The sequence below is a fragment of the Psychrobacillus psychrotolerans genome (genome assembly GCF_900115805.1).
In the GTDB taxonomy this organism is placed as follows: Bacteria; Bacillota; Bacilli; order Bacillales_A; family Planococcaceae; genus Psychrobacillus; species Psychrobacillus psychrotolerans.
In genome coordinates this window covers 57672-110204 of record NZ_FOXU01000010.1, presented here as the reverse complement: position 1 = coordinate 110204, position 52533 = coordinate 57672, and the positions used below count along the sequence as shown (strand labels likewise).

60 protein-coding genes (1 of these 60 cut by a window edge) are annotated in these 52533 nt (G+C 35.8%); 9 read left to right on the top strand and 51 right to left on the bottom strand.

What is annotated here, in order from left to right:
• Positions 1 to 93, top strand: a 93-nt coding sequence (locus tag BM260_RS16595; protein ID WP_139219922.1) for an IS3 family transposase, incomplete at its 5' end; no start/stop codon positions are given.
• 15 nt (positions 94 to 108) lie between these two features.
• On the opposite strand, the gene BM260_RS16590 is transcribed toward BM260_RS16595, so the two are convergent.
• The 13 genes from BM260_RS16590 to BM260_RS16525 form a co-directional block, all read right to left on the bottom strand.
• Positions 109 to 621, bottom strand: coding sequence for a DUF2441 domain-containing protein (locus tag BM260_RS16590; protein ID WP_093538475.1), 513 nt, complete (start codon positions 619 to 621; stop codon positions 109 to 111).
• Positions 622 to 705: 84 nt separating this feature from the next.
• Positions 706 to 1479: a GNAT family N-acetyltransferase gene (locus BM260_RS16585; protein WP_093538474.1), complete on the bottom strand. Its 774-nt coding sequence runs from the start codon at positions 1477 to 1479 to the stop codon at positions 706 to 708.
• A gap of 133 nt (positions 1480 to 1612) precedes the next feature.
• The gene (locus BM260_RS16580; RefSeq protein WP_175496334.1) at positions 1613 to 2053 is read right to left on the bottom strand and encodes an NUDIX hydrolase; all 441 of its coding nucleotides are present in this window, start codon (positions 2051 to 2053) and stop codon (positions 1613 to 1615) included.
• A 123-nt stretch (positions 2054 to 2176) separates the two neighbouring features.
• Entirely contained in the window at positions 2177 to 2467 is a 291-nt protein-coding gene (locus BM260_RS16575; protein ID WP_093538472.1) for a DNA-binding protein, read from the bottom strand.
• A gap of 170 nt (positions 2468 to 2637) precedes the next feature.
• Complete coding sequence (locus BM260_RS16570) at positions 2638 to 3198, bottom strand: DEAD/DEAH box helicase family protein (protein WP_093538471.1); 561 nt, start codon at positions 3196 to 3198, stop codon at positions 2638 to 2640.
• Positions 3199 to 3652: 454 nt separating this feature from the next.
• Complete coding sequence (locus BM260_RS16560) at positions 3653 to 4384, bottom strand: class I SAM-dependent methyltransferase (protein ID WP_093538469.1); 732 nt, start codon at positions 4382 to 4384, stop codon at positions 3653 to 3655.
• A 37-nt stretch (positions 4385 to 4421) separates the two neighbouring features.
• A complete protein-coding gene (locus tag BM260_RS16555) occupies positions 4422 to 5381 on the bottom strand; it encodes an MBL fold metallo-hydrolase (protein ID WP_093538468.1) in 960 nt (319 codons plus the stop codon).
• A gap of 158 nt (positions 5382 to 5539) precedes the next feature.
• Entirely contained in the window at positions 5540 to 6280 is a 741-nt protein-coding gene (locus BM260_RS16550; protein WP_093538467.1) for a metallophosphoesterase family protein, read from the bottom strand.
• A gap of 97 nt (positions 6281 to 6377) precedes the next feature.
• Positions 6378 to 7139, bottom strand: coding sequence for a class I SAM-dependent methyltransferase (locus tag BM260_RS16545; RefSeq protein WP_093538466.1), 762 nt, complete (start codon positions 7137 to 7139; stop codon positions 6378 to 6380).
• On the bottom strand, positions 7129 to 7992 hold the full coding sequence (locus tag BM260_RS16540) for a hypothetical protein (protein WP_093538465.1): 864 nt from the start codon (positions 7990 to 7992) through the stop codon (positions 7129 to 7131). The genes BM260_RS16545 and BM260_RS16540 overlap by 11 nt, the downstream gene beginning before the upstream one ends.
• A 21-nt stretch (positions 7993 to 8013) precedes the next feature.
• Positions 8014 to 9357, bottom strand: a complete 1344-nt coding sequence (locus BM260_RS16535; protein ID WP_093538464.1) for an amidohydrolase family protein — start codon at positions 9355 to 9357, stop codon at positions 8014 to 8016.
• 117 nt (positions 9358 to 9474) lie between these two features.
• On the bottom strand, positions 9475 to 9717 hold the full coding sequence (locus tag BM260_RS16530) for a hypothetical protein (protein WP_093538463.1): 243 nt from the start codon (positions 9715 to 9717) through the stop codon (positions 9475 to 9477).
• Between the two features lie 114 nt (positions 9718 to 9831).
• Positions 9832 to 10902 (bottom strand): citrate/2-methylcitrate synthase, encoded by a 1071-nt coding sequence (locus tag BM260_RS16525; protein ID WP_093538462.1) that lies wholly within the window; start codon positions 10900 to 10902, stop codon positions 9832 to 9834.
• Positions 10903 to 11005: 103 nt separating this feature from the next.
• Between BM260_RS16525 and BM260_RS16520 the strand changes: the two genes are divergently transcribed.
• Positions 11006 to 11896 carry a LysR family transcriptional regulator gene (locus tag BM260_RS16520; RefSeq protein WP_093538461.1) on the top strand — a complete coding sequence of 297 codons (891 nt, stop codon included), beginning with the start codon at positions 11006 to 11008 and terminating at the stop codon, positions 11894 to 11896.
• Between the two features lie 154 nt (positions 11897 to 12050).
• Here the strand turns inward: BM260_RS16520 and BM260_RS16515 are convergent, their stop codons facing one another.
• The 7 genes from BM260_RS16515 to BM260_RS16485 all read right to left on the bottom strand — a co-directional run bounded on the left by BM260_RS16515 (position 12051) and on the right by BM260_RS16485 (position 17778).
• Positions 12051 to 12596: a GNAT family N-acetyltransferase gene (locus BM260_RS16515; RefSeq protein ID WP_093538460.1), complete on the bottom strand. Its 546-nt coding sequence runs from the start codon at positions 12594 to 12596 to the stop codon at positions 12051 to 12053.
• 139 nt (positions 12597 to 12735) lie between these two features.
• Entirely contained in the window at positions 12736 to 13776 is a 1041-nt protein-coding gene (locus BM260_RS16510; protein WP_093538459.1) for a DUF4030 domain-containing protein, read from the bottom strand.
• Complete coding sequence (locus BM260_RS16505) at positions 13773 to 14327, bottom strand: RNA polymerase sigma factor (RefSeq protein WP_175496333.1); 555 nt, start codon at positions 14325 to 14327, stop codon at positions 13773 to 13775. The genes BM260_RS16510 and BM260_RS16505 overlap by 4 nt, the downstream gene beginning before the upstream one ends.
• Positions 14328 to 14521: 194 nt before the next feature.
• Positions 14522 to 15085, bottom strand: a complete 564-nt coding sequence (locus tag BM260_RS16500; RefSeq protein WP_093538457.1) for a GNAT family N-acetyltransferase — start codon at positions 15083 to 15085, stop codon at positions 14522 to 14524.
• 134 nt (positions 15086 to 15219) lie between these two features.
• Positions 15220 to 16281, bottom strand: a complete 1062-nt coding sequence (locus BM260_RS16495; RefSeq protein ID WP_093538456.1) for a hypothetical protein — start codon at positions 16279 to 16281, stop codon at positions 15220 to 15222.
• 299 nt (positions 16282 to 16580) lie between these two features.
• Positions 16581 to 17279, bottom strand: coding sequence for an HAD family hydrolase (locus BM260_RS16490; protein ID WP_093538455.1), 699 nt, complete (start codon positions 17277 to 17279; stop codon positions 16581 to 16583).
• 127 nt (positions 17280 to 17406) lie between these two features.
• Positions 17407 to 17778, bottom strand: a complete 372-nt coding sequence (locus tag BM260_RS16485) for a YolD-like family protein (RefSeq protein ID WP_175496332.1) — start codon at positions 17776 to 17778, stop codon at positions 17407 to 17409.
• A 107-nt stretch (positions 17779 to 17885) separates the two neighbouring features.
• On the opposite strand from BM260_RS16485, the gene BM260_RS18850 reads away from it, so the two are divergent.
• Positions 17886 to 18017, top strand: a complete 132-nt coding sequence (locus BM260_RS18850; RefSeq protein WP_281249766.1) for a hypothetical protein — start codon at positions 17886 to 17888, stop codon at positions 18015 to 18017.
• A 42-nt stretch (positions 18018 to 18059) separates the two neighbouring features.
• Here BM260_RS18850 and BM260_RS16480 read toward each other — a convergent pair whose 3' ends face one another.
• The gene (locus BM260_RS16480; RefSeq protein ID WP_093538453.1) at positions 18060 to 19052 is read right to left on the bottom strand and encodes an LLM class flavin-dependent oxidoreductase; all 993 of its coding nucleotides are present in this window, start codon (positions 19050 to 19052) and stop codon (positions 18060 to 18062) included.
• A 708-nt stretch (positions 19053 to 19760) separates the two neighbouring features.
• Between BM260_RS16480 and BM260_RS16470 the strand changes: the two genes are divergently transcribed.
• The 3 genes from BM260_RS16470 (at position 19761) to BM260_RS16460 (ending at position 21136) form a co-directional block, all read left to right on the top strand.
• The gene (locus BM260_RS16470) at positions 19761 to 20171 is read left to right on the top strand and encodes a GNAT family N-acetyltransferase (protein ID WP_093538451.1); all 411 of its coding nucleotides are present in this window, start codon (positions 19761 to 19763) and stop codon (positions 20169 to 20171) included.
• A 101-nt stretch (positions 20172 to 20272) separates the two neighbouring features.
• The gene (locus BM260_RS16465; RefSeq protein ID WP_093538450.1) at positions 20273 to 20470 is read left to right on the top strand and encodes a hypothetical protein; all 198 of its coding nucleotides are present in this window, start codon (positions 20273 to 20275) and stop codon (positions 20468 to 20470) included.
• A gap of 378 nt (positions 20471 to 20848) precedes the next feature.
• Positions 20849 to 21136, top strand: coding sequence for a DUF1871 family protein (locus tag BM260_RS16460; protein WP_093538449.1), 288 nt, complete (start codon positions 20849 to 20851; stop codon positions 21134 to 21136).
• A gap of 37 nt (positions 21137 to 21173) precedes the next feature.
• On the opposite strand, the gene BM260_RS18535 is transcribed toward BM260_RS16460, so the two are convergent.
• From BM260_RS18535 to BM260_RS16425, 9 genes are all read right to left on the bottom strand, one after another.
• Entirely contained in the window at positions 21174 to 21311 is a 138-nt protein-coding gene (locus BM260_RS18535) for a hypothetical protein (RefSeq protein WP_175496331.1), read from the bottom strand.
• 209 nt (positions 21312 to 21520) lie between these two features.
• Positions 21521 to 22144, bottom strand: a complete 624-nt coding sequence (locus tag BM260_RS16455; RefSeq protein WP_093538448.1) for a hypothetical protein — start codon at positions 22142 to 22144, stop codon at positions 21521 to 21523.
• 156 nt (positions 22145 to 22300) lie between these two features.
• The gene (locus BM260_RS18530) at positions 22301 to 22558 is read right to left on the bottom strand and encodes a hypothetical protein (protein ID WP_175496330.1); all 258 of its coding nucleotides are present in this window, start codon (positions 22556 to 22558) and stop codon (positions 22301 to 22303) included.
• A 313-nt stretch (positions 22559 to 22871) separates the two neighbouring features.
• The gene (locus BM260_RS16450; RefSeq protein WP_093538447.1) at positions 22872 to 24179 is read right to left on the bottom strand and encodes a dihydrolipoamide acetyltransferase family protein; all 1308 of its coding nucleotides are present in this window, start codon (positions 24177 to 24179) and stop codon (positions 22872 to 22874) included.
• Positions 24180 to 24323: 144 nt separating this feature from the next.
• A complete protein-coding gene (locus BM260_RS16445) occupies positions 24324 to 25307 on the bottom strand; it encodes an alpha-ketoacid dehydrogenase subunit beta (RefSeq protein ID WP_093538446.1) in 984 nt (327 codons plus the stop codon).
• A complete protein-coding gene (locus BM260_RS16440) occupies positions 25307 to 26314 on the bottom strand; it encodes a thiamine pyrophosphate-dependent dehydrogenase E1 component subunit alpha (protein WP_093538445.1) in 1008 nt (335 codons plus the stop codon). The genes BM260_RS16445 and BM260_RS16440 overlap by 1 nt, the downstream gene beginning before the upstream one ends.
• 242 nt (positions 26315 to 26556) lie before the next feature.
• Positions 26557 to 27987: a dihydrolipoyl dehydrogenase gene (lpdA, locus tag BM260_RS16435; RefSeq protein ID WP_093538444.1), complete on the bottom strand. Its 1431-nt coding sequence runs from the start codon at positions 27985 to 27987 to the stop codon at positions 26557 to 26559.
• Between the two features lie 94 nt (positions 27988 to 28081).
• Positions 28082 to 29176: a branched-chain amino acid dehydrogenase gene (bcd, locus tag BM260_RS16430; protein ID WP_093538443.1), complete on the bottom strand. Its 1095-nt coding sequence runs from the start codon at positions 29174 to 29176 to the stop codon at positions 28082 to 28084.
• Between the two features lie 73 nt (positions 29177 to 29249).
• The gene (locus BM260_RS16425; protein WP_093538442.1) at positions 29250 to 31271 is read right to left on the bottom strand and encodes a sigma 54-interacting transcriptional regulator; all 2022 of its coding nucleotides are present in this window, start codon (positions 31269 to 31271) and stop codon (positions 29250 to 29252) included.
• A 128-nt stretch (positions 31272 to 31399) separates the two neighbouring features.
• Here BM260_RS16425 and BM260_RS16420 point away from each other — a divergent pair, with 128 nt between their 5' ends.
• A complete protein-coding gene (locus tag BM260_RS16420) occupies positions 31400 to 31642 on the top strand; it encodes a DUF2627 domain-containing protein (protein ID WP_093538441.1) in 243 nt (80 codons plus the stop codon).
• Positions 31643 to 31652: 10 nt separating this feature from the next.
• Here the strand turns inward: BM260_RS16420 and BM260_RS16415 are convergent, their stop codons facing one another.
• From BM260_RS16415 to xseA, 11 genes are all read right to left on the bottom strand, one after another.
• Entirely contained in the window at positions 31653 to 32372 is a 720-nt protein-coding gene (locus BM260_RS16415) for a glycerophosphodiester phosphodiesterase (RefSeq protein ID WP_093538440.1), read from the bottom strand.
• Positions 32365 to 33936 (bottom strand): DUF342 domain-containing protein, encoded by a 1572-nt coding sequence (locus BM260_RS16410; RefSeq protein WP_093538439.1) that lies wholly within the window; start codon positions 33934 to 33936, stop codon positions 32365 to 32367. Before BM260_RS16410 ends, BM260_RS16415 begins: the two co-directional genes overlap by 8 nt.
• 337 nt (positions 33937 to 34273) lie before the next feature.
• The gene (gene spo0A, locus BM260_RS16405) at positions 34274 to 35065 is read right to left on the bottom strand and encodes a sporulation transcription factor Spo0A (protein ID WP_093538438.1); all 792 of its coding nucleotides are present in this window, start codon (positions 35063 to 35065) and stop codon (positions 34274 to 34276) included.
• A 221-nt stretch (positions 35066 to 35286) separates the two neighbouring features.
• Positions 35287 to 36243 (bottom strand): SpoIVB peptidase S55 domain-containing protein, encoded by a 957-nt coding sequence (locus BM260_RS16400; protein ID WP_093538437.1) that lies wholly within the window; start codon positions 36241 to 36243, stop codon positions 35287 to 35289.
• A 94-nt stretch (positions 36244 to 36337) separates the two neighbouring features.
• Positions 36338 to 38041, bottom strand: coding sequence for a DNA repair protein RecN (recN, locus tag BM260_RS16395; RefSeq protein WP_093538436.1), 1704 nt, complete (start codon positions 38039 to 38041; stop codon positions 36338 to 36340).
• Between the two features lie 16 nt (positions 38042 to 38057).
• Entirely contained in the window at positions 38058 to 38507 is a 450-nt protein-coding gene (gene ahrC / locus BM260_RS16390; protein WP_093538435.1) for a transcriptional regulator AhrC/ArgR, read from the bottom strand.
• A 103-nt stretch (positions 38508 to 38610) separates the two neighbouring features.
• On the bottom strand, positions 38611 to 39429 hold the full coding sequence (locus BM260_RS16385) for a TlyA family RNA methyltransferase (protein ID WP_093538434.1): 819 nt from the start codon (positions 39427 to 39429) through the stop codon (positions 38611 to 38613).
• Positions 39426 to 41321: a 1-deoxy-D-xylulose-5-phosphate synthase gene (gene dxs / locus BM260_RS16380; RefSeq protein ID WP_093538479.1), complete on the bottom strand. Its 1896-nt coding sequence runs from the start codon at positions 41319 to 41321 to the stop codon at positions 39426 to 39428. The genes BM260_RS16385 and dxs overlap by 4 nt, the downstream gene beginning before the upstream one ends.
• Before the next feature lie 88 nt (positions 41322 to 41409).
• Positions 41410 to 42294 (bottom strand): polyprenyl synthetase family protein, encoded by an 885-nt coding sequence (locus BM260_RS16375; protein WP_093538433.1) that lies wholly within the window; start codon positions 42292 to 42294, stop codon positions 41410 to 41412.
• Entirely contained in the window at positions 42287 to 42508 is a 222-nt protein-coding gene (gene xseB / locus BM260_RS16370) for an exodeoxyribonuclease VII small subunit (protein ID WP_093538432.1), read from the bottom strand. Before xseB ends, BM260_RS16375 begins: the two co-directional genes overlap by 8 nt.
• A 5-nt stretch (positions 42509 to 42513) precedes the next feature.
• Complete coding sequence (gene xseA, locus BM260_RS16365; protein ID WP_093538431.1) at positions 42514 to 43872, bottom strand: exodeoxyribonuclease VII large subunit; 1359 nt, start codon at positions 43870 to 43872, stop codon at positions 42514 to 42516.
• Positions 43873 to 44246: 374 nt separating this feature from the next.
• Between xseA and BM260_RS18525 the strand changes: the two genes are divergently transcribed.
• A complete protein-coding gene (locus BM260_RS18525; protein WP_175496329.1) occupies positions 44247 to 44420 on the top strand; it encodes a hypothetical protein in 174 nt (57 codons plus the stop codon).
• Positions 44421 to 44452: 32 nt separating this feature from the next.
• Here the strand turns inward: BM260_RS18525 and folD are convergent, their stop codons facing one another.
• The 9 genes from folD to BM260_RS16320 all read right to left on the bottom strand — a co-directional run bounded on the left by folD (position 44453) and on the right by BM260_RS16320 (position 51083).
• A complete protein-coding gene (gene folD, locus BM260_RS16360) occupies positions 44453 to 45310 on the bottom strand; it encodes a bifunctional methylenetetrahydrofolate dehydrogenase/methenyltetrahydrofolate cyclohydrolase FolD (protein ID WP_093538430.1) in 858 nt (285 codons plus the stop codon).
• A 27-nt stretch (positions 45311 to 45337) separates the two neighbouring features.
• Positions 45338 to 45715, bottom strand: coding sequence for a transcription antitermination factor NusB (gene nusB / locus BM260_RS16355; RefSeq protein ID WP_093538429.1), 378 nt, complete (start codon positions 45713 to 45715; stop codon positions 45338 to 45340).
• Positions 45716 to 45830: 115 nt separating this feature from the next.
• Positions 45831 to 46223 carry an Asp23/Gls24 family envelope stress response protein gene (locus tag BM260_RS16350; RefSeq protein ID WP_093538428.1) on the bottom strand — a complete coding sequence of 131 codons (393 nt, stop codon included), beginning with the start codon at positions 46221 to 46223 and terminating at the stop codon, positions 45831 to 45833.
• A 15-nt stretch (positions 46224 to 46238) separates the two neighbouring features.
• Entirely contained in the window at positions 46239 to 47591 is a 1353-nt protein-coding gene (gene accC, locus BM260_RS16345; protein ID WP_093538427.1) for an acetyl-CoA carboxylase biotin carboxylase subunit, read from the bottom strand.
• Between the two features lie 13 nt (positions 47592 to 47604).
• Complete coding sequence (gene accB, locus BM260_RS16340; protein WP_093538426.1) at positions 47605 to 48105, bottom strand: acetyl-CoA carboxylase biotin carboxyl carrier protein; 501 nt, start codon at positions 48103 to 48105, stop codon at positions 47605 to 47607.
• Between the two features lie 288 nt (positions 48106 to 48393).
• Positions 48394 to 48924, bottom strand: coding sequence for a SpoIIIAH-like family protein (locus tag BM260_RS16335; protein ID WP_093538425.1), 531 nt, complete (start codon positions 48922 to 48924; stop codon positions 48394 to 48396).
• Positions 48917 to 49372 carry a hypothetical protein gene (locus BM260_RS16330; RefSeq protein ID WP_093538424.1) on the bottom strand — a complete coding sequence of 152 codons (456 nt, stop codon included), beginning with the start codon at positions 49370 to 49372 and terminating at the stop codon, positions 48917 to 48919. The genes BM260_RS16335 and BM260_RS16330 overlap by 8 nt, the downstream gene beginning before the upstream one ends.
• Before the next feature lie 188 nt (positions 49373 to 49560).
• Entirely contained in the window at positions 49561 to 50472 is a 912-nt protein-coding gene (locus BM260_RS16325) for a stage III sporulation protein AE (protein ID WP_093538423.1), read from the bottom strand.
• 401 nt (positions 50473 to 50873) lie between these two features.
• On the bottom strand, positions 50874 to 51083 hold the full coding sequence (locus BM260_RS16320; RefSeq protein ID WP_093538422.1) for a SpoIIIAC/SpoIIIAD family protein: 210 nt from the start codon (positions 51081 to 51083) through the stop codon (positions 50874 to 50876).
• A 201-nt stretch (positions 51084 to 51284) separates the two neighbouring features.
• Here BM260_RS16320 and BM260_RS16315 point away from each other — a divergent pair, with 201 nt between their 5' ends.
• On the top strand, positions 51285 to 51875 hold the full coding sequence (locus tag BM260_RS16315; protein WP_093538421.1) for a GNAT family N-acetyltransferase: 591 nt from the start codon (positions 51285 to 51287) through the stop codon (positions 51873 to 51875).
• A gap of 144 nt (positions 51876 to 52019) precedes the next feature.
• Here BM260_RS16315 and efp read toward each other — a convergent pair whose 3' ends face one another.
• Positions 52020 to 52533 carry the 3' portion of an elongation factor P gene (gene efp, locus BM260_RS16310; RefSeq protein WP_093538420.1) on the bottom strand. Its footprint extends 47 nt past the window's final position, so 514 of the gene's 561 nt are visible here — the last part of the coding sequence; its start codon lies beyond the right edge, outside the window — the gene reads right to left on this strand; its stop codon occupies positions 52020 to 52022.

The window sequence follows — 52533 nt, the reverse complement described above, 5'->3', positions numbered from 1 at the left end:
TATATGGAGTATTATAATCACAAGCGAATGAAGGCAAAATTAAAAGACCTGAGCCCGGTTGAATACCGAACGCAGATCTTAGAAGCTGCTTAAATTATTTGTCTAACTTTATTGGGTCAGTTCACTTGCTTGTTCTATTTTTCGTGAAAAAGGAACTCCATCTTCCTTTGGCAGGAGATTTCCATCACCTTCAAAAGAATTTCCAATAACTCGAAGCTTAACAATCTGCAAAACCTTTCGATCAAAGGAAATAAATAATTCTTTCCATTTCAATACCTCTTCATATTTTTTTGTGGCATATAAACAAGACATTCTAGAAGGGTATTCTGGATATTCTTGAAGTCTTACCATTTCTACTATCACTTCTCTAATAGCTCTTATCGTCTGGCCGGCATACTTAATAGCAACATTGGCATCTTCGGTATTCAAAGACATTCCTTCACTTGAATAATGTTCATGTAAGATATGAAAAAAGTCCTCTCCTTTAGAATTTAATTGCTCCTTTTCAAAAAAGAAACTATATAAGGTATTCTTTTGGTTCTTATCAAAGTTAATAATTTGTCCTATACTCATTTTTTTCCTAGTGACAATGTGATAAACATACAGTTCATTCTCTATCATAATCGCACTCCTATCTCTCATCTAAATCAATAAGTATTTTAAGTACCTAGCCCTCAATCTATAAAAAAGAGTTGACTTAGAAAACTACTTTGTATTATTAATGAAATATGTATCATACGATTCTTTCAATATGTACCCTAGCTTTTCTGCTAATTTAACTGACTCAGGGTTGGCTCCATCCCAACTAGCATACTTTCCTTTATCTAGGCAATCCAATATCAAGGCGGACGCTACAATAGTCGCTAAACCTTTCTTTCGATAATCAGAATTTGTAGCTATTTCAATCTCTATACCTTCGTCATATATACTAAAAGAAGTTGCTGCCGAAACAATTTTTCCATCATGTAAAATAGCATATCCGATCCCTCTGTCTATAAAATCATCAATAGAATTAAACTGACTCACAAAGTCCTCGGAAACTTCGTGGAAAGTAGGCGCATTTACTATTTTTTTGTCCACTTTCTTTATTTCGTAGCCTTCTGGTAATGTAGACAATAGATTCTGTAAATGTGTCCTATCTAAATGCACTGGGTTCTTTTCAAATCTATACCGATCAAACTTTTCAATTTTTCCTATGTGAACAGTTTCTATACGACTTTTCCACTCGTCCGTATCGACAATTACAAGACTGAAATCAGATAGATTATTTAGTAATTCTTCTGCTGCTTCTGTATTAGGGTCTCCTGCAAAGTATACAAAAATACCGACCGTTATCTGCGCAACCGTTGGATTCTCAAGATCATCAACCCAAGCAGTTCCCATATGTCCTTGGAGATATGAAAGAACAATAGTGCTATCCATATTATTAAACATAGGTAATAACTTTTCCCTTACATGAACATCGGCTTCATAAATCATTCAATTTCCCACTTTCTCATATTATATTACTAAAATTTATGTGACTATATTATGGTGATGTCAGTTTAAGAATAGAGATGCTTAAATTGCTCGATTGTGTATTATTGATTGAATCATATGAGATTACCAATTTTCACAGATTTTCAAATTCCACACAAAATGGATGTTTGCTACTATCAAGACAGTATTCTATTCTTTGTCTAAAATTTTCAATAGTTATCATTTTCAAAGCCTGCTCGATAGGGAAAAACCCCACTTCTAAACTCTCTGGAGAAGTAGTTAAGATGCCACCAGTTGGCTTGGCTAAAAAAAGAGTATTGCAAATGGACTTATTCACATTTTGAAAAACTCCGCAGAATTTTACAACTTCAATATCAATTCCTGACTCCTCTTTAGTTTCCCTTATTGCAGCATCTGTCAGAGACTCACCTTCTTCAACTATTCCACCAGGCATTTCCCAACCCCTCATAGGACCTTTAATAAGCAGAATTTCCTTGTGGTCGTTGAGCACAATGGTTGCTGCTGAAAGAAAATGTTTAGGTGGAGTGTAAACAGACGACGTGTTTTGTTCCAAAGTCATTGCCTCCTATTCTTTGTAAATCCTACATACCATATGGGTGTCGAACATAAGTTAAACACTAATCTTCAGATCCATTTAAGGCACAGATTCAATAAATTTAACTGAGGAAATTCACTTTCACACATCCAATAACCATTTTCGTAATTTCCTTTTCTGATAGTATACTTGGCTATTTATAACAATATGTGGAATATCCGAATGCTCTTGGATTAATGACTTAGCATCTTCTTTCGATATACCCATAAAATAATGCACATCATTTTCTTTAATCAATTCATGTTCATCATCTTCATCTAAGGAATCAATAAAGTTTTTCGCATCTGGATTTTTAAAGTTCTTTAACCCATCTCCAATAAAATATCCCGCAACAGCAATTCCTGCGGCTAACCAAATAAAAGACCAAGTCATCGTTTCTCCTCCTAAATATAGGTCTAACTTTTAGCTACCTAAATCTATTAATAATTCTTCTGTTTTTCTTACTCTTTTCCACACGTTATGTTCTAAGAACGCAGACTTGCTTTAAATATTGAACCTATATTTTTATGTAGTTTTAGTTATTTCATAAAAGTCTGTGAACACTACAATTGAAAATTTTGTTTTATTAATTGAGCAACTTTTTCCGGACTCAAATCTGTATTATCTATTCTGATATAATTTTTATTTTTGATTTCATCTTTTTTTGAATTCAGTCTACTACTTTCCATAGTTCCTAGTAAATGTTGTTCGGATTGTTTAATATTTCTTTTAGTTGGCTTATGTTCAAGCCTATGAGTAGATTTATTTCGTATTAACCTTTCCTCTACTTTAGCTTCTAATTCTACAAAATAAATATCAGCTCCCTCTGATGCTACTATTTGACACATATTTTCTATTTCATCCCAATCTTCTTTTTTATCAAAATACCATATCTTAGTAAAAATCATTCCATAACTATCACTTTTTGAGAATGACTTAAATATTTCCCGTCTAAATAGATGTGTTAATTTCCACATTTCCGTACTAAATCCAAAGAGCGGCTCCAATAAGTCAATTGTCATATGGTTATGAAATAGCTTTAACCCTGTTTCCTTAGCTAATTCTTGACCTACCGACATTTTTCCAACTGCTTGGGGTCCAAATATAAAAACAAACTTTTTCATCGTATTTTCCTCCAAAAGTATTTATCCTTTTCGAATTTTAATCTCTATCGTTATATAAAAGTCATTTTCAATGCATACAAGGAACTGCCAATACTTAATTTTTGGTTAGTTATTTTATAGTTGGCACTACACTTAATGTATTCAATAGATTTTTTATGAGTTTGCCTGTTAGTTTTCCTGGTCCTGCTTCTTTTAATATCCTTATATATTATTGAAATAAAATAATATGCTAGCTATTAAACAAAAAACTCCTGTTCCTAACCCAATAGTTCCAGTTACCACATTATATTTATTTTTCTCTCTAAACTTGAACATCATAAGAAGTCCTATGGTTGTTGAGATAAAAAAGAGAATAATAAAACCGATGATTAAAATGTACATTCACTTCCTCCTGTTTTAGTTAAGTTCACATTGATTTTCATGACGGGATTAGGAGGATAATCAATGCGTTAAATTACTTTACACAAGAAAAAGCAAGGACGATGGGAATACGTTGTCTCCTCATAAATTCATCTTCACTACTAAAATCTTCACGCTTAGGTGTACCTTCACGTAAATCTAGAACTGAAAAGCCCGCTTGTTTAAGTGCCATAAAATAATGTTCGATTGTTCGATGATACTTAACTACTATTTGGTCGATCCACGGCTCTTTTCTTTCTCCCTCATGGAAGTAGTCATCGACAATCCAGTTACCGCGTTTATCACCAGATTCCTTACTAGCAAAAGATGAAGTTGTAAGTGGATGCTGGATACTAAAAACAAATTTTCGGTTTTCTTTAAGTGTTTTGTGAACTTCTTGAAAAAGACTATTTATGTCTGAAACATAATGGATGGCAAATCGAGATGTTACAAGGTCGAATGCCTCTTGTGGATAATTATAAGATTCCATTGTTTCCAAGTGTATGGTCCCGTTTTGTTTCAGTATGTTAGAGCGTGCCACTTCCACCATATGTTTCGAACCTTCTATTCCTGTGTAGTTTTTTGCTCCTAACTGTAAAAGTTCTTTACCAAAAGATGCATCACCACACCCTAAGTCTAAGATGCTACTATCTTGAAAACTCCCGATTAACTCATACATAATTGGTCCTTCAATGGCATTATTTGGGCTATCGCTTCTGTTTCTTCTAGTCATGTAATTTTTAAAAAAATCTGTTTGATCGTATACGCTAGATCCTTTATACTCCATAAAACCTCACCCCTTCTTTTCCAACTTCCCAATAAAATTAACCTTTAGTTGAATTAGCTTTTGAATAAAAATTATATATACTCATCAGATTATTCTTTATACCATTTACACCTTTCCACTCGGTCCATTCTTTTGGTGTAATAAAGCCTGAAACATATGTATCAATTGTATGATTATTTTCTAACGCACTTAGTGAGCTGTTAATTAAAAATAAAATATAACGTTCTAAGGATATCAATTGTTCTCTATTCCCTATATTTCCGTGTCCCGGAACGAAAGTTATGATATCTATTTCTTTCACCTGGTTTAGGATAGATATGTATACATCCGGATTAAAAATCGGTAAGTGTAGATTCTCGGTAACTAAATCTCCCATAAATACAATCTTCTCTTCTGGCAAATACATAAACGTATCGCTTGGGGTATGACCTCCACCTAAACAATGCAATTCGACCTTCCTCTTAGAACCTTCAACAATGAGTCTTTCTTCAAAAATAACGGTAGGTAAAACTAATTTCAATCGAGGTAAGTCAACTAGTACCATTGACATTTCGTTAAACTGATTGGTCAAACTATCTTGTATTATTTGTTCTTTACTATTTTCTATTTGGAATTTAAGATTATTCAGATATTTTTTTGTCTCGTCAATCTCATTTTCTAAATTACCGATCACATTTTTTTCCATAAACAGCTTCTTGGTAAGTGAAGTAGAAATGATAGTAGTGTCTTCAAATGCTTGATTGCCAAAAACATGATCACCATGATAATGACTATTAATTAAATATTTTACCCTTTTTCCTGTAATATTTTCAGCATATCTTCTTAATTCAAATCCAGCTGATGGGGTTGAAAAAGAATCAAAAACTAACACTTCTTCTCCTAAATCAACAAAACCAGCATTACTCCATGCCCCTTTTCCAGGTTTTGCGATAGCTGCATAAACTCCTTCGTTTAAACAATTCAATATAAAAAAATCGGTTTCTGCTACTTTAGTCAAATACTGTTTCCTCCTTAATCTATATTATTCATCTCCATTTGTTTACTGTTGGTTAAAGACCAATGCAGATTATGTATAATTATTGAGTTGTTTCCTATCTCAAGTTATTTAGCTGACATAATTGATTTTCCAATACGTATTCTATTTCCACTATACTTTCACCCACCACTCCCTTCATTATTTTTCGTTTTGATAAATTCATCATACATAATCTCTTTATAATATTGCTCATAACCTACCATTCCTAGTTCTCTTGCAGCCATAAGCTCTGCTTCTCTGTCATAAGGAACTCGTACAAAATTAATCGAATTAGTTCCATGCGAACCATCCACAATAACATAAGTAGCATCAACTAAATCTAAACCCACACTTCCTACATTACAAAGGATACCGATTTCATAACTTCTTAATAAAGTTAGATGAATATCTCCATAAAACACAATATCTGGAGTACGCTTCGAATGATGTGAGTTGGTTTCTTCACTATTTTCAAAAAGAGACAAACATTCTGCTAATGAATGATATTCGGGTGCAATTCGTTCAAAAACACTTCTTGGTGATGCATGAAAACAACGTATCATCTTGCCATTTAGCTCAAATTCAAGATGGAAAGGTAAGGAGGCCAAGTAGTTAAAATCCTCTTCTGTTAGCTGACTTTGTGACCATTTAATAATTTCATTATCTGTTTCTTCTCGGATAAACACATCCCAATTCCCATAAATGACTTCATCACAATGCTTTCTAACAAGTTCAATACATTCCGAACCACGCGGACCTTTACCGACCAAGTCTCCTAAACAAAATATTTGATTCACACCACGGTTTTCAATATCCTTTAGCACCGATTCTAACGCAGTTAAATTACCATGAATATCTGAAATAATAGCTATTTTAGACAAACTAATTTCCCCCCTCCATTACAGTCTTATACCGCTGATTAATTTCCAGGTTGATACACAATCTTTTAGATTATTTATATTAACTGCCCTGTACATTTTATATTTTCCTACATATATAAATCATTTCATTACTCTCTTTAATTAGGGGGGAGCCTTCCCAATTTCCATAGGCATGCAATATATCTAATCCGTTTTCGATAAGCAGTCGTTCCATTTCCTTTGGATATGTATACCTCAAGCTAATATTTGTTTTTCTCTCTTCTGCCACATGGTTATCATCCATAAACTTTCTTATGGTTGTATAGTGCTGAATTTGTTCTAGTGGGTCATAATTACTGATTGTATACGCATTTACTATTTTATTTGACAGGGTATCGGTGTAAGTTTTCCAATACTCTTCTGTAGTTGGTTGCAGTAATTCTTCCGCATTCGGAAATCTCGTTCCAAATATAAAAATGCCTTCTTGTTCTAAAAGATTATGTATAGATTTTAGGACAAGGTTTTGTTGTGCATTTGTATGGAAATGTTGAAATGAGTTCCCCACCATATATATTAATGGACTTTTTTTATCTAATTGAAGCATTGTACAATCTTGCTCCAACCATTCAATTTGTATATTTGCTTGATCTGCTTTTTTCTTCGCAAGTTCAAGCATTCCTGCATGTATGTCTATACCAATCATGTTATGTCCCTTTTGCGCTAAAGGAATCGTTATTCTTCCAGTCCCGCATGCCAAATCTAGTACTGGTCCCCCCTGTTTGACTGCCCATTCCTCAAGCATTTTCAGTTCTCCCATATAGGCGTCATTTTCTATATCATATGAAATAGGATCATTGTATTCTTCTAGATTATTTGACATATATATCTTCTCCCTCTTGAGATAACCACTGTGCTATATTCACTTCAAATCCCGGATCCCTCCAAGCAGTAATAGTAGCTATTTCTCCATGTTTTCCCTTGTATTTTCGAACGAAAAGATCACCTAAAAAATAGGCCAATCTATTATATCCAAATTTTCGACCACCATTAATAGAGAACCATTCATGAAATATTTCTTCTGTAGTCAATACTTTGTAATCTTCGTTAAATGCTTGTTTAATCTTTTTAGTGTTTGCTTGAGCAAAATCATACCAGTCTTTCCCTTCATCATTATAAGAAAAAAAGATAGAAGGATGCATAATATCTACTACCTGCCTTGATAAATCCGTTGCAATTCCCTCTCTGTAAAGCGAATTAAGCGGATTTGTCCATTGCACCTTGGACCAATCCATTCCCCGATTATCCGATATAATATTTTGAGCAAGATGCCCAAATTCATGTGCAACAATTACGCGTAAATGATCTGGGTTGGGGGAAAGTTTTTCTAATGCAAACGTAATATTCGGTATTATCTGTTGATAGGTGTACGCATTCGACCCAAATCCACCAACGATCAAATTAATATCAACGGGGAATGATATATTATATTTTTTGTTATACGCTCCTGCAATTTCTTGAATAACTATTTGAATACTTTTATGTACTTCTTTGATCGCATTGAAATGCTGTGGATACTTTTCGATTGATTGCACATGTCTTTCCTCGGTATTTTTACAATGTCTAGTGAAATACTCCTCAAATATTTCTGGAAACGCAGCAAAGTACTCACGTAAAGATTGGGTTGTAGCTTCATAGCTTGTGAAAAAATAAGGGACAGTATCTATTATTTTCAAACTACGTATCCTCCTCATTTATTAACTAATAGTTGACTCAAATAATTTCATAAATGATTCTAAATTTTTCAAAACAGTTTCTCCATCTGGAACTTCTTCGAATAGCTCATTTTGTGTATATATTTTCCCTCCTTTTATCACTCTATTAATCTTTTGGGTATACTTTATATTTACTAATGGGTTTTCATCTAATATGACAATGTCTGCAATTGCTCCTTCTTTAATCACCCCGAGTTCTGGACGTTTTAAAGCTTTAGCTGCATTTATAGTTGCCGCACGAAGAGCATCTATTTCTGTCATGCCAATCTCTACAAACAGTTCTAATTCACGGTGGAGCGCCATTCCGGGTATCGTGAATATTCCCGCAGGGGTATCAGTTCCAGCAACAATCTGTCCACCTAAGTCAAAGTACACTTTTGCAATCGCTTTATTCATCGTTGCTTGTCTCCCCAGACTTTCCAATGAAGCAGTATGGCTTAAAAAGTATTTCCACTGATTAACCAGTCCATCATTTTCTTCAAGCTTCGTCGTTACTTCATTTTTGGGATACCAGTAGTTCTCTAGAAGTTTCGCTTGATCCAATAACACCATTGTTGGGCAAATAATAACCTTGTTTTCGATAAGTACTTTACATACCTGTTCTATTTTTTCCAGATCGGGTTGTTCCCATTGTATAGAATTCCACACATTGGCATCGGCTTGCATTGTCCATTCTGGATATATATCTTGTAAGATTCCAGAAGCATGTTCATTCCATTGGATGCCCATTTTTGCGGCATCTATTGCAGTAACATCCTTTGAATAGACTAAATCACAGCTCACTTCTTTGTTGTATATTTTGGCTTCCTCAACAACTGCTTCCATCACCTCTTTAGGTAACCAACCATATACTTTGATGAAATCTGCTCCTGCTTCCACTTGTCTTCTTACTTCTTTTTTTGCAGCTTCAGGGCTTTCCGCATTCATACTCCAAGGACTTGTTTCACCCCATAAACCAGATGGCCCATCAATAATACGATCAGCTGAAATAACTCGGGGGACAGGCGCTTCCATTGAGGCATGAATCATATCCTTTAACTCATGAACATTACCTCCAGTATTCCGTACAGTTGTTACACCAGAAGCAGTGAACAGCGGTGCATACCCTTCTTTTATATGTACATGCATGTCTATAAGTCCTGGTATAACCCATTTCCCTTGGAGATCTAGCACAACAACATCCGTGTTTAACTTTTCTTCCTGTGCTTTTGTATTTTCTACACTTGCAATTCGGCCATTTTTTATCATGATGTTTTTCAACGTTATATGTCCAGTTTCCACGTCTATTACATTGGCATTTCTCAAAACCATAGTCGTATTAGTCATTCTTCTATTTCTCCCCTTTTGTATTCTTACTAATTACTATACTAATAAAGAGATAGAAAAGTTTCGTTATTCAGTTAATTTATAGCCGATTAAATTTATACTCTTCCCCGTTGTTATTCAATCCACAGTAGTTTTCTCATCTACTAAGTATTTATTAAAGGACATTACAAAAAAACTAATACCAGTTAAAACTAATATAATACTTATAAATATCGGAAAATAACCTATAGCTGACATAGCTGCTGAAAAATTCTCATATCCCCCTAATCTAGTGGAATAAATAGCCACTGCAATCCATGTCATCCCGAATAATATGATTCCTGAGAGTAACGTCGTTGCTCCCATTATTAAATATTTCAACATGACTCCCCCTTCCGGTTACACCATATTTATATATTCGCCTTGGCGAAGAGGTTTCCCTCTCTCATCAAAAAAGATGCCGTTTTGTATTTCCAAAACGGCATCTTTCATAAGTTATTTTAATTCTCCTACGTAGATAGATTGTGGTCGAAAAATTGTGTTGTCTTCCAGTTGTTCTATAGCATGTGCAGTCCATCCAACTATTCTTGCAACACTAAATGTTGGAGTGAACAATTCTGAAGGCATATTAATGGATCGCATGATGGCTGCTGCATAATATTCTACATTTGTGTATAATTTTCTACCCGGTTTATATTCGGCAAGTAACTCAATAATTTCTTTTTCGGCGATTGTTGCTATATCTAACCATGGATCTTTACCTTGAAGCTCGCTACATTTCTCTCGCAGTAAAATGGAACGAGGATCCTCTGTTTTATATATTCGATGTCCGAAGCCCATGATCTTTTCGCCATTTTCTATTTTATTTTTTACGATAGTACGGATTTGCGTGGGATCTTTGAATTCGTTTAGCATAGTAATAACTCCGGACGGTGCTCCTCCATGGAGAGGTCCTTTCATCGTCCCAAGTGCTGAAGTTATGGCGGCTGTTAAATCTGACTCAGTTGAAATTGTTACACGAGCCGCAAAGGTCGATGCGTTTAAACCATGCTCCATGGTAAGTTTTAAGTACGTTTCTAACGCTTCCACTTGAACCTCACTTGGTACTTCTCCAGTTAACATCCATAAATAATTTGCTGTGTGTGAAAGATCGTTGTTTGCTTCAATAATCGGTAGCCCTAGTTGGTTTCGGTAATGTCTAGCTACTATCATCGGAAGTCCGGCTGTTAATATAACCGCCTGCTCCTCTATTGGCATTGCTTTAAATGATGGATGTGCAAATGCAGATATAGCTGTTCTCATCGCATCCATTAAAGAAACTTCTTTAGGAAGCACGTCTATTACCGCTTTTATGTGGGAAGGTAGCTCTCTATAATGATTCATCTTAGAGTCTTTCGCAGCATCTATTTCTCCCGTCCATATAAAAGTTGCCAACTCTTCAAATGATTTAGTTGCTACTAATTTGTCTACTAGTATTCCTCTATATCTTAGCTCCCCTATGTCCCCATCCACTGAAGCAATTTTCGTATGAACTGCTACTACATCTTTTAATCCCTTTTGATACATTTATAACTCCTCCTTTTCTTTAGTATATGAGAAAAACTTGATAATAAAAATTAAATATATATAATCGTATTAATTACTATTATTAATCAAAGAAGGTGTTTAGATGGAATACCAGTGGTTAAAAACATTCTGTACCGCTGCAGAAACACTGAACTTTCGAAAAGCCTCTGAGAGGTTATTGATGTCTCAACCAAGTGTGACTGTTCATATCAAGTTACTGGAGGAGCATTTAGGATCCGCTCTTTTTGATAGACAAAATAATCGAGTAACTCTCTCTGAGGCAGGAAAATATTTTCTACCTGAAGCACAAAAGTTAGTAAATAGTACGGAAAATACGATTCACAAGATGCACGCCTTTAAACAAGGTTATCGTCAGACTTGGACGATTGCGATTTCACCTCTCATGGCCGAAACCATCCTTCCCTATTTTTTACGGTCATTTATGAAGCTACAACCTAACTTAGAAATACATATTCGGGTGGAGGAATCCTATCTGATTGAAGAGCTTGTAGATGCTGGCGAAGTCAACATTGGCATTTCGGCACTCGATGCACAAAGAAAAGGAGTAGAATCCATCTCCATCTATGAGGATCCTATATTATTTGTTATGCCAGTAGATACGTATGATGAGGAAAGCGGTCCACCGATTGATATTAAGGAAGTTTTACAGAAAAACTATTTGTTTACACATCATCATCCTGTTTTCTGGGACGATCTTCTTGTGAAGTTACATAAACACATTAGTGGAGTCCGAACGATGAAAGTAACGCAGGCACATATTGCCAAACGTTTTGTACAAGATGATCTAGGTGTCTCCTTTTTACCTCACTCGATTGTTCGACGTGAGCTATTAGAAGGGAAAGTAATGCAGCCCCATTTTGATTTATTTGAATTACCTACTGTTTCCACCTTCATCATTGTTAAAAAGAAAGGAGACCTGGAAAAGTTATTTATTGACCAAATATCGAAATATTATTTTGGTGGAACATCTTAAGAAAAACACGATGGAATTCTTTACCTCGTCCCATTCAGTAGTACAAAATTCAATAGAACATTCTAATTAGGAATGGCTTAGTTCTTTCCCAAGGAGAACTAAGCCATAACTATTTCGATATTCGACTATTTAATAATAGTCCCCTTTACCTTCATTATATTTTTGTCCATTCAGTTCTTAACAATGAAAAAATGAAAGCATCGTGTGATTGATTATTCTGATAGAGGTATCCCCTCAACAGACCTTCCTTAGTAAAACCTAAACGCTTTAATAATTGTATAGATGGCTCATTTTGCGGATAAGTCACTGCACCAATCCTGATCAGCTCCAAATATTCAAACGAGTATCTTAAAACTTCTTTTACTGCTTCGGAGGTAATTCCATTATTCCAATGAGAAGGGTGCAATTCAAACCCAATCTCAGCTTTCTTACTATAAGTGCTCAGGTTGTTTAAACCTAATGTGCCTACAAAATCACCTGTATCTTTTAATACAATGCCCCACCTGATACCACTTTTACATTCATATGTGCTTTGGAAGGACTCTACTATTTTTCTAGCATCTTCTATACTTTTCAAGCTATCCATACCGTAATATTTAGTCACTTCATCTTTTGACATAATTTCGAAAAAGCTTTCTGTATGTTCCTCTCTTACTTGAACTAAATTCAGTCGATTCGTTTCTAACTCAGGAAATCCCATAAAATCATCCCCTCGATTTATCGTCATTTATTTTAATTACTTTGAAACATAGCAAGCTAAGGTAAGAGAATAGCATTTGAATAACAAAATTTCCCTTTAAGAAAACATTAGTGTCTGTAGCTACAGCTTGTGTGATTCGTTAAAACAGAAAATCATCGCCGTTTTTGTCTTGGATAATTAACTCAAATTTATGATTCTCTGTCTTTGTTTTTACTTCTTCGCTATTTAGGAAATCAGTAATTTCTTTTCGGATTTTGGTTACCGTCTCTTTAGTCTCTAGATCCGAGGATTTCATATTCGTCATGATGGTAATAGATACTTTTTCAGGATTGTAAGAATATCTAATGTCAGCTACCTCATATTCTTTTTTTAGAAAGAGTTCTTCTTCTATGCTACTCATAACGGGCATCCATCGACTCTCGATTTCCTCTTCTGAAAGGTCTCGAGTTATAACTTGTACCTGTTTTGGTGTTTCGTTTGCTTTTAATAGTTCAATCGCCGCCTTGTAGATTTCTACTTTCTTAGCTTCATCAGCTATTGGGATGTACACACTAACTACAGGGCCGTATGTGTTAACATTCATAATCGGATATCCTGCTCCCTCCAAGTCTGACATCAACTTCTCACCCAGTTCCTCCCTTTGTTTGTCTATCTCTTTTTGAACGGATGACACCTCATTCTCATTCTTGGCAGAAACCATTAACTCGTAGTTGTCATATCCCCTTTTATCCAAAATTTCATTCAAAAGATTTATAACTTTGCCCTCTTCTTGCTTGACGTATTCTTCCGTTTCATTCAGCTCTATGTCAAAGTATGGCTTCTGTTCCCATTTCCCTATGCCAATAGCTGATAGTTGATACCCTTCTTTCGCCAAATCTTCCCAGATTACTTCTTGAATAGGTTTATAAAATATTTGCCCTAAATACGGAATTTTCGATACTACTTCCGCCATGGTTGGACTAAGGAATGCGGAACCTGTTAGGACTACAAAACTGATAACAGCAGCTACTACAAAATGCAGTTTTCTCCTTTCTCTTTTTCTTCCTGTTGACTTTTCAACGTCTGTTCTATTTTTCGACTCTTTGCTAATATTTTTAGCAAATTCGTATAAGGAAGGTGGTGTCTGGATTTTATCCATCTCTTCTTGAATTTCTTTCTTCACGGATTCATCGATTTTCATTGTGTATTCACCCCTATAAACTGATTTTCGATCAACCTTTTTTTCAGAGCATTCCTTGCCCGGCGAAGATGGGATTTGACCGTAGAGCTTTTCAGTCCCAGCATTTCTGATATTTCTTGGATTGCTTGCTCTTGGTAATAGTAAAGGATGAGTACGATTTTGTAGTCACTGTTATCGAGGGATGATATGCCCTTTTTAATCTCGTTTTCGGTTTCCTCTTTTAGTAGACATTCCATCACGCTATACTTGTCCGTTACCACTTCGACTTCAAGCGGGGATTCTTTCAAGCGTTCATTCTTTCTCCAAGCGTCGATGGATCGGTGAGAAACCAGTTTATAAAACCAGGTGTTGAAATAAGTAATTTCTTTTCCACTCATGATATTTCGATATGCCTCAACCAAAGCATTTTGGACAACTTCTTCTGCCTGTTCCTTCGACTTCAGGATACCGAAACTGGTCCTGTAACCCTTCTCAATCAAAGGAGTGACTAGTTCAGCAAAAGCTTCGTCCTCCCCTTTCTGAATCCGTGATATCAGTGTTTTCTGTTCCAAGCGTAAACCCCCTTTAATTGTTCCTACCTTTTAGGCGACGGTGAGGCTACTTAGGACGCACAAATATTTTAAAAAAGGAAAAGAAATTGAATTTATCCTGCTTCTCCTGTATTTTGTTCACTAATAATACGTTGATATTAAATAAATAACCAAGTTCAATGAACCTGGTTATTTATGTACAATTTTTGTTTATATCATTCTATTTTATGATTTTTATAGTAAATCAAAAAGTCAGTCCACTGATCATTCTCTAGCGAAAACTCTTTTCTTTCACATTCAAAGATAAATCCAGCTTTTTCAGCGAGACGTATCGAGGGATAATTATCGATATTAATATGTAATTCAATTCGGTGAAAATTCAAAGTGGAAAAGAAAGCTTCAGTAGCTGCTAATACACTTTCCAAACCATACCCATTGTTCCAATACTGATTGTGAATGGAGTAACCCATCATGGCCCACTGGTAATCCATTCGTAAAATAGTTATAAGTTCAACTTTTCCAACGTTTACTCCATCTTCTTTACGGAATATCCCAAGAATGTACATTTCATCTTTTTTAGCTAATTCATTAAAGCCTTCAATCCATTCAACAAACCATTCTTCAGTAGAAGTAGGCATATTTAAAGGGCGACCATCATCATATGTATATTGTGAGGGCATTCTGTTGTCAAACTGCTCGTACCAATTACTATAATCCTCTTTTTGAAAAGGACGTATGATGAACCTTTCCGTTTCTATAACTAACTTTGAAAACTGCATTTCTTCACCTACTCTTGTATTTCTACGTAATTCTTAATATCACTTTTCCTTGTGAAGAATCTTCAAGTAGTTCAACATTAAAATCATGTGTTAACTTGCGGATTATACTTATACAATCAGTCGTTATTATTTCTCTATAACTTTCCATTCTTTCTAAATACTCGACTCCACATCCACCATAAAATTAATAAGCATATGATGTAAAGGATATATTGAACTATAGTTATTGGGTATCCTAGTATTTTATGTCTTACGATATCCAAACCTGCTAAAGCAAATACCCCCAAAATAATTAGTGATATGCCCTTTTGATGTTTTAGGGAAGTTCGCTTCATTAACCGGATTATCACATAATAAATGGGTAGCATTATAACAAGTGCAAGTAGAGCTACACTTCTAGAAGTAAAAAGGTTAAACAGTAAACCAGAATGCGGAGATAGGAATACTACGAGATTTCCTTCAGGAAGTGTATCAAACGCCCCTACATACGTATTACCTTCTTTTTGTAATGGTAAATTGACATAGACACTAGCCCTTTTTGGAACTTTAACTTCTATGTCTAAGTTTTTAAATTCACTCCAATAGGACGCTGGATGCAGTAGGTAATCTAAGCGGTAAATAGGATGGAGATTGGCTCTCTCATCTATACCTAAATCTGCTTTGTATTCAATAGTTAACGTATGTCTGCTCTTTGCATTCAAAGTGATATTAAATGTTTTTGCTCCTAATTTACCGGATGCTCCTATTAGATCATACCCTCTAAAGGAATATGTTTGCCCTGTTCTTGGATCGATCCATTCCCTGTGTGGTTTATTCCCTATTAATTCTTCTGGGTAAAAAGGAGCATTACCGGTTATAGAGATATCCGTTCCATCTAAGTCTACACTCCATTCGCTTGACACACCTGGCTGTGGGAATGCTATAGGTACTAGAAGATCTTCTTCCGTTTTGTTTTCCATTTCATATATTACTCGAATATTTGCAAACATCATTTGATAGGGGGATACTTCTCCTTCTTGTTCAATTTCTATATATAATTTTTCACCCTCTATACTGATCACACTTTCCTCCAGTGGTAAGACATGTCCAGTAGGAGTGGTAGGCTCTTCAAAATAACTCGTGCCATTTGCAAAGATAGAGGTTGGTTTTATACAAATACTAGCTAATATGAGCAAGATTATTACTTGCTTTCTCATCTCCTTCCCTCCCTTAAACTTTATTTGACCTTTCCAGCTAAAGGCTTATCATTATACATCTCGGTATTATATGTAGATGGCAATCCCACCTGGCAGATGCAAATCATCAAGGTACTCTTTTGCCATTAAAAGCAATTCATATGTATCGTTCCATTATTTCCTCAGTTCAAATACATTTTTATGATGTGTTATCGGAACTATGACACCACAGCCCATTAATATATCTGGCTCGTTTTTCCACTGAAAAAATAGCTAGTTTCATTTCCAAATACAATATTCTGTTTTAATCTTTATAAGGATTACAAAACGGACAATTTTCCGTTTTTACCTCCCACCAACTCATCGATTATAGTTGGGATTTCCATTAGACTATCTACAACATACTCTGCTTGAACATCCACATCCTTCCATTGCATATCTTTCTTCCAAATACCCTTCATCCCTACATGTTTAGCCGCTCGCATATCATTATCTGGATGGTCACCGATAAATACGCATTCGTTTGGTTGGAGCCCAAGTTTGTCGGCAGCCCGTAAAAATATTTGGGGATCTGGCTTTTTAACATCCTCCCATTCAGAAATTAAAATTGTTTGGAAATAATCTTCTATTCCTAAAGCCATTATATTGTCCATTTGAAACTGACCGAATCCATTCGTAATCATCCCTATTAACATCTTTCTCTCCTTCAATTTCTCTAGCATTAATAAAAGGTTATCAAAGGGTACACAACAATACTTAAATTCACTCAAATAATCTTCCAGTAGTTCTTGCCAAGTAATTTTGGTAATTCCAAATTCCTCTGCTAATTGGCTATATACTTTGTCCTTCCAAACATATCCTCGACTGTCTAATTGTATAAGCCTTGCTGTGTACACATCTTTTGTAATAGGACCTATGAGGTGACTAAATCTATCGTATTGCTTATCTGCAAACAACTTTAATGACTCATCTCTATTGAGTAAAGTACCATCTAAATCGAACAGAACTGCTTTTATCATTTTATTCTCCTTTCACTTACTTTAAGTCTTTTGGATTACTTTCTACATCTCCTGGTTCAAATCCTTCTTTTATTTATTCATAAATAAAACATCATCCATGTATAAAGGATGATGCCATTCGTAATTACTATTCCGATAAGGTGACGTCTACGATTTCGTCAATTGATAGTTCAAACGAGCGAAAAGGATCCTCTATTTCAATTGTTCGCTTTCTCAAATCAATCCATTGGATCGTACCGCGGTTATAGATAAACTCTCCCTCTTTCCACCGTTTTATTTTGATTTCGACGTTTCGTTGCATTGCGAGTGCGATTTGATCATGAATAACTTCATAGTCAAACTCATTTAAATCTGGGCGAGGCTCTTTTTTTATCTCTTCTCCATATTCTCGAAGCATCTTCACATGCTCTGGCAACATCATTGCTACCCACTTTTTCGACCCACGATCCTGCAATCGAGATAAATCCAATTGGTTCCAATCTTCTTCAAAGTTAGCCATGTTATCACATCTCTCTTTTTTACTTATCATATAGAACATTTGTTCTTATTTCAAGTGGGAATTAATGGCCGCTGAAAAAATGATCTTCAAAAGTGTACATAACAATGATGGAGCGATTATGGAAGGTGATTGATCGATTATCGGTTTCTATTGATCGATTAACGGTATTCGTCGATCGATTATTTGATTCCATCAATCGATTATTAGACATCATCGATCGATTATCACAGATTTCCTAATAAAAAGACACGCTCATAATGAACGTGTCTAATCTTTATTATCTACATCAATTCTTTTGCAAGTAACCGATAAACATTTAAACGTTTTTCTTGCGAATGCGGAATACTACAAATCATGACTTCATCGAAACCATAATTACCTTGTTCTTCCTGTAAAGTCTCTGCTACCTCTTTTGCAGAACCGACTAGATGAATTTTACGATTTTCTTGAATCATCATGCGATCCATTTCCGTCAGCGGATAATCTTGCGCTGCCTCTGGTGTCATTAATGAACGAATTTGCCCTTTCATAAGAGACAAACGTGCAATGTCCTGAGGTAATGCTTCAAATTCAGCCTCTTCCTTGGTTTCTGCAGCCGTTACAAGGTATGTAACATTAATCTCTGGCTTCTCCATTAAAGCAGACGGCGTGAAGTTATTACGATATGTGTCTAATATCGCTGGAGTCATACCACCTTGGAAAAATTGTGCAAACGAATAGCCAAGACCCATTCTTCCAGCCTGTACAGCACTATTACCAGTGGAGCCAAGTAACCAAGCTTCTGGTAATACGATTTTAGAAGGACTGGCAATCGTTCTGTTGTATAAGCTATCCTCTGGAACTTCATCATTGATCAGTTGCAGGGCAATTGCTAACTTTTCATACATATTGTTGACCAATGGAGGACGACCTTCCGAAAGAGCATACATCGCATGATTATCTCCGCCTGGAGCTCTTCCTACACCGAAGTCAATACGACCTGGAGAAAGTGCACTTAAGGTTTTAAAAACCTCCGCTAACTTCAATGGTGAGTAGTGCATCATCATCACGCCACCTGTACCGATACGTAATTTTTTGGTTTTCGCAGCTAAGTGAGCCGCAATTACTTCCGGTGCAGAACTTGAAAATGCATCGGTTCCATGATGCTCGGCCATCCACATACGATGATAGCCTAGTTCATCTGCTAAAATAGCCAATTCTTCTGCTTTTTTTAATGCCCCTGCTGCCGTATTGCCAGATGTGACTGGCGCTTGATCTAATACACTTAGTTTCATCTATATATCTCCCCTTCAACAAATGCTCGTTTAATACGTTTCTTTTCAAATGCTATCGAATTAAAATTAAAAAGTAAACGAAAGGGACTTGATAATAGAAATATTATTGAAGTAAATAGCTAACCACCTTGGCACTTTAAAATTTCTACTTCTTTTAAATTCTATGGAGACATAAAATCTTAACAGTTCAATCTAAACGTGAGGAGATGATTTTTTGGTTAGCCTGTTGGAAAATATATTCCAAATCTCGGCAATAATACTACTTCTATGTTCTCTCTATTACTATAGACATTTTAAAAAAACGAAAAGAGAAAGAAAGCTTACTTCCCTTGAATTTTCGATGTTTTTGTTAACAGAAGTAGCAATTTTTCTCTGTGCAGGTAGTTATCTACTTCTTCTCTTGGATAAAGGTTGGATTTAGCTATATAAGCCTAAGGGGAAAAATATGTTGGAAATATAGAACCTAAGTGGAACTGGTTGTAGAGTCGTCACAACTAGCTCCTCTTTTTTCAGTAATCATATGGCATTTTCGTGTTACAAACCAAATGGAGGTTTATGTTAAAATACAAATAAATAAAGACGTCAATATGGTGAGTCGTTAAGTTAAGGACGAAACTTCTAGTCGCTGCACAACTACTGTTTTGCTTATTACATATGGAAATACAGCCTTTTTTATTGAAATAAGTAATACAAGAATGGATGTGCTTTATGGAAGAAATGATATCACCATTTATTCAACCAAACTTGAGAAAACTTTTATCCTTCGCAACCTCGGAAAGGAATATCGATCGAGAATACGAATTATATATCCACTCACCAGTTAGAGAGTTATATGGATATATCTTTGAAGATGAAGTCGTTGGTTGTATAGGAATAGAGATTTTAGATTTCAAGCGCTGTGAAATTAAACATATTGCAGTATTTCCCAACCATAGAGGAAAAGGTCTAGGAAGTAAAATGATTAGTTTTATTAAAGTTAAACATCCAGTACCTTTTGTTATTGCTGAAACCGATAAAGAAGCTGTAATTTTTTATGAAAATTACGGATTTAAAATAACGAGTTTGGGAGAAAAGTATCCAGGTGTGGAACGCTTCCAATGTATCCTGAAAAATAAGTAGACTATTATATTAAGCTAACATCATCGGTTTTATTTCTATCAGAATTAAAGTATTTCTTATTGAACTATAGTAAATAAAGTTGAGTTGCAAAGGGGTAGTATATGTCCAAGTATATTAGTATATTTTGCTTAACATTAGTGGCTAGTGTAATTTTATTTTTTCTATTTGCTGGAGTGTTTGATGGTGGTGATTATGCCGAAACAGCCATTTATACAATAGGAACAATAATCATTGTACTTCTATCATTTTTGATATCTCTTATGTACTATTTAATAAATTTATTGCAAAGGAAGATTTAGATCTACTTTTCAATAAAGGTGTGCTTTAGTAAAAAGAGGAAATAATAAGATCGAAAGCAGTGCTAAAAAGCTAACGGGTTCGGATTATGCGGAGAAATTATTAAATAGCGTTCAAATTGGAGAAAAAATTCACATATGAGTTGGTGTCTCCTTTTTTGTTGTTACATCAATCTTTAACGGGGTTAACAAATGAATTAGCACATCAATTCACAAGCGAATTGAAACTAAATAAATTTATGTGATGTCCGCAAAAATAATGGAGTTTTTATGTTAATCTAAATAGAAATTGTGAGAGATTTCACTTAAACTAACGCCGCAAGTTAGCTAAATAGGGGTGTAACATAAATCACTAAAAATACATTTTGAAAGAGGGATATTATGAACCACTACCAAATTGTAAAAGAAGTAATTAATGATTGGGACCCGATGAACTTTTTAAGTTTCTCATCTGAGGATGAATATGATCCAGAAATAAGTCGCATTGTATCGCGATTACCAACTGCATCTGTTGAAAAATTAGCTGTAGTGATACATGAGGTCTTTGATGAAATGTTTTCGAGGAGTAGAAGTAGAATACCTTCAATTAATAATTGTTATCCAAGTGCCTTAAAAATTTGGGACAAAATTTATAACAATAAATTTCCAAACTTAAAAAAACGATATTAATCAAAAGAAAATATTATTAACTAACGGATGCTTTACTTCAAGAAGGAGTAAAGCCTTCTTTAAATGCAATTAGTTTTGATGTTAACCATCCAATGGCATCTGAAGAAATTTCTCTACGTCTTGGAATTGCAGGAGTTTTATGGGCAGTTAGTATATTATTTTTACTAATTGGCATAATAAATTTTTCATCTATCAGGTAGAACACAGTAGAAACTTAATAAAGATGTAATCCTTCTTCAATAACGAGGTGCTTTAGCTCACAAGTGTCTGCCTATAAGGGTAGCTTTTTCTTATTGAACTAACGGTGCAGTCTAGTTGTGTATTTATCAAAATATAAAGCGTGCAACAAAAATAAGCCACACAAATTTAGATGTAACTTTTATGTTAAAATTCTTTAGACCATGTTTCAGCATCATTATCATACATAATATTTACAGATGCATGTTCAATATTCAATTCATGCTGTAGAAAATCAATTAAAGATAGAAACATTTCTACGTTTATTTCTTCTTTTTTGTTATATAAACTGACATTAAGTGAAGGTATGCCTCCTATATCATCCGTGGGTGTAAATGCTATACCTTGTGTTTCTCCGAATTTTTTATTTATATAACTTTTAACCTTCGGTGTTACCTCTTCAATGAATTCTGTTGCTTCTTGAATGGATATATCATCTTCTACTTTTTTGGTAAATCTGTTTTCATAAACCATGAATGACTTTTGTGTTTCTGTATTTAATATTACTGCAGCATAATCGAAATTACCGTAGTTCTCCCCAATATCATAGAGGACATATGAAATTTCGTATTCCATTTTTGGATATTTTGTTACTAGGTATTGTTCTGCTTGATCAATTATCTTTTCTTCTTCTTTTTCATCGGGGATTAATGATTCCTTAAATTCACCGAAAGTCCAGAAAGCTCCAACTACTAATCCAACTACTAGAAACAAAAATATTCCAGTAACTATCACAAAGGTTTTGGGCCAAGTTTTATTTCTTATATTCACCATTTTACCTCCTTATTTTATTTATAAATTCTATAGCTGAATGCTTATTCATTGGAAAGTACCACTTCATTTGTAATAGTTTTTTGTGAAAACTTTCACTTAAATTAAGCTGCTTTACTAAAAGTAGGAAGTAAAACGCTAATTGATTTATGTAAATTAAAGTTGTTTATAAATATTGAACAAAGAAAGAATAATAATTACAGTTCCACATATCAAATGGAGATAAAATGATCTTTTACAATTTACTTCGGTATTTGAAGATAGAATAAATGATATCCCCAAGAAGATGAAACCTATATCAAAAATGAAAGGAAACAATTCTAAAGAAGATATGAAATGAGAAAGCATCAAACCAACAGCAATGACACTTAACATTAGAGAATAAGAGGCATATTCACTATTTGGTCTTAACAAATTATTTCCTCCAAATTAGCATAAAACAAAGTAAAAATGATTTGCCAATACAGTTATATATTTACTCACTATAGGTATATTTGTAATACGTTCAACAAACCGAAGAGTTTCATTTTTCGTGAGAGAGTTTTGTTTGTGAAATGTTACACTTACATTAACGGGTGCTTTAGTAATATGAGAATAGTAAATATACGTCAAAAAACGCTCAGATTTTTTTCTGAGCGTTTGTACTTGCCATTTAATTCGTTAATAGCATTTTTCTCCCCATTAACTGAACCCGTTACTAAAAAGCACTACCTTTTTTAACTATTTATTAATAAACCGATGTATTTTCTTTAGTGATATTTTCTAGAATTTCTTTCACACGTGCTAGGAAACGACCAGCAACTAAACCATCTAGTACACGGTGGTCTAATGAAAGACATAAGTTTACCATATCACGCGCAGCAATCATGCCACCATCCATAATAACTGGACGTTTCACGATAGATTCTACTTGTAAAATCGCTGCTTGTGGGAAGTTGATGATTCCCATTGACTGAACAGAACCGAATGATCCAGTATTGTTTACAGTGAATGTACCACCTTGCATTTCATCTGATTTTAACTTTCCTGAACGGACTTTTGCAGCAAGTTCGTTTACTTCACGACCAATACCTTTAATCGTTTTTTCGTCCGCATTTTTAATAACTGGAACGTATAGCGCGTCTTCTGTTGCTACTGCTATAGAAATATTGATGTCTTTTTTCTGAACGATTTTATCCCCAGCCCACATAGAATTCATCATTGGGAATTCTTTTAATGCTTGCGATACAGCTTTCACGAAGAAAGCAAAGTATGTAACATTAAATCCTTCTTTTTGTTTAAATTCATGCTTGATCGAGTCACGGTATTGAACCATGTTCGTAACGTCTACTTCAATCATTGTCCATGCATGAGGAGCTTCGTGTTTGCTACGTAGCATATTTGCCGCGATTGCTTTCCGAACACCTGTTACAGGAATTTCGATATCTCCCACTGCCACTGGAACATTAGGAACTGCTGTTTTCGGTGATGGAGCTGAAGTAGGTGCAGCTGCTGGTGATGGCGTAGAAACAGCTTGTTGCTCTACTTTTGCTACTGGAATTTCTCCACTTTCAACAATTTTCAGTAGATCCTTACGAGTGATTCGTCCTTCGTTACCTGTACCAGTAACTAAAGAAAGATCGATTCCATGTTCTTGTGAAATTTTCAGCACTGCAGGTGAGTAGCGTGCTTTGGCACCTTTTTCACGTTCTACAGGCGCAGCATGCTTTTGTACTTCCGCAGGTTTAACAGTTTCAGCAGTTGGCTCTTCAGGTGCAGCCTCTTTTACCTCTACTGTTTCTTCAGAAGCTCCACCTTCTGTTTCTATCGTACAAACGATTTCTCCGACAGCTAATGTGTCTCCTTCGTTTGCGATCAACTCTTTAATAATTCCTGTAAAAGAGGACGGTACTTCAGCTGTTACTTTATCTGTATTTACCTCAGCTAATGCATCGTATTTATTTACGTGATCGCCTGGTTTAACTAACCATTTCTCGATTGTTCCTTCTGTTACACTTTCGCCTAGTTGGGGCATTTTGATTTGTTCAATTGCCATTCGAGTTCCTCCTTATCAAATTCGCCTTGGCGTATTTGTGTCCAGATTTTTATCGAGCTTGCTCGATAGATTCCTTTAAAAAATCTGTGACATCCGCCGGAGGCAGTAACTTCATTCGGCAAAGTTTTTTTTTGCTTAATGAAGTTAGTATACCGCTAGCTCACGCATCGCTTTTTCGACTTTATCTGGATTGATCATGAAGAATTTTTCCATTGTTGGTGCATAAGGCATAGCTGGAATATCAGGACCAGCAAGACGCATAATCGGTGCATCTAGGTCGAATAAGCAGTTTTCTGCAATTATAGCCGCAACTTCCCCGATAATACTACCTTCTTTGTTATCTTCTGTTACTAGCAAAACTTTCCCTGTTTTAGAAGCGGCTTCTATAATTCCTTCTTTGTCTAAAGGATAAATAGTACGTAGATCTAAAACATGTGCAGAAATACCGTCTTTTTCTAAACGTTCGGCAGCTTGTAATGCAAAATGAACAGCAAGACCATACGTTATAACCGTAATATCTTCCCCTTCACGCTTCACATCTGCTTTCCCAATTTCAATAGTGTAATCTTCTTCAGGAACTTCCCCTTTGATAAGGCGATACGCACGTTTATGCTCAAAGAACATGACAGGATCTTCATCGCGAATAGCTGCTTTTAACAAACCTTTAGCATCGTATGGAGTAGATGGAATAACAATTTTCAAGCCTGGTTGGTTAGCGAAAATTGCTTCTACCGATTGAGAATGATAAAGTGCTCCGTGAATTCCCCCACCAAATGGTGCACGGAAAACGATTGGACAAGTCCAGTCATTGTTAGAACGGTAACGAATACGTGACGCTTCGGAAATAATTTGGTTAACAGCAGGCATGATAAAGTCAGCAAACTGCATTTCTGCAATTGGACGTAGTCCGTACATTGCCGCTCCTATACCAACTCCAGCTATCGCAGATTCTGCAAGAGGCGTATCTAATACTCGGTATTCTCCAAACTCATCATAGAGACCGTTTGTCGCTTTGAATACTCCACCCTTACGACCAACGTCTTCCCCTAGAACGAAAACGCGTTCATCACGAGTCATCTCTTCTTTCATTGCAAGTGTGATTGCATCAATATAAGACATGATTGCCATTATGCGTTCCCCCCGTCTTTTTCAGCGTACACATGTAATAGCGCACTTTCTGGTGAAGCATATGGAGCACTTTCTGCGTAATCCGTTGCTTCATTTACTTCTTTCATAATGCGATCATTAATCTCTTTTTCTAATTCTGTTGGTAATATATCTAAATCACGCAAATATTTTGCGAATGTAATAAGTGGATCCAACGCTTTACCTTCTGCAATGTCTTCTGCAGTACGATATTGTCTGTCATCGTCATCTGAAGAGTGAGCTGTTAAGCGATAAGTTACTGCTTCTATTAAGCTCGGGCCACCGCCATTACGCGCACGATCTGCAGCTTCCTTCACCACTCGGTAAACTTCGATTGGATCTTTGCCGTCGACCGTCACACCAGGCATTCCATAACTAGATGCTCGCTCTGCAACCGTTTTACTCGCAACTTGACGCTCAAATGGTACAGAAATAGCATAGTTATTGTTTTCAACCATTGTAATACATGGTAATTGATGAACTCCTGCAAAATTTAGACCTTCATGGAAATCCCCTTGGTTAGAAGATCCTTCTCCTAGTGTTACAAATGTAATGAAGTCTTTTTTCTCAATTTTCGCAGCTAATGCGACTCCCACAGCATGTGGTAATTGAGTAGTAACAGGTGAAGAACCAGTTAGAATTCTATTTTTCTTTTGACCAAAATGTCCTGGCATTTGACGACCACCCGAATTTGGATCTTCCGCTTTTGCAAAAGCGGAAAGCATTAGATCTTGGGCAGTCATTCCAAAGTGTAAAACAACTCCCATATCACGGTAGTAAGGTGCAATATAATCCTTTGTGTTATCTAGCGCAAAAGCAGCTCCTACTTGCGCTGCCTCTTGACCTTGACAAGAAATTACAAAAGGAATTTTTCCAGCACGGTTTAATAACCACATACGCTCATCAATACGGCGTGCCATTAGCATCGTTTCAAACATTGTTAACACATCTTCATTTGTTAAACCTAATTCAGCATGACGATTTGTCATTAGTACTCCCCCTTTATTAATAGACAAGCAGTTTTGTATTTACTTTAATCCTTGCATTATCTAATATTGGACATCTTAAGCACCTTAGGATAGCTAGGCTAGCATAGGGCTTACACACTTTTCTAGTTGGCTAGCACTAGACGCCAGTAGCTCGATTGCTTCAGACTTGTAGAAAAGGCAAAAGACGCCTTTGCTTCAAGTCTTCCAACGCTTTTCGCTGCTAAACGGCGTATGCCGCTTTTCTAGTTATGAATGGCTTTTCCGTCTACCGCTAGTGCTGCTTCTCCCATTACCTCACTTAGAGTTGGGTGCGGGTGAATGGTGTGGGCAATTTCCCATGGTGTTGCATCAAGAACCATTGCTAAGCCGGCTTCTGAAATAAGGTCAGTAACGTGTGGACCGATCATATGAACGCCTAGAATGTCATTTGTCGCTTTGTCTGCAACGATTTTAACAAATCCATCTGATTCGCCGTATACTAGTGCTTTTCCAATCGCTTTAAATGAGAATTTACCAACCTTCACATCAAATCCTTGTTCCTTAGCTTGTTGTTCCGTAATACCTACGCTGGAAGCTTCCGGATTTGAATAGATACAACGTGAAACTAATGCATAGTCAATTGGAGTGATCTCTTTACCAGCAATATGTTCCATCGCCGTAATTCCTTCATGACTAGCTACATGTGCCAGTTGAAGTCCACCAATTACATCCCCAATTGCATATATATGAGATTCTTTTGTTTGGAATGTTTCTGATACTTGGATAAATCCTTTTTCTACAACGATATCTGTATTTTCAATGCCAATACCTTCTACATTAGCTTGTCTGCCAACAGAAACTAACATTTTTTGTGCTACAAAGGTTTTTGTTTCACCGTTTATTTCAGCAGAAATTTGCACTTCTTTTTCTTTTGTTTCTAATGTTTCTGGAAGTACTTTTGCGGACGTTACAAATGTTATCCCTTTTTTAGCAAGCAGCTTTTGCATTTCTTTCGAGACATCTTTATCCTCTGTCGGAATGATACGATCTGCATATTCAACGACTGTGACCTCTACCCCAAAATCATTAAGCATCGATGCCCATTCAATTCCAATTACGCCGCCACCTACTATTAGTATAGATTTCGGTAACTCTGTCATAGCAAGTGCTTCATCAGAACTCATCACAAATTCTCCGTCAATCGTTAATCCCGGTAAAGTTCGTGGTCTAGAGCCAGTAGCAATTACTACATTTTTAGGTATAAGCATTTCATTTTCGTCGCCACTGTTCATCTCTACCGATATAGTTCCACCTGGTGAAGGGGAGAAGATTGATGGCCCTAACATTCTTCCAGTACCTTCGTAGACATCTATTTTTCCTTTTTTCATCAAGCCTTGTACGCCTTGATGTAATTGGTTGACGATAGACTCCTTACGCGCCTGTACTCTACTAAAGTCGAGTGTTACCTCTCCCGTATTTACCCCAAAATCTGCTGCATGATTTTTAGTAGTTGCATACACTTCGGCACTACGAAGTAATGCTTTACTCGGAATACACCCTTTATGTAAGCAAGTACCACCTAAATTTCCTTTTTCAATGATTGCTGTTGTTAATCCAAGTTGAGCTGAACGTATAGCAGCAACATATCCGCCCGTACCGCCACCGATAATTACTACATCATAATCTTTTGCCAACTGACCCATCTCCTTAAATTTTCATCTAAGAAGGCCGCTTACTTTAAAAGAAAGACGGCCTACTTTAGTTCATTAGATGAAATTAGTTGTTTTCTTAACGTCCGTTTAAGATATGTTTGCCATTTTGAAGGAATTGGCTACGTGATTTACTTACACGTGCAATTCTTTCTTCTGCTAAACGGTCAGCAGCGACATATGATGGCACACCATCGCGTTTGGAAATTTCAAAAATACGCTCAATTTTATCGTAAATAGTAGCAACACGTTTCATCGCACGATCTGCGTTGTATCCATTTAATTCATCTGCTACATTAATAACGCCACCTGAGTTAATAACATAATCTGGTGCATAAACAATGCCCATTTCATGGATTAGATCTCCGTGTGTAGTATCACGTAACTGGTTGTTTGCTGAACCAGCAATTACTTTTGCTTTTAGTTGTGGGATTGTATTGTCATTAATAATTGCACCTAAAGCACATGGAGCAAAGATATCTGCTTCTACTGAGTAAATATCGTTTACATCTACTTGAACTGCACCGAACGCATTTACTGCACGGTCAACTGAAGTTTGGTTAATATCTGCAACGATTAGTTTCGCGCCTTCTTTGTGTAGGTATTCGCAAAGAGTATATGCAACGTTTCCTACACCTTGTACTGCAATCGTTTTACCTTCTAAAGAATCTGAACCAAATGCTTCTTTAGCCGCAGCCTTCATCCCTACATAAACTCCGTAAGCTGTTACTGGTGAAGGGTTACCCGATGAACCGAATGCTTCTGAAATACCTGTTACATAATTCGTTTCTTCATGGATTAAGTCCATATCTGCTACAGTTGTTCCAACATCTTCTGCTGTAATATAACGACCATTTAACCCTTGGATGAAGCGACCGAAAGCACGGAACATTTCTTCATTTTTGTCTTTTAATGGATCTCCGATTATTACGGTTTTACCGCCACCGAGATTTAAACCAGCAGCTGCATTTTTATAAGTCATCCCTTTTGCAAGACGCAATGCATCCTCAATAGCTTCTTCTTCCGTAGCATAGTTCCACATACGTGTCCCACCAAGTGCAGGCCCTAAAGTAGTATCGTGAATGGCAATAATTGCTTTTAACCCTGAAGTTTTGTCTTGGCAAAATACCAATTGTTCGTAATCGTAAGTTTCCATATATTTAAAGATTTCCATGTGTAGTTCCTCCTAGTAGTTAAATGGGTCTAACTTATATATTCAATACCCCTATTGTTTGAAGTGATCCCATTTATGCTAAATGATATTTTTCTAACTTGTAATATAATGTGCGGAGTGAAATATTAAGTTGTTTGGCAGTTTGTGACTTGTTTCCTCCACAAACTTTCAATGTTTGTGCCAATACTTTCTTTTCCATTTCATCCATTTGCTCCGCTAGCGTACCAAGTGAAGTCTCTCCCTTGTCCTCATTTGGTAAGACTAGCATTGATTTTGGTAAGTGATGCTCTTCCACTATTCGATCGTTCGGCTGCAAAAAGATCATCGAACGACTTATAACATTTTCTAGCTCTCGTACATTCCCCGGCCAATCATATAATAGTAAACTTCCCATTGCTTCTTCTGAAAAGCCTTCTATATTGCGACCAAATTCTTGATTTAATCGGACAAGTAAATGTTCCGCGATTGCCGGAATATCCTGCTTACGATTGCGCAAGGAAGGAATATGAATGGGCATTCGATTCAATTGATAATAGAAATCTTCTCTAAAAGTACCTTCTAGCATGGCTTTTTCGAGATTCAAACTACTAGATGCTATAATTCGCACATCCACTGGTATCGATGTCGCCCCGTCCACTCGAATGATTGCATTTTCTCTAAGAACACGGAGCAGTTTGGCTTGTGTCTTTTTCGTAAGTTCCCCAACTTCATCCAAGAAAATGGTTCCATTTGTTGCTTGTTCAAAAAAACCATGTTGTATATATCCATCTTTTTCCGAACCAAATAGCTCAGTTTCTAACAAATACTCTTCCAAAGAGCTGCAATTAACACGAAGGAACGGATGATTTGCCCGTTCACTTTCACTGTGTATCGAAAGCGCAAATAAATCTTTTCCAGACCCGACCTCTCCCCTTAAGAGAACGGTTATCGGAACATTTGCCGCTAGCTTAGCCTGCTCAATTGTAAAGTTTATCTCATTTGATGTGCCGACGATATCTTCAAAACTATAAGTTGCGCCTAACGTTCTGATGAGTGTCCGTGCATGGTCTAATTCTTTCATTAAGCCACGCATTTCCGTCATATCGTGAATAACACCTACACTACCTTTTAGTTGTTGGTTAACAATAATAGGTGCGACATTGACGATTACATCTTTTTTCTGTTTTCCTACTCGTAAATTTACACCACGGATAGGTTTACGAGTTTGTAACACTTTCAAGTGGATACTTTCCCCTTCAGAAATATCTGCCGTTGCGGGTTGCCCAATTACTTCTGCTTCACTAAAGCCAGTTATTCTAGTATAGGCTGGGTTAATAAGAATCCCTTTACCTTCCTCATCCACAACAGAAATAGCGTCGTCACTTGAATAAATAATCGCTTCTAGCATTTTTTGAATTTCTGTTAAGTTAGTAATCTCTTCAGCTAGTCGAACTACTTCCGAAATATCCTTAAAAACTGCAATTGCACCAACCTGTTTTCCCGCTTCATCTATCATCGGATAACGCGAGGTAACAATTTTGGTACCGCTTTCAAGAATAAGTTCTTTGTTTAGCTCAACCCTACCTGAATCGAACACTCTTGGTAATTCACTTAATGAGATTACCTCATGCACATGTTTTCCAATGGCATTACCGACTGATATATGCGTCATTTTTTCAGCACTTTTGTTGAATAAATTCACGATACCTTGATCATCAATACCAATCATACCTTCTTCAATTGAATTGAAGATTAACTCTTGCATCATCTTTTTTTGATCAATAATGTTTATATATTTATTTTTTTCTTCTAAAAGTGAAACAATTAAGTTGGCGATTTCGCCTGGTATTAATACCGCAGTGGCAGGTCTATTTGCAAGAAGCTCATGAAATACCTCTTTGTTTCCAGTGACATCAATGATGATCTGAATATCTCCATTTAGGAGAGGTTTCCAATCTGTATATGTAGGAATATTATTCTCTTTTGCAAGTTTTAACCCGGGAGCAGTTTCATCAATGTCTACAATAGCTTTTACTTGAAGGTACTCAGCTTGTTGTATTAATTTCAAAAGTGCATATCCTCCATTACCAGCGCCTACTATTATTATGTTTTGCAAGAATATGCACACCCCCATTAATCATCTGCAACTTATTGCACTTCTCATTTATCATAACGCAAGTTTCTTTCGTTGACAATCATATTGTTGATAGTAAAATTAAATTAGTAGGAACAGGAGTGAAAAAAATGGCTCGTTTAGCGGCTTTAATCGTGTTATTAATTCCTGGAATTTTAGCAGCATTTGGGATTAAATTAATGAGAGATACGTTTTTCGGATTGCAAATCCTCCCTATTGGTGGCTTGGCCATTCAATTTATAAGCGGATTAATATTTACAGTTCTTGGATTAGGCTTCTTTGCAGGCTTCCTATTGAACCGTGATCGTAAAAATGGGAAAGTAGCTCCACGATTTCAAAAGAAAAAGACGTAGACTATAATAGTCAGCGTCTTTTTTGTTGTTGCAACACTTTTTCAGGATAATCAGTAATCCATCCAATGACAGACTCATGTGGATGTTGAATATACTTCTCGTTCCCCTTAATGTTATAAAAGCGCATCGGATAACCAGCATCCCACACTCTTCTCATCAAATCAGTATCATAAAATTTTTTATTGAAGTGAATAGCATCTATTTCTTTAATGGACAACACATAATCCCAATCAGAATTTTTTTTGCCTATAAAAGCTGTTTGGACATCACTTTTCATCGCATGTATGGTTTGTAGTACACTAAATTCAAAAGAAGAAAAGTGAACATCTGCAATTGGTGATGCCATTTCTACAACTTCTCTAATCTTTTCATTTTTCCCTAGAAAGGATTCTTTCAATTCAACATTTAACTTAATTCCTAAGGGTGTCACAAAACGAATGAATTCATCAAATGTCACAACTCGGGAATAGAGAAATTTACGGTAAAACACTCGACCAAGCTTTAGTTGCAAAATTTCTTCTGCTAGCATATCCGTAATTCTTCGCTTGTTTCCGGCAAGTCGAAAAAAGTCGATATCATGCGTGACAAAGGGCACGCCATCTGCTGAAAGCTGTAAATCTAGTTCAATCCCATCTACCCCAAGTTTCACAGCTCTTTTAAAAGCTTTCATAGAATTTTCTACTGTTTTGACTGGAGCTCCACGGTGAGCATACACAGGTATATTAGACATTTAACTCCCCATTTTCCAATTTGAATTTCCCTTTAGTTTGCTTCGTTAAATAGGAAGACTTGTTTCCAATTTGAATAACAGTTCCAGGATTTGCTTCTCTTTTAATATCGATGAAATAATCCGATGTTTGTCTTAACATTTTCAAGATCCGCTGTATCTCTTCATCTAACTCTTTTACTTTACGCTTGGTTTCATTGTATTTTTGCTTAGTTTGCTCGTATAAGGCTACTTGTTGAACAGACATAGAGCTTTTAAATTGGTTCAATTGACTTAAACTAAAGTTGAGCTTTGTTGTCTCTTCCTGTAGCTTCATCATTTCTTGTGCTTTAGTTTTAGCATTTTCCGTTAAAATTTTACGGTCAATTCCCTGTACAATCAACTCTGTTTTTCTTTCTGAGTTGTTACCAGAATATGCAGTACTAATTGAATTGATAGCAATCGCTTTACCACCAATAATTTTCCCTTTACGTTCATCTACAACAAGTTTATCACAAAAAATTGTAGCTCCTAGAGAATAAGATCCTATTTGTATAGTATCTTTTGCCTCTAATGTACATTCATTTGCATGCTTAACAAAAATATTTTGATGGGCTTCGATCGTTGTAATCCCTTTACCGAAGATACCACCTTTAATGAACACATCTCCCTCAGTAGATTTTATCAGTTCAGCTGCATGTACACCTTCATTGGAATCAATGGAGATATCCCCTGAAGCTATTATGGAATAACCAGCCATTACCGTTCCTTTAACTTGAATAGATCCATCAAATTTTAAATTTCCTGTTTCCAGTCCAACATCGCCATCTATAACTAGATGCTTTTGTACCGTAAGCACTCCATTAAGTTCTCCTATTACACCTTTTGTTTTAGAACGAAGGACTGTCTTCCCTTCTTCTTCTACTTCATAAGCTGATTTAGTATCATATTTCAACAGCGAATCATCACCCATTATAGGAGGAACTATCTCTCCGAAAATATTCTTACCTGGCACACCTTGCTGAGCAGGGATTTTTTCGCCAAGCCAAGATCCTTCACTAATCTCTACGAGGAAGTTCATATCAAAGTAATCTGCTTTCCCGTCATCATTGATCACTGGTGTTTTTTCCGCTTGTTGTAAATAAGTAATTTTGGCATTGGCACCTTTTTCAGGTGGAAGTCCCTCTGCAATTATGTAGGATTTACCTGTTTTAATCGACATTAAATCTAAAGACCGTTGTCCGAATATAATGTGATTGTCTTGTAGAAGCTTATGTATATTCATTTGAAGATTCTCTAGGTTATCTTGTATAAATTTTGGAGATTCATATATAGTGAGAAACGCTTGCATTTTATCACTGCTTATTTCTAATTCCATACTATCTATCCAAGCGCCCAACTCTATTGGCTCATGAGAACCGCTCTCAACTGCTTTTTTTACAGCCATAAAATCTAATATTTTAAGTCTTGGATGATTTCTAGTTAATTCATCCACCTTTTTTAAATTATAGCGTTCCTTTTTTATAGTCATAAATACTCGTCCATTATCTGTAGAAAGTATTATTTCATCATTTTCTATAATTATCATAACTTGCAACACTTCCTCTCAATATTATTATACTCAGTATCGAAAGAGGTGGAATAAATATTTTGATTAAACTAAATATATCGCTATTATTACCTAACAGCTTTTGCTAAAAAATTTGGAACTATAAACTGATACAGATAAATAGTCACACTAATTTCTCGTATAAAGGGTATAAAGTCTTTAACAGTAGATATTTCTTCAACGTAAAAAGTACTTGTACGCACAGTAGGTTTGGACTTCAAAATTTAATATATTAAAAAGCCAGCGAATAAAGAATCCGTTGGCTTTAGAAGGAGTATTTTTGAAGTTAAAAATTAAGCATCCAAAACAGTAAAATTTAACTAGCCATATTCTCCATACGAATCTTATCTGCGATCATCGCGATAAACTCGGAATTAGTAGGTTTGGATTTTAGGTGGTGGACGGTGTATCCAAATAATTTAGAAATAGTTTCATAGTTTCCACGGTTCCACGCAACCTCGATTGCATGTCTAATTGCTCGTTCTACACGGGATGGTGTCGTTTGAAACTTTTTAGCTATTTCTGGATATAAGACTTTCGTGATGGAACCTAATAATTCGATATCACTGTAGACCATTTGTATAGCCTCACGCAGATAGGAATATCCTTTAATATGCGCAGGTACGCCAATTTCTTTAATAACATTCGTAATGATATTGTCAATCATTCGCTTATTTTGTAGAGCTTCTTTTTCAGGGCTATTTTTAACAGGTGATTCTTGAACAAAGCCTTTTTTGCCTGCTACTTGTTTAATCTGTGTTACTAAGCGTTCAAACTCAAATGGCTTAAGCATAAAATAAGATGCACCCAGGTCAACTGCTTGTTTCATAACATCCTCTTGCCCAAAAGCGGTAAGCATAATTACATGGATATCTTTAAGTTTATTGTCTCTTTGTAGATTATCTAAAACGGCGATTCCGTCTAAGTGAGGCATAATAATGTCGAGTAATAACACATCTGGTTGAGTAGACTCCAAAAGCTCTAAACAAAGTTTCCCATTAACAGCTGTTCCAATTATTTCAATTTCCGGATGTTGATCGAAATAAGATTCCATCGTACGAATTAAGTCTTTGTTGTCATCCACAATTGCAATTTTTATCTTTTCCATTTTCTCATCCACCTTTTGTAATTTTTCACTCAGGTATTATTCTCTTTAATACGCCCAAATCCTTTATTGTTGTTAAAAATAAGGCTTTTATAATACAGTTTCGTTACGTTGCGACAAAGTTTTGAATATTATAACATTGATGTCGAATTATCTTTATATCCATATTATACCTAAATGTGTAAAAAGGGTAGACCTAAATTTCGGTCTACCCCTTTATTTATTCATGGACTCTTTTTCATCATTTCCGTAATCGCTAACGCAGCACCATTTTCTGGTCTATCCACATACATATGAGTAATAACACCAATTAGTTTATCTTTTTGCATAATCGGACTCCCACTCATACCTTGTAAGATTCCACCTGTCTTTTCTATGAGCTTTTTGTCCGTTACAGTAAACTGAAATATATGACCTTCTACAGAAGAAATTTCTATTGCGAAATCCTGAACTTTTTTACCATCGATGGAGGTACGCATAACTGCTTTACCTGTCACTATTTCTTCTGGATCTACAATTTCTACCTCTTGCATAGATATATTTTCTAATGCACTATTGTCCAATTTTCCGAAAACACCGTATACATTATTTTCATTTACTCCACCTATCGGTAGCGTATTTGAAGTGTGGGAGGTTATTTTATAGCCAGGATTTCCTGGAGTACTTTTCTTTATCTGCTCTATTGATGATAAATATATTGAACCTTCCGAGAAATTCGGAGTAATTCCAGACTGTTGGTCCACTATTTGATGACCTAAGGCACCAAATTCTTTTGTATTTGGATCAAAATAAGTTAAAGTACCAATACCTTCTGTTGCATCTCTCAAAAATGGAAGTAATTTCACCATTTGATTTGGAGTAATGCTTTTCGTATACTTTTCTTTTTTATGCTCATACTGGATAATAATTTGTGTACTATCTTTTAAATGACTTTTTACGTCAATTAGATTTGTCACTGGCTTGTTGTTGATCAGATGAATCGAGTCACCCGTACGCAGCCATTCATCATCTGAAATTAAAACATCATTATTTACAAAAACGGTACCATAATGTAAATCAATTTGAATGGACTGTCCGAGTGGTACTACTGAAGTCTGTTCTGCAAAAGCTGAATTGTTTGCGAAGAATAAAGTAAAGAAGAGTAGTGGCATTAGCGACCATTTTCGATAGTTTTTCTGCATATTTCACCTCCCTATATTGATACTATGTCCTAGAAAATGTCGGCTATGATAGGTAAATAATTGATAAAAAAAAGACCTTAGTTAAATAAGGTCTTTAGACGTTTCTAATAATTTTTTTTCGATCTTTTGCTAAAGTTAATAGTTCTTTCGAATGCTGTAATGTTGTGCTTGTGATTTCTGCCCCAGACATCATGCGACTAAGTTCTTCCGCTCGTTTATCGTTTTGCACTTCTTCTAAAACAGTAAACGTTCGATTTCCACTTACCTCTTTTTTAATCATTAAATGCTGATCTGCCATTGCAGCAACTTGTGGTAAATGAGATATACAAAGTACTTGAGAATTCGAAGCAATTCCTGCAATTTTTTCTGCAATCGATTGAGCAACTCGTCCACTTACTCCCGTATCAACCTCATCAAAAATAATGGATGTGATACCTTGATGTTTGGAAAAGATACTCTTGAGTGCCAGCATCATTCGAGAAAGTTCTCCGCCTGAAGCAATTTTAGTTAATGCTTTCAAAGGTTCCCCTACGTTTGTTGAAATGTAAAATGATATATCGTCTAATCCATTTTCATTGTAAACTGGTTTAACAGTCTCATGAAACATAACCGAAAAAGTGGCCTTTTCCATATATAGTTCTTGTAATTGCTCCATAATAGCAACGCTTAATCGTTTTGCTGCGCTTTTACGTTTATCTGTTAAATCCGTTGCTTCTAGTTCCAAGTCAATTTCAATTTGATGTATTTTTTCAGCCATTTTTTGAATTTGCTCATCACGATTCACTAATTGGTCTAAACTATATTGAATCTGATCTTTGTATGCAAGTATTTCTTCAATAGAGGGACCATATTTTCGTTTTAACGTTTGGATAGTAGCTAAACGTTCATCTACAATTTGTAGCTGGTTATTATCAAATTCCATCTCATCCAACTCATTTTTCAGTTGATAAGCTGCATCCTGTAATATGTAAAATGCTGACGATACATTTTCACTTAGCTCTTGCATATTCTTATCCATATCTGCGATATCTTGAAGATCTGCCATAGCAGTTCCTATATAATCCAACCCTTTAGATTCATCTAGTATGGCATCATAGGCGCTACTCATCTTATCAAATACTTTATGAAAATTTTGTAATTTCTTTTTCTGTTCCTGTAACTGTTCCTCTTCACCAATAACTAAGTTTGAGTCAACAATTTCCTCAACCTGAAATGTATACAGATCGATTTTGTGTGCAATCTGTTGTTCATTCTCTGATAGTTTGTCTAGCTCTTTTTTCCATTTTTTATATTGCTTATAAAGTTCTTGATAAGAATCTTTTACTTCTTTTAAGCTTTCTCCTGCAAATTGATCCAATAGATGAATATGTGCCTTATCATCCATCAATTCTTGGCTCTCATGTTGGCCGTGGATATCTATTAAAGAAGCACCAATTTCTCTTAAAATACCGATAGTTACAAGTTTCCCGTTTATTCGACAAACGCTTTTTCCTGAAAGATTGATATCTCTTCGTAAAATAATAGACTCGTCTTCAAAATCTATCCCAATATCCTCTAGTTTTTTAATCACTCCATGGCTGGGATTAGCTATTAAAAACAAACCCTCTAATTCTGCTTTTTTAGCGCCATGTCTGATAAATTCATGTGAGCCTCTACCACCGCATAACAAATGTACCGCATCAATAATTATAGACTTCCCTGCTCCAGTTTCTCCTGTAAGAACAGTAAGCCCTTCTTCAAAACTAACTGTCAATTCATCAATAATGGCAAAGTTTTTTATCGTTAGTTCTTTCAACAATAGTTTTCACCTCATTTTAGAGCATTTCGAGTAAGCGCTCTTTAATAACTAGACTGTCTTGTTCTTCTCTACATAGGATTAAACAAGTGTCATCTCCACAAATAGTTCCCAGAATTTCTGGCCAGTCTAAGTAATCTATTAAGGAGCCTATTGCATGAGCATTACCAGGTAACGTTTTCATCACTAAAAAATGACTTGCACCATCGATACTAACAAATGCATCAGACAGGGCTCTTCTCAATTTTTGAATAGGATTAAAGCGTTGGTCTGCAGGTAAACTATACTTATAATTACCGTTTGGCAACGGTACTTTTACTAAATGAAGTTCTTTAATATCTCTCGAAACAGTAGCTTGCGTGACATTATATCCCGCATTCTTTAGAGAGTCTACTAAATCATCCTGTGTTTCGATTTCGTGTTTTGCAATAATATCTCTTATGCGAATATGTCGTTGTCCCTTGTTCATATGGGGTTCACCTCATTGTATATTTATACTATTTAATTTATACAATAGCATTGGTTTAGAAAAGTAACAAGAAAAAAGCGACTCTTTTACAAGAGCCGCAAGATTATTTAAGGAGTTGATGTGCTTCGCTTACTAGTTTATCGAAATCGATCTGATGCGGAGAGAACTCCTCATCGACAATGTTCGTAAGATGAAATAAAAATTCGATATTTCCTTCTCCACCCGTAATAGGAGAGAAAGAAGCACTTTTTAGCTGAAAGTGCTGACTTTCTGCAAAATTAGCTATATCATTCAAAACATCGATATGCACTGCTTTGTCTCGAATTACACCTTTTTTCCCCACTCGATCTTTGCCTGCCTCAAACTGAGGTTTTACAAGGGCAATAACATCACCATTAGGTACTAAAATTGTTTTTAAAGTTGGAAAAATAAGCTTTAACGAAATAAATGATACATCAATCGATGCAAAGGATGGTAAGCCCTCTAAAAAATCTGCAGGTGTTGAATATCTAAAATTCGTTTTTTCCATAACAGTTACACGATCATCTTGTCTAATTTTCCAAGCTAACTGGTTGCTTCCTACATCTAAAGCATAAGCATGCTTGACTCCATTTTGTAAGCCACAATCTGTAAATCCACCTGTGGAAGAACCGATATCAAGCATGATTTTGTTTTCAATATTCAAGTCAAATTGTTCTAACGCTTTTTCTAGCTTTAATCCACCGCGGCTAACATACTTTAATACCTGACCCTTTATAGTTAAAACAGAGGTGTTTTCCACCTTTTCTCCAGGTTTGTCTATACGCTCTTCGTTTTTATAAATAAGCCCTGCCATAATCGCACGTTTAGCCTTTTCTCTCGTATCAAATAATCCTTGCTCTACTAGTAGTACGTCTACGCGCTCTTTCGGAATTTTAGTCATGACGGAATGTACCTAGATGGCTCATTCACTTTTTTAGTCACTACTTTGACAATTTCATCCGTAGTCACATGAATTTCTTCCAGTAATTGATTTACTTCGCCATGTTCGATAAAGATATCAGGAATTCCTATACGATGTACATTTACTTGCAGGTTGTTCTCATTATAAACTTCTAGCACCGCACTACCGAAACCACCTTGAAGCGCACTCTCTTCCACTGTAATAATTGGAATATTACGCGCTTGAAGGTCTAGTAGCATTTTTGTATCTAGTGGTTTTATAAAACGAGCATTGATCACTTCAACGGAAATATTATGTTCTGCAAGTACCTCTGCTGCTTTCATAGCCATAGGAATTGTTGTTCCAAATGTTAGGATAGCTGCCTGTGTACCTTCTTTTAGTACTTCCCAAGTACCAATTGGTATTGTTTTCAATTCTTCATCCATTGGTACACCAAGACCATTTCCTCTTGGGTAACGAAGTGCTATTGGTCCATCAGAATATTCGAAGGCAGTTTTAACCATATGCTGTCCTTCATTTTCATCTTTAGGCATCATAATAACCATATTAGGCATATGACGTAAGAAAGAAATATCAAATACCCCTTGATGAGTTTCTCCATCTGCTCCAACCAAACCAGCTCGGTCAATTGCGACTACAACATTTAAGTTTTGACGACAAATATCATGTAGCATCTGATCATAAGCACGTTGAAGGAATGTTGAATAAATAACAAGCATTGGCTTCATACCATCTGCAGCCATACCAGCAGCCATTGTAGTAGCATGCTGCTCTGCAATACCTACATCGAACATACGAGTTGGAAATTCAGATGCAAATCCTTCTAATTTAGATCCGACTGGCATTGCTGGAGTAATCGCAACAATACGTTTATCTGTTCTTGCAAGCTTCCTTGCTGTTTCTGCAACAAGTGCACTCCATGAAGGACCTTTGGATGCGGATTTGATCAAATCCCCAGTCTCCATTTTATAAGGTCCTGTTCCATGCCATGTGCCGATTTTATCCAGCTCCGCTGGTTTAAAGCCTTTACCTTTTTTCGTAATAACGTGTAAAAGTACCGGTCCTTTCATCTTCTTCGCATATTGTAAGTTTTCTTCTAATGCTTCAAAGTCGTGGCCATCGATTGGTCCAAGGTACGTAAATCCAAGTTCCTCAAAAAACACACCAGAAACTAGTAAATACTTCAGACTATCTTTTACTCGTTCTGCAGTTCCTGCAAGCTTTCCGCCTACCGCTGGAATTTTTTTCAGCAATGATTCTAGTTCATCTTTTGCTTTGTTATAAGTTCCATGAGTACGCAGTCTTCCTAATACATTGTGTAGAGCACCTACATTTGGAGCAATAGACATTTCGTTATCATTTAATATAACGGTAATATCCGTTTGCTCATGCCCGATATGATTTAATGCTTCTAGCGCCATACCACCTGTTAGTGCACCATCACCTATAATTGGCACCACATAGTTTTTCTTGTTTTGTAAATCTCTCGCTTTTGCCATACCCATTGCAGCTGAAAGGGACGTTGAGCTATGTCCTGCTTCCCAAACATCATGTTCACTTTCAATACGCTTTGGAAATCCACATAATCCTTTAAACTGACGTAACGTATCGAATTGATCCGCTCGCCCAGTTAAAATTTTATGGACATATGCTTGATGTCCTACATCCCAAAGAAATTTGTCTTCTGGGCTGTTAAATGCTTTATGCAAAGCTATAGTCAGTTCTACAACACCCAAGTTTGGCCCAATATGCCCACCAGTTACGGATAAATTTCCTATTAAAAACGATCGAATATCTTCACTAAGTTCCTTTAATTGTTCATTATCTAAACTTTTTAAAAAGGATGGGCTAGAAATTGAAGTTAAATCCATTGCCATCACACACCTTCTATTAGATTTCCTTCTTTACAACTAGTTAATATCATAGCAATAAACGGCTAAAAAACAAAATTATTAGCTACTATTTGGTTCTTTTCGTAATATAATTGGCGAATTCTACTAGTAAACCATTCTGCATTTGTATACTTTCTAATGCGTGGAAAGCTAGATTATACCGATTTTGAAGCTCTTTTTTAGCACCTTCCATTGTCAAAATTGAAGGATATGTATTTTTTTGGCTTATTAAGTCTTTCCCCGCAGTTTTACCCAATTGCTCTGATGTACCTTCTAAGTCAAGAATATCATCTTGAATTTGGAACGCCAGCCCAATATGAAAAGCATATTCTTTTAATGCACTCATTACTTCCTCGGACACATTGGCAATAATAGCTCCCGCCAAAATACTGTAAGACAATAATGCACCTGTTTTGTTCAAGTGAATCTCTTCTAGCTGCTCCAAAGTTAAAGTTTGACCTTCCCCAAGCATATCTAATACTTGGCCTCCAACCATGCCTTCAGCTCCAGCAGCGAAGCTAAACTTATCTATTAAAGCTATTTTAAGTTCTGGTGATATATTTGGAAGTCTCGCAATTATACCGAAAACAAGTGTAATAAGAGCATCTCCGGCTAATATAGCCAGTGCTTCCCCAAATACAATGTGATTGGTCGGCTTTCCGCGACGTAAATCATCATTGTCCATCGCAGGTAAATCATCATGGATTAACGAATATGTGTGAATCATTTCAATCGTACTTGCCACAATAATGGCATCCTCATTTTGAACATCCAATTCTTTTAAAACTGCAAGTGTATATAGTGGTCGCACTCTTTTTCCGCCTGCTTGAAGTGAATAGAGCATAGCATCTTTTAAAGGCTGAGGTGCCTTTAAATCTTTTATAAGATCATGTAATGTTTTATCAATAAGTGGCTGATTGGTTTCAATAAATGAAGTTAATAAATTACTCATGGACTCCACCAGCATCTTCTTTGTTTTCATCCATAAATGTCACTAATTGTTTCTCTGCCTTTTGTAATTTGTCACTACAAACTTTAGAAAGCTCCATACCTTTTTGATACAACTCTATAGCACTTTCTAAAGGTACGTCGCCTTGTTCTAACTGACGAACGATATTTTCTAATTGCAGCATTGCTTCGTCGAATAGAATTTCCTTTTTAGTCATAAATATTAATCCTCACTTTCTTTCACTTCAACTCGCCTAACGATTGCTTCTAATTGACCATCTTGTAATGTAACAAATATAGAATCATCTTTTTTTACATTTTCTACGGATTTAACTAGTTGACCTTCTTTGTATATAATACTGTATCCACGATCCATAATCTTTAATGGATTTAACGCTTCTAATGTTCGAATAGAACTAACAAATTGCTGACGATGTTTTTCAAATGTGGATAGTGAAGCTTGGTTCAATTGGTTCGTTACAGATTGTACAGATTTATGATGTTGATCGATTACTTTTTGTGGAGATAATTGAGAAAATCTATTTTGAACTTGTAAAAAATCACGTTGTTTGTCTTTAAAGAGAAAACTAGTTTCTCTTTGTAGCTGCTGTTCCGTACGAACAAACCTTTCTATAAAAGGACGATATAATTTCTCTGGGGTTGCCAGTACAGGTGATTCCATAGCCCGGTTATATCTATTTTTTTCATCTTTTATACGTTTCGTAATGAAGTGTAAGCTAGCCGATTGAAATGATAAAATATTTTGCATTAGATTTTCTTTGCTAGGTACTGCCATTTCAGCTGCAGCTGTTGGGGTTGGAGCTCTTAAATCAGAAACGAAATCAGCAATAGTTGTATCTGTTTCATGACCAATTGCGCTGATGATTGGAATCTCGCTGTTAGCAATAGCTCTAGCTACAACTTCCTCATTGAAAGCCCAGAGATCCTCAATAGAACCTCCCCCTCGTCCTACGATTAAAACGTCTATATCGCCTGTTCGATTGGCTTTTTCAATAGACTTCACAATAGAAGGCGCAGCTTGAGGTCCTTGAACGATACTAGGATATACGATTACTTCAGAAATAGGATAACGGCGTTCCAATGTAGTGAGGATATCTCGTATAGCTGCTCCGGTTTTAGAAGTGACCACACCAATTTTTTTCGGAAATGTTGGTATGGCTTTTTTGCGACTTGGATGGAAGAGTCCTTCTTGTTGCAATTTCTTTTTTAATTGTTCAAATGCTAAAAAAAGCTCCCCTATACCGTCCGGCTGTATAGTAGCAGCATATAACTGGTATTGTCCAGCTACCTCGAATACATTTATATCTCCTCTTACGAGTACATTCATGCCACTTTCAGGAACAAACTTTAATGTTTTGGCATTCATGGCAAACATAACAGAAGTAATTCGAGCAGCATCGTCTTTAAGCGTAAAATAGATATGTCCGCTAGAATGAACTTTCACATTAGATAGTTCTCCTTTTACGTATACATCTCGTAAATGCGTGTCCGCATCGAATTTTCGCTTTATGTATTTGGTTAAGGCTTTTACAGTTAAGTATTTACCCGGTTCTGTAGTCACAAAAACAACTCCATTAGTATAAAAATAAATTTACTTGAGTCAATCTCATAAGACATATGAAACAGTGAAATCCGAACAATGTTGATTATCGCTTCAGGCGGACGCTTTCCGTGGGCACCGCTTCAATCAACGAAATCCACTTTGTATAAAAGGATAATTAAATAAAATATCACATAAAAACTCGTATTTTATATTAAAATTAGTAATTACGAAACTTACTCACTTACTGAATCATTTATAAAATAGCAGATAAAAATAGAGCATTCTCAAATTCAACAGTGATTACAAGATCGATTTATCTAGACCTAAATCTTAATCTAATTCTTCTTAGCATAGGCTTCGCAAAATCTTATTGATAGGTACTACTCCCTTAATTGATTGAAGTGAAATGTGGCGACTCCAACGGGATGAGTGAGACAGATGAGCTATCACAACGACGCGTAGCGACGGTGATAGCTCATCGCTCACTCCGCGGAAAGCGTCCACATGTAACGGAAATCAGTAGCATTAACAGATTAGCAGCTCACTGTATTTGTCATTCAATTTAAAAGCTGTCTTTCATAGAAAAACAGCTCCACAATTATTTATTAGTTAATGTATTTTCAGCCGCTAAACAAGTATTTTCCATTAGCATTGCGATTGTCATCGGACCTACCCCACCAGGAACTGGAGTAATTTTAGAAGCTACTTTTTGAGCAGATTCGAAATCCACATCACCACAAAGCTTGTTGTTCTCATCGCGGTTAATGCCTACGTCAATGACTACAGCACCTTCTTTTATATAACTTGCATCTATCATTTTAGTTCTACCAGTTGCTACAACTAAAATATCCGCTTGTTTCGTAAAAGAATGTAAATCCTTTGTTCTAGAATGACAGTATGTAACGGTAGCATCCTTTTGTAGCAATAATTGTCCCATTGGTTTACCAACAATATTACTGCGACCAATAATAACAGCATGTTTCCCTGCAATTTCTACATCACTATATTCAAGTAATTTCATTACGCCAAAAGGTGTACATGGAAGGAACGATTGTTGACCAATCATCATTTTTCCCACATTTTCCGGATGGAAACCATCCACATCTTTTAGTGGTGAGATAGTTGCGATTACTCTGTCCTCATTAATTTGAGGAGGCAAAGGCAATTGAACTAAAATACCATGGATTTTGTCATCAACGTTTAGTGCCTCTACTTGTTTAAGAAGCTCCACTTCAGAAATATTTTCGTCCAACTCTATTTGTACGGAATACATACCTAAACGTTCACACGTTTTTGCTTTGTTGTTTACATATGTTTGTGAGGCCGGATTATTACCTACTAAAACTACTGCTAATCCTGGAACGACACCTTTAGATTTTAGGTTCTCCACACGTTCTTTCACTTTTTCTGTAACTAAACCTGCAATTTGTTTTCCATCAATTTTTGTAGTAGACACTTCATAAGCTCCTTAAGGCAATGTAGATTATTGCTCAGTATATTTAGATAAAACACCATTTACAAAACGACTTGACTTTTCGTCACCAAATATTTTAGAAATTTCTAGTGCTTCATTAATGACAACTTTAGCTGGAGTTTCTTTGTTATAAAGTAATTCAAATACTGCTATTCTTAGCACTGTACGTTCAATCTTCGGAAGTCTGGAAAGCGACCAGTTTTCTAATTTATCTGTTAATGTTGCATCTATTTCCTCTTTGTAATTCACGACTCCAGTTACTACTTGAGTTAGGAAAGGATCTGTCTCTTCCGTCACATGCCCAATAGCTTCTTCTATGGAAATTTCATGATTATCTAATTGAAATAGTGCTTGTAATGCTAATTCTCGAGCTTGTCTTCGTTTCATAATTTAGTTCTCCTTTAAATGTAACTATCTAGACAATCATAGCATATTTTTTTGTAGTATGCGCACTAGAAAGGCAAAAAAAGAAAGAGCTATCTAACTAATAGCTCTTTCTCTTTTATTCTACTGTATCGAATTGTACACCTGTAATATGTACATTCACTTCTTTAGGAGTTAAACTCGTCATATTTTCAATTGCTTGACGAATTTGAGATTGTACTTCTCTAGCAACTTTAGGAACGGAAGAGCCATATTTTACTAGGCAATATACGTCTATAAACAAGCCATCATTGTTTATCTCCGTTTTGATCCCTTTACCATGTACTTTTTTACCTAGACGTTCCACTACACCTGCAGCAAAGTTGCCTCGTGTACCAGCAATTCCTTCTACTTCGGTTGTAGCAATACCAGCAATTACAGTAATTACTTCGGGAGCTATTTCAATTGTCCCTAGATCTTCTTTTCCTTCAGGAGTCATTTGAACAAACTTTTGTTCAGTAGTTTCTGTCATATCATTCACTCCTTATTATGAATTCATTACATCATATTTTTCTAAGAATTTCGTATCAAAATCTCCTGACTTAAATACTTCATGATTCATGAGCTTCGAATGGAATCCAATAGTAGTTTCGACTCCCTCAATCGCAAATTCACTTAGTGCACGTTTCATTTTAGCAATTGCTTCATCTCTAGTTGCTGCATGAACAATAAGCTTTGCAACCATTGAATCATAAAACGGGGGAATCGTATAACCTGGGTATACAGCTGAATCTACCCGAACTCCTAATCCACCTGGAGGCAAGTAAAATTCAACTAATCCTGGTGAAGGCATAAAGTTTTTAGAAGGGTTTTCTGCATTGATACGACATTCAATTGCCCATCCATTAAGTTTAATATCTTTTTGTTCGAATGGCAACTTTTCGCCAGATGCCACTAAGAGCATTTGTTTGATCAGATCCACGCCTGTAATCATTTCTGTAACAGGATGCTCCACTTGAATACGTGTGTTCATCTCCATAAAGTAGAATTTTTGAGCTATATGATCAAAGATAAACTCTACAGTGCCTGCACTTTCATATCCAACAGCAAGTGCGGCTTTTACAGCTGCTTCACCCATCTCTGCACGAAGCGCTTCTGACAACGCAGGAGAAGGGGCTTCTTCCACTAGCTTTTGCATACGACGCTGCACGGTACAATCTCGCTCACCTAAGTGAACTGCATTTCCATGACCATCTGCTAACACTTGTATTTCTACATGACGGAATATTTCAATGTATTTTTCTAAGTAAACACCAGGATTACCAAATGCCGCTGCTGCTTCTTTTTGAGTTATTTTAATGCCATTTAGAAGATCTTCCTCATCTTTTGCAACACGGATACCTTTACCGCCGCCTCCAGCTGTTGCTTTGATAATTACAGGAAAGCCTATTTCATTTGCCACTTTCAATGCATCTTCATCTGTTACTACAATACCTTTAGATCCAGGCACTGTTGGAACTCCTGCCTTTTGCATTGTTTCTTTTGCAACGTCCTTAATCCCCATACTTTTAATGGCAGAGGAAGTTGGTCCGATAAATTTAATATCACATTCTTCACAAAGCTCAGCAAACTCCGCATTTTCTGCTAGGAACCCATAACCAGGATGAATTCCATCACAACCGGTAAGTTTTGCTACAGTAATAATATTAGAGAAATTCAAATAAGAATCCTTCGAGAGTCTTGGTCCTATACAGTATGCCTCATCAGCAATCTGAACATGAAGCGCTTCCCGATCCGCTTCTGAATATACAGCGACTGTTTCAATATCTAATTCTTTACATGCACGTATTATACGGACAGCTATTTCTCCGCGATTGGCAATTAGTACTTTTTTCATCATCCTAGCTCCCTTCTTAGTTTCCTTTAACGAGGAACAGAGGTTGACCATATTCAACTAATTGTCCATCTTTCACAAGAATTTCTACTACTTGCCCGTCAATTTCAGCTTCAATTTCATTAAACAGCTTCATTGCTTCCACGATACAAACAATCGAATCAGCAGATACTTTCGTACCAACCTCTACGTATGCTGCTGTATCAGGAGATGAAGATTGGTAGAATGTTCCTACCATTGGTGAAATAATCGTATGTAATGAACTATCCACAACACTTTCAGTAGTAGCTTCTTCTACAACTTGTTGCTTTGGTGCTTCTTGAGCGACTGGTGCTTTTACTTCTACTTGTCTTGGTTGTTCGATTATAGATGAGCTCTCAAACGTTTCACTCGTAGAATTTACAAAACCTTTTTCATTCTTTTTCAATTTAATCTTAGTGCCTTCTGATTCGTATAAAAATTCATCTAAAGAAGACTGATCTACTAGTTTAATAATTTCTCTAATTTCTTGTATCTTCATTTTGTTTAATCCCCTTTAATCTACATTATTTATAGCTCCATATTCTATTTTAGACTTTTTTTCGCAAATTTGAAATAGATAGAGCTAATTATTCTGAAATAATAAATAAATGATGCCTTATCAATATATTGAAAGTCCTTTGTTAGAGGGTTTCAAAAACATTTTAGTCTTTGCTTATTTTATCAATAACAATAACTTCAAAAGCATATTTATACTATATTTTCTTCCTTTTGGTTTATATCAAAAAAAAAGCGCCTATTCAGGCACTCTTCAAAATTACTATTTAGCTTACTCGCCATCAAAGTTTACTTCAACATTATATGCTTTTGGCCACTCACGTTTCACTGCATAAATAATCTCAGATGCTTTTTTAGTTGATTGTTCGTTAGAAACAACGTCTATTAAAACATCACTCTCTTCGATTCGTACTAATGCATCATCGTAACCTAATGATTTGATGATTAACTCCAGCATCGCTTCTGTAGAATCTATTTTAACTAACTCTTCAATTTTGTTATATGCCTCGTCTTTTTGTTCTGCTGTGAATTCATTGGAACCTACTTTTGTAGTTAGCTGATCGCGTAATTGACTACGTTTTTCTGTAACTTCCATTCTCATTTCTTCAAATGCATTGCTCTGTGAAACGAATGATTCCTCATTTGTTGATGACGTTTCTACTAGTCCTACCTCATCTATCGTGTCATCGGAAAATAGAGCAATTCCATCGAATGGTGATGGTTGATCCGATACATAAAAAACTGTTACTACTGCAACTAGACTAAATAATGTTAAAAACCATACAGATCTCTTTTTATTCATATTTTTTATCCTCCAATTCCATTTCTTCTATCACAATTCGATGTGGAGATATTTGCAATACAGATGATAGTGTTTTTATCAAACTATTTTGTATACGTTTGTCGTTCGCCCCTTCCGCAACTACTAGTATTCCAATCAAATTCTCCTTGTCCTTTTTAGTCTCACTTGTCCACTGGAAAAATGATAAATCACTTTCCGCATTCTTTTCAGAGCTCTCTTCGTAATGGAAATACACTGCAACTTTGCCCACTCCGTTTATCTTCTCTAAAATCGAAGTTAGGTTTTCTGTAGTTTGGTTGACAGTTTCTTCGGGTTTAACAACCTTCCCCTCATCACGAGTGAGTAAATCAGAAAAAAGAAGACTTATGAAAAGGACAGCTATACAAATAACAACAAAACGAAAAGTGGGTTTTTGTTTTAATGAAATTTGATTCACCCTTCTTTTCATGCTGGATACAATACTTTATGCAAGACAACCTGTTTATATGAAGAGAAAGCTCAGAATCCAATAGATAATTGCAATTTTTACAAGAAATCCATTTCGTTCCGTATCTGTATGCTCCAATAAGATAGAAAGAAACTCACCGACTAGAACAATTATTAAAATACCAAAGAGAAGTGTCGTAACGATGGTTACTATCCTTTCCCACTTATTAGTAGTTTTGCAAATAGCATGGTTAATATAATTGTGAAGAAAAATGTAAACGCGATTAATACCGAAATAATAGATAGTACAAATAGCGTTTTTCCAATGTCATCTAACAATCCACTTATATTACCTTCTACAAACGGTTCCAAAATAGCACTAAGTAAACGATATAGAAAAGCAATGAGAATTGTTTGGATCGTTGGAATAGACACTAACATTAGCACTGATAGAATTACTGCATTTCCGGTTATAACCGAAGCAGATGAGGAGAAATTTTTCATCGTACTAATACTTTCTGTTAGTAAAGATCCAACAAAAGGAATATTATTTTGGATAAGTCTTTTTACAGTCTCATTGACAGTTCCACTTACAGACCATGTTATGACACCATTGACGGACATGAAAATACTATATAACAGTAGAATAATAGAAGTAGAACCTATTAAAGTTAGCCGGATGAGATCAGCCATTTTGGCAAAAGAAGTTGGAGGATGAATTCTACTGATCAAATCAAATATAAACGCAGCCATTATAGCAGGTATTAATATTTTCCCAGCTAACACGGTAGTAAATGAGGCAAATAGCATAACTGCTGGATTCCAAGAGGTTATCAAAAACGCTCCTCCAGAAGCTGCAATCCCTAGCGTTAAGATTGGATAAATTCCTAAGAAGAGAGTCACTAATTCTTTAGTCATCGCTTGAATCATCTCTAAAGAGCGGATAGCTGGCTCTAAACAATAGATACATATTATTAACATAAATAACAATTTCAATAATTTCTTGCTCGACGGGATAAACCATTCCAGACAAATAAAGATAAATCCAAATAATAGCATGTACGAAAAAGTTTGTGCTACCTCTTTAACCGGTTGCACTAAAGACATAAGCATCTCTTCCATTGCTGTTCATTCCTTCAAGAGAGTAGTCCCAAAATTGATATAAACTTGTCGTAAAATTGTTGCATATGATTCAACCAGACAATGAGTAAAATAGCTTTGGTCGTAAAAGTAAATAACGATGCCAGGCTTGTATATTCATAGTCCAAAAGCAGGTCTTCAATTATTTGCGAAAGGAACAATAGTACGACTGAGAATGTCAGTAGTTTGAAGACCGGTAATAGATTAGTTGGTAATACGTTGATATACTGGGAGACCAAAGGAATGATAAATACGGTTAAAATATAAGTTAAAAAGAGAAAGATGTAGATTGTATACACAATTGTATGAATGCGAGGGTAAATTTCTTTTATAAGCTGCAATAGCACAAATGCTAGAATGATTGTTATGTAAATGATCATAGGCTAACTCGTCATCATAAGCCATTCTAAAAATGTAGATATTTCGTAAAAGAAAAGTTTTAACAGTCGCAATAATTCAATTGTCATATAGATATAACCAACGAAAAATAAAAAAAACGCAAATTCCTTTTTGCCAGTAGATTCAAAAAATAAGTGAAGAATAGCTATTAAAATACCAATTCCCGCAACTCGAAGTACATCGTGAAGTTCCACAATGCCTCCCCCTTCCATACAAACAACATATGATAGCGTAGAGCGTAATATGAAAGAAAAGTGCATATGAGGATGAATACTTAGATCTATATTCTAGTAAAGAAAGGGTTTTGATTTTCTTAGTCGAATTATTTAAGAGGTATTGATGTTAACTTAAACAAACAAATTCTTAAATTTGGTATGAAGGGGAGAATATATTAGTTGATCATTCGTGCATATAAAGATTCTGATGAAATAGGTTGGCTTCGATGTAGAGTGCTATCTTTTTTGCATACAGCCTATTTTGATAATGTTTTAAACAAAAAGGAAAGCTATGAAAATCCTGCAATCGAATTAGTTGCAGAATTAAACGGACAAATTGTTGGACTCATTGACGTTGAGTATGAAAAGGAAGAAAAGACCGTTTGTTCAAGAGGAGAAGGTTTAGGAGGAATGATTTGGCATATTGCTGTTCATCCAGATTATTATCGACAAGGAATTGGCGAGAAACTACTTCATGCAGCGGAAAAGCAAGCAATTAATATCGGTCTAAATCGTTTTGAAGCTTGGACTAGAGATGACCCTTGGGTACGGAACTGGTATGAAAAAATGTTGTTCCATAAAGTGCATTCATACTACCATATTTACTTGGAAGGAAAAGAAATGAAAAATAAAATTCAAAGTAACATCCCTAAACTCCATTTAGTCAATGCATTTGCACACTATGTAGGAGACGAGATGGAACAGTTTAAAACATCTAGCCAACGAATTCATGAATGTGTTTGTTATGAAAAATATCTTAAAATTCAATAGTTCCTTGTGCAACTACCGTCCGTGCTTTATTTCAATAAGAAGTAAAGCCTTTTTCTTAGCTCATTTTTATCTATCTTTATTGCTATTTTTTTGTAAAAAAAGAGCCTCACAAATGTGAGACCCTTCATCGAATATAGTTTTAAATTATTGTGCTCTTGATACGTATGAACCTTCATCTGTATTGATGATTAGCTTATCGCCAACATTGATAAACAATGGAACCGTTACTACTAAACCAGTTTCAAGACTAGCAGTTTTAGAACCGCCGCCTGACGTATCTCCTTTGATACCTGGCTCTGTTTCCGTTACTTCAAGAACAACTGATTTTGGTAATTCTACTCCTAGTGTTTCCCCTTGGAATTGAATTACATGTATTTCCATGTTTTCGCGTAAGAATTTTAATTCATACTCGATTTGGTTTTCATTTAACTCAATTTGTTCGTAAGACTCAGTATCCATAAATACATGCTGATCACCATTTGCATATAAATATTGCATTTTAAAGTTATCAATTTGTGCTTTTTCCACTTTTTCTCCAGCGCGGAAAGTTTTTTCGTTTACTGCACCGTTACGTAAATTTCTCAACTTAGAACGTACAAATGCTGCGCCTTTACCAGGTTTTACATGTTGGAAATCTAGTACTCGATATAATACACCA

What these genes read in the sequence shown, in the direction of transcription:
- ahrC (WP_093538435.1), bottom strand. Translation starts at nt 38,507, where the DNA reads ATGAACAAGGGACAACGACATATTCGCATAAGAGATATTATTGCAAAA.
- accB (WP_093538426.1), bottom strand. Translation starts at nt 48,105, where the DNA reads ATGAAGATACAAGAAATTAGAGAAATTATTAAACTAGTAGATCAGTCT.
- BM260_RS16570 (WP_093538471.1), bottom strand. Translation starts at nt 3,198, where the DNA reads ATGAAAAAGTTTGTTTTTATATTTGGACCCCAAGCAGTTGGAAAAATG.
- BM260_RS16400 (WP_093538437.1), bottom strand. Translation starts at nt 36,243, where the DNA reads ATGCAGAAAAACTATCGAAAATGGTCGCTAATGCCACTACTCTTCTTT.
- BM260_RS16545 (WP_093538466.1), bottom strand. Translation starts at nt 7,139, where the DNA reads ATGTCAAATAATCTAGAAGAATACAATGATCCTATTTCATATGATATA.
- BM260_RS16420 (WP_093538441.1), top strand. Translation starts at nt 31,400, where the DNA reads ATGGCTCGTTTAGCGGCTTTAATCGTGTTATTAATTCCTGGAATTTTA.
- BM260_RS16590 (WP_093538475.1), bottom strand. Translation starts at nt 621, where the DNA reads ATGATAGAGAATGAACTGTATGTTTATCACATTGTCACTAGGAAAAAA.
- BM260_RS16485 (WP_175496332.1), bottom strand. Translation starts at nt 17,778, where the DNA reads ATGGCTAACTTTGAAGAAGATTGGAACCAATTGGATTTATCTCGATTG.
- BM260_RS16560 (WP_093538469.1), bottom strand. Translation starts at nt 4,384, where the DNA reads ATGGAGTATAAAGGATCTAGCGTATACGATCAAACAGATTTTTTTAAA.
- BM260_RS16460 (WP_093538449.1), top strand. Translation starts at nt 20,849, where the DNA reads ATGAACCACTACCAAATTGTAAAAGAAGTAATTAATGATTGGGACCCG.
- BM260_RS16520 (WP_093538461.1), top strand. Translation starts at nt 11,006, where the DNA reads ATGGAATACCAGTGGTTAAAAACATTCTGTACCGCTGCAGAAACACTG.
- BM260_RS16410 (WP_093538439.1), bottom strand. Translation starts at nt 33,936, where the DNA reads ATGATAATTATAGAAAATGATGAAATAATACTTTCTACAGATAATGGA.
- BM260_RS16465 (WP_093538450.1), top strand. Translation starts at nt 20,273, where the DNA reads ATGTCCAAGTATATTAGTATATTTTGCTTAACATTAGTGGCTAGTGTA.
- BM260_RS16415 (WP_093538440.1), bottom strand. Translation starts at nt 32,372, where the DNA reads ATGTCTAATATACCTGTGTATGCTCACCGTGGAGCTCCAGTCAAAACA.
- BM260_RS16515 (WP_093538460.1), bottom strand. Translation starts at nt 12,596, where the DNA reads ATGGGATTTCCTGAGTTAGAAACGAATCGACTGAATTTAGTTCAAGTA.
- xseB (WP_093538432.1), bottom strand. Translation starts at nt 42,508, where the DNA reads ATGACTAAAAAGGAAATTCTATTCGACGAAGCAATGCTGCAATTAGAA.
- BM260_RS16325 (WP_093538423.1), bottom strand. Translation starts at nt 50,472, where the DNA reads ATGGAAGAGATGCTTATGTCTTTAGTGCAACCGGTTAAAGAGGTAGCA.
- BM260_RS18850 (WP_281249766.1), top strand. Translation starts at nt 17,886, where the DNA reads ATGGAGCGATTATGGAAGGTGATTGATCGATTATCGGTTTCTATTGAT.
- BM260_RS16470 (WP_093538451.1), top strand. Translation starts at nt 19,761, where the DNA reads ATGGAAGAAATGATATCACCATTTATTCAACCAAACTTGAGAAAACTT.
- accC (WP_093538427.1), bottom strand. Translation starts at nt 47,591, where the DNA reads ATGATGAAAAAAGTACTAATTGCCAATCGCGGAGAAATAGCTGTCCGT.
- BM260_RS16440 (WP_093538445.1), bottom strand. Translation starts at nt 26,314, where the DNA reads ATGACAAATCGTCATGCTGAATTAGGTTTAACAAATGAAGATGTGTTA.
- BM260_RS16510 (WP_093538459.1), bottom strand. Translation starts at nt 13,776, where the DNA reads ATGAAAATCGATGAATCCGTGAAGAAAGAAATTCAAGAAGAGATGGAT.
- BM260_RS16480 (WP_093538453.1), bottom strand. Translation starts at nt 19,052, where the DNA reads ATGAAACTAAGTGTATTAGATCAAGCGCCAGTCACATCTGGCAATACG.
- BM260_RS16585 (WP_093538474.1), bottom strand. Translation starts at nt 1,479, where the DNA reads ATGATTTATGAAGCCGATGTTCATGTAAGGGAAAAGTTATTACCTATG.
- BM260_RS16350 (WP_093538428.1), bottom strand. Translation starts at nt 46,223, where the DNA reads ATGACAGAAACTACTGAACAAAAGTTTGTTCAAATGACTCCTGAAGGA.
- BM260_RS16500 (WP_093538457.1), bottom strand. Translation starts at nt 15,085, where the DNA reads ATGCAGTTTTCAAAGTTAGTTATAGAAACGGAAAGGTTCATCATACGT.
- BM260_RS16495 (WP_093538456.1), bottom strand. Translation starts at nt 16,281, where the DNA reads ATGAGAAAGCAAGTAATAATCTTGCTCATATTAGCTAGTATTTGTATA.
- BM260_RS16535 (WP_093538464.1), bottom strand. Translation starts at nt 9,357, where the DNA reads ATGACTAATACGACTATGGTTTTGAGAAATGCCAATGTAATAGACGTG.
- nusB (WP_093538429.1), bottom strand. Translation starts at nt 45,715, where the DNA reads ATGAAACGAAGACAAGCTCGAGAATTAGCATTACAAGCACTATTTCAA.
- BM260_RS16445 (WP_093538446.1), bottom strand. Translation starts at nt 25,307, where the DNA reads ATGGCAATCATGTCTTATATTGATGCAATCACACTTGCAATGAAAGAA.
- dxs (WP_093538479.1), bottom strand. Translation starts at nt 41,321, where the DNA reads ATGGATTTAACTTCAATTTCTAGCCCATCCTTTTTAAAAAGTTTAGAT.
- BM260_RS18535 (WP_175496331.1), bottom strand. Translation starts at nt 21,311, where the DNA reads ATGCCAATTAGTAAAAATAATATACTAACTGCCCATAAAACTCCTGCA.
- bcd (WP_093538443.1), bottom strand. Translation starts at nt 29,176, where the DNA reads ATGGAAATCTTTAAATATATGGAAACTTACGATTACGAACAATTGGTA.
- BM260_RS16385 (WP_093538434.1), bottom strand. Translation starts at nt 39,429, where the DNA reads ATGACTAAAATTCCGAAAGAGCGCGTAGACGTACTACTAGTAGAGCAA.
- BM260_RS16330 (WP_093538424.1), bottom strand. Translation starts at nt 49,372, where the DNA reads ATGAAAAGAAGGGTGAATCAAATTTCATTAAAACAAAAACCCACTTTT.
- BM260_RS16375 (WP_093538433.1), bottom strand. Translation starts at nt 42,294, where the DNA reads ATGAGTAATTTATTAACTTCATTTATTGAAACCAATCAGCCACTTATT.
- BM260_RS16490 (WP_093538455.1), bottom strand. Translation starts at nt 17,279, where the DNA reads ATGATAAAAGCAGTTCTGTTCGATTTAGATGGTACTTTACTCAATAGA.
- BM260_RS16335 (WP_093538425.1), bottom strand. Translation starts at nt 48,924, where the DNA reads ATGAATAAAAAGAGATCTGTATGGTTTTTAACATTATTTAGTCTAGTT.
- BM260_RS16575 (WP_093538472.1), bottom strand. Translation starts at nt 2,467, where the DNA reads ATGACTTGGTCTTTTATTTGGTTAGCCGCAGGAATTGCTGTTGCGGGA.
- spo0A (WP_093538438.1), bottom strand. Translation starts at nt 35,065, where the DNA reads ATGGAAAAGATAAAAATTGCAATTGTGGATGACAACAAAGACTTAATT.
- BM260_RS16525 (WP_093538462.1), bottom strand. Translation starts at nt 10,902, where the DNA reads ATGTATCAAAAGGGATTAAAAGATGTAGTAGCAGTTCATACGAAAATT.
- BM260_RS16450 (WP_093538447.1), bottom strand. Translation starts at nt 24,179, where the DNA reads ATGGCAATTGAACAAATCAAAATGCCCCAACTAGGCGAAAGTGTAACA.